This is a genomic window from Pseudomonas sp. 10B238, from assembly GCF_000970615.1.
In the GTDB taxonomy this organism is placed as follows: domain Bacteria; phylum Pseudomonadota; class Gammaproteobacteria; order Pseudomonadales; family Pseudomonadaceae; genus Stutzerimonas.
Genome location: NZ_KQ033927.1, coordinates 228,531 through 286,201, shown reverse-complemented (window position 1 = coordinate 286,201; position 57,671 = coordinate 228,531). Strand labels below are relative to the sequence as shown.

Genomic DNA, 57,671 nt, shown 5'->3' with positions numbered 1-57,671 from the left:
TTGTATTCCTTCGCCAACTCGGATGCTTTCGGAAAATCCGGGACCTTGTAGTTCCACTCAAGATTCAAGATCGGGTCTGGGAATGCTCCGCCTTCGACCTGATACATGTGCTTGAGGCGCAGCATGACCTCTCCGAGAATCTCGGTATCGGTCATGGCTTCGCCAGGCCCGGGTGCCGCCTTCTCATGCCATTGCAGCCAGCGGGCACTGTTGGTGATGGACCCGTCGTCCTCGGCGAAGCAGGTGGTCGGCAGGCGGAACACCTCAGTGGCGATCTTCGACGGATCGACATCGTGGTATTCGCCGAAATTCTTCCAGAACTCACCGGTTTCCACCGTGAGCGGGTCCATGATCACGAAGTACTTGAGTTTCGACAGCCCGTCCAAAACCTTGGCCTTGTTCGGAAAGGCCGCGAGGATGTTGAAGCCTTGGCAGAAGGCGCCGGTCGCCTTGCCCAACGTCATGTCGTTAATGGCGTAGAGCACGTCATAGATCGGTTCGGAAAGCTTCGGCAACCAGTCGTAGCACCAGTTGTTCTCAGCCGTGGCGGCGTCGCCGTACCATTCCTTCATCATGCTGACGAAGAAGCGTTCGTAGAATTTCCAGTACGAGACCTCGCCCTCGAGCAATGGCGGCTTGACCCTCGTTTCCAGATAGTCGTCATAGGTCTGCAGGTCTGCCGAAGGCAGGTTCATATAGCCGGGCAACAGGTTTGACAGCAGTCCGATGTCGGTCAGGCCTTGAATATTGGAGTGCCCACGCAGAGCGTTGACACCTCCGCCAGGCATACCCATGTTGCCCAACAGCAGCTGCACCATTGCGCCACAGCGAATGATCTGCGATCCGATAGTGTGCTGCGTCCAACCCAGGGCATAGAGGATGGTCATGGTCTTGTCTGGCGCCGAGGTGGTCGCCATCAGATCCCAAAGCTCAAGCACCTTCTCCTGGGGCATGCCGCAGATATTTTCCACCTGATCAACCGTGTAGCGGCTGTAATGCTGACGCATCAGCTGAAGCACGCAGCGCGGGTGCTCGAAGGTTGGATCAGTGCGGACAAAACCGTCCTCGCCGGTCTCGAAGTTCCAGGTTTGACGATCGTAGGTGCGGTCCGCCGGGTTGTAGCCGGTGAACAGTCCCTCCTCGAAGCCGAACCCTTCAGCCACGATCAGGCTCGCGTCGGTGTATTCGCGTACATATTCATGCGCAAAGCGGTTGGTTTCGATCAGGTAGTTGATGAAACCACCAAGGAACGCGATGTCCGTCCCCGTGCGAATCCAGGCGTGATAGTCCGCCACCGCCGTGGTGCGGTTGAAGCGCGGGTCGATTGAGATCAGCACGGCATTGCTGCGCTGCTTGGCATGCATGACCCAGCGGAAGCCTACGGGGTGTGCTTCAGCCGAATTGCCTCCCATCGACAGGATGACATTGGCATTGGCAATGTCGGTCCAGTGGTTCGTCATGGCACCGCGACCAAATGTTGGGGCAAGACCTGCCACCGTTGGTCCGTGTCAAACGCGCGCCTGGTTGTCTAGTTTGAGAATGCCGAGTGCTCGGGTAATTTTCTGCGTGAGATAAGCTGTCTCGTTGGTGCAAGCCGACGCTGCGACCATCGACGTGGTCATCCAGCGATTGACCAGCCTGCCCTGCTCGTCATGTGTTTCGAAATTTCTGTCGCGATCGTCCTTCATGTGCCGGGCGATGCGTGCGAACGCCTCATCCCAGCTGATGCGCTTCCACTCGTTGGTGTAAGGCTCGCGAACCTCGGGGTATTTGACCCGCGACTCGCTCTTGATGAAGTCCAGCACGCCTGCCCCCCGAGGGCAAAGCGATCCTCGACTGACTGGATGGTCCGGATCGCCTTCGACGTGGTAGATCTCGTCAATAACGTTGATCGCGCCATCACCACGCGAGTACAGCAACATGCCGCAGCCTACCGAGCAGTAGGTGCAAATATTGCGGGTCATTCTTGCGCCGGTCAGTTTGAAGTGACGAATCGACGCTAATGCTTCATCAGGCGCAAATCCCATCATGGCCATGCTCGACGCGCCCACACCGGCCGCACCGAACTTCAGGAACTGTCGCCGGGATACTCGCACGGTCATCGGTATCTCCTGTTACTTATTATGTCTGCCCATCTAACCACATCGACTGAACCGCTCTGGAATGGTTCCTCCGGCGGGACAGACGGGGCGGCGTATTCGCTACGCCAGTACGAGGCTAGTCCAGTAAGCCGGCCACAGACAGGTCACCCGTCGCGTCATTGACGCGCAGCGAGATCCTTCAAAAGCTGCGCTGAAAGGCTCTGACGGGTCGTGGCGTAGTCGGCCCATGGATCGAGCTTCAGGCTCTTGAGGCGTTCATGGAGATTGAGGATGTTCCACTGATCGGCGCCGCTTATCTGGTCCAGCTCCTCCCGCGTGATGGGCACTGAGACGGGCAGCCCAGGGCGTGCTCGTGCGGAAAAAGCAGCAACCGTGCTAGCGCCTCGCTGGTTGCGCAGGTAGTCGACGAAGATCTTGCCGACCCGATTCTTCGGCCCCATCTTTGCGACGATCTGCTCAGGTGACTCTTTGGCCAGGCGAACCGTGACCATACGGGCAAATTCGTTGGCGCAACCCCAACTCTGACGACGATCGATCGGCACCACGACATGCATGCCGCGCCCACCGCTGGTTTTGATGAAGGCCTTGAGACCGAGTTGATCAAGCAGCTCAAGGGTCATGTTCGTCGCCTCGACCATGCTTGACCACGGCAGCTCCGGGTCAGGATCCAGATCGAAGACCACCCGATCCGGCTTGTCGATGCGGTCGCTGCGCGCATTCCACGTATGAAACTCGACGGTGCCCATCTGCACCGCCTCGACGACCGCGCTGATACTGTCCGCCTGGATCAGGTGTGCATGCTCCGGATCGAGGGACTTATCCAGCACGTGCATGTGCGGCATTTTCAGCCGCCCGCAGTGGCGCTGGAAGAAGCTATCGCCGCTGACGCCATCCGGCGCGCGGACGATGGACAGCGGACGCTTGGCCAGATGAGGTACGAGCCATTCGCCCACTGCCAGATAGTATTCAGCGAGCTGCAGCTTGGTGGCACCACTTGCCGGATCGATGACACGCTGCGGATTACTGATGCCGATACCCCCTACATCGGGGCGATTTTTGGCAGCCTTTTCAGCCATGCACGCTCCTTATGAGGTCAGCTCGCTTTCTTGCTGTTGGACTTGCTGGCAGCCGGTTTACTGGTGCTGGTCTTGCGGGCCGTCGCGGTTTTGCTGGTCGAGGATTTACTGGCTGCAGACTTGGCCGGGGCCTTCGATTTGCTGGCTGTAGTTTTGCTCGTGGCCCGCTTGGCAGGCGATGCCTCTTCGCTGTCTTCGTCGTCGTCAACGTCTTCAGTCGGGGCAGCTTTCTTAGCGGACGATTTGCCGGCCAGGCTACGTTTGAGCAGTTCGGTCAGGTCGATGACATCGGCGCTGCGACGATCAACTGCTTCTTCCGGCCCACCCACGGCTTCGAGCTTGCCCTCGCGAGCCTTGGTCTCTACTAGATCCATGATCTGGTCTTGGAAGGTGTCCTTGTATTGCTCGGGGTTCCAATCCTCACTCATGTCCTCGACCAGCCGCTTGGCCATGTCGAGTTCCTTCGGGTTGAGGTCGGCATTAAGCGCCTCGTCTTTCATCTCAAGGTACTCCACGCCCCTGACCTCATCGGCCCAGCGCAGCGTATTCATCACCAGTGCCTTGCCCAGCGGCATCACCACGGCCAGATGCTGCTTGTTGCGCAGCACCACGTTGGCGATGCCGACCTTGCCAGTCTGAGTCAGGGTTTCGCGCAGCAGCGCGTAAACCTTTTCACCCCGCCGGTCCGGGGTGAGGTAATAGGGCGTAGCGATGTACAGGAAGGAAATGTCCTTGGCATCGACAAAGGCAACGATGTCTACCGTCTGCGTGGCTTCTGGGTGAGCGGCCTTGATCTCGTCATCGCTGATAACGACGTAGTTACCCTTTTCGTATTCCACGCCTTTGACGATGTTCTCGCTCTCGATGTCCTCGCCGGTGGTCTTGTTGATGCGCTTGTAGCCCACTCGGTCCATGCTGCGTTTGTCCAGCCAGTCGAAATCTATACCCGAGCGCGTGGTCGCAGGCACCAAGGCGACGGGGATATGAACCAGGCCGAAACTGACGGCGCCTTTCCAGATCGTACGGGGCATAAGCCTTCCCTCCTGTCGACAGTCGTTCGGTCAGCCGTTGACCACGGTGCCGCCGTTCACATGGATCACCTGTCCGCTGACATAGGAAGCGTCGCTGCTGGCCAGATACACGTATGCCGGCGCCACTTCATCCGGCTGGCCGGGACGCTCCATGGGCACGTTGGCGCCGAATTTCTCGACCTTGTCTTCGTCGAAGGTCGACGGAATCAGCGGCGTCCAGATCGGCCCGGGCGCGACCCCGTTCACGCGAATGCCTCGGTCGGCGATGTTCATCGACAGCGAGCGGGTAAAGGCCGTGATGGCGCCCTTGGTCGATGAGTAGTCCAGCAGCTGTGGGCTGCCTTTGTAGGCCGTCACCGACGTGGTGTTGATGATCGAGGCGCCTTTTTTCAGGTGCGGCAGTGCAGCCTTGGTCATCTGGAACATGCCGAAAATGTTGGTGCGGAAGGTCTTCTCCCACTGCTCTTCGCTGATGTCTTCGAGCTTTTCCTGGGGATGCTGCTCGGCGGCGTTATTGACCAAAATGTCGAGCTTGCCGAAGGCACTCACCGTTTCGTCGATCACCTTGCGGCACACGTCGCGGCCCGCCACGTCGCCGGCGAAAGTCAGACACTTGCGCCCCTGCTCTTCCACTGCGCGCTTGGTTTCCTCGGCGTCCTGGTGTTGATCCAGATAGAGAATCGCTACATCGGCGCCTTCACGTGCAAACAGCACCGCTACCGAGCGGCCGATGCCGCTGTCGCCGCCAGTGATGATTGCGACCTTGTTCTGGAGCTTGCCGGCCGCTTTGTAGTCCTCGCCACGGTACTCGGGCCTCGGGGTCATCTCGCTTTCTTTGCCCGGTTCAGCCTGTTGCTGCGGGGGGAGCGTCTGGTTTTCGTCGGGCATGCAAAAATCCTCCGTCAAGGGATCAAACCTGTATTCGGAGGACTTGGCGCGGGCGGGAAAAGTTTCTATGAAGCGATGAGAGGCCCCAATGCAGAGGCCTCGAAGTATCAATCGACGCGCAGTACGACCCGGCCGCGCGGCACACCGCTTTCGACGTATTCGTGGGCTGCCACGACCTCGTCGAAGCCGAAGACCTTGTCGACCTGCGGCGTGATCAGGCGGTCAACCGTGAGCTGGTTGATGTGCAGCAAGGCATTCTGGACCGCCTCGCGGTTTTGCTCGATGCCCAACTCGGGTTGCCCGGTGAAGTCGCACAGGCAATGCAGGAAGAACTTGAAGTTCTTCTTGAACGCCGCGCAGGCTGGAAACGCCGTTTCGTTACCACCGTTGAGCCCATAAAGAATCAGCTTGCCACGCGGCGCGATAACGTCACCAAGCAGCTTCATCTGCGAGCCACCACAACTGTCGAGTACCACCTCGACACCCGCCCCTTCGGTGACCTTTTGCAGGCGGCCTACCAAATCCTCTTCTTCGGTGACGATCACTGTCTCGGCCCCAAGCTCACGCAGGAAGGCGCGGTCTTCGGCCGTGTCGCAGGTGGCGATCACTCGTGCACCCAGCGCCTTTGCCATCTGAACGGCCGATGGCCCGGTGCAGTGCCGTGCCTGTGTGACCAGCACGAACTGCCCTGTTTCCAGCTTGGCTAACTCCACCAGCGCGAAATACGACACCAAGGCGGGCGTGTAGTGAATGCAGGCCTCGACGGCGCTGAGCATTTCCGGTGGGTGGACAAGAGACGTGTGCGGCAGCAGCACCTGTTCCCCATATAGCGGATATCGATTGAGATCGTGGCCGGGAAAGCTGGCCACACGATCACCGACCGAGAAGCCATCCACCGCCTCGCCGACCGCAAGCACTTCGCCAGCGATCTCACTACCTAGTCCGGCCGGAAGTTGGGCGTGACGCGGCGCCAGATCCTGACGCCAGAGCACGTCGTTCCAGCTGATGCCGATCGCTTTTACGCCGATCAGCACCTCGCCCACGCCAGGCTGCGGTACGTCACGCTGCTCGTATCGCAGCACATCGGCTGCGCCGAACTGGTGAAAACGGATGATGCGGGACATGAAAAAGACCCCTCGATTACTACTGTGTCTGTGACTTTATCTGCAGTATTGGCACAACTCCAGCAGCGATCCCTGCATTCCGCTCGATAGTCGCCATGCGTGGGAATGATGATGTGCTGTATGTAAGGCCACTCCGACTGCTGCAGGTTTGTGTCATTGCAAAGCGGGAATGGACATGCCGACGTCACTCCGATCTGTCTAGAATGCAGACGCAACCCTCATTTCGGTCAGCCGCGCCTTATGTCTGACCACAGCTTGAAGTGAAAGGCATGAATCGCAACGACCTTCGCCGCGTAGACCTGAACCTGCTGATCGTCTTCGAAACACTGATGCACGAGCGCAGCGTGACCCGTGCCGCGGAGAAACTCTTTCTCGGCCAGCCGGCGATCAGTGCTGCACTGGCGCGCCTGCGCACGCTGTTCGACGATCCACTGTTCGTGCGCACCGGCCGCAGCATGGAGCCGACCGCGCGCGCGCAGGAGATCGCCGGCCTGTTGTCGCCTGCGCTGGACTCCATCTCCACCGCAGTCAGTCGCGCCTCGACCTTTGATCCGGCCACCAGCGAGCTGGTGTTTCGCATCGGTCTGACCGACGAAGTGGAGTTCGCCTTGCTGCCGCAGATGCTCAGGCGTATCCGCGCTGAAGCGCCAGGCGTGGTACTGGTGGTGCGTCGTGCCAATTACCTGCTCATGCCGGGCTTATTGGCCTCCGGGGAAATCTCGGTCGGCGTCTGCTACACCGAAGAGCTGCCAGCCAATGCCAAACGCAAGGTACTGCGCAGACCCAAACCAATGCTGCTTCGCGCCGACAGCATTCCAGGTCGCATGACCATGGAGGACTACTGCTCGCGTCCCCACGCCATGGTTTCTTTTGCTGGCGACCTGAACGGCTATATCGATGAGGAATTGGCCCTGCATGGGTGCAAGCGCAAGGTCGTGCTGGCCGTTCCGCAGTTCAATGGCCTGGCCAGCCTGCTCGCCGGAACCGATCTGGTGGCAACCTTGCCCGACTATGCCGCGTCTGCCCTTGCAGCCAATGGCGGCGTGCGAGCCGAACCACTACCGTTCGAGACCAGCCAGGATTTCGAATTGTCCATGGCCTGGCGCGGCGCTCAGGACAACGACCCCGCCGAACGCTGGCTGCGCTCACGCATTCAGATGTTCGTCGGCGATCCGGACAGCCTTTAGGATTGCAGCCCTACCCATTCATTAGGCCGGATCGCTGAACCGCCGCCCAAGGCGAACAAGTTCGCCCCTACACCGAGAATTCCATGAGGCCTGGCATCGAGGGCGACCTGCTTGCCGCCCTCGTCTAAGCACCACACCCTCATTCGCTCGACGCTATTTCGCGAACTCAGGACGCCGTGTGGACGTCATTCCATGGACGCGTTAGAGCCCTAGCGTTTCGCGTAATTGCTGGGCCGTCAACGCCCGGGTGGAGATACCAGTCTGGAAGTCGAAGCGTTTGCCGCTGGCGAGCGGACCGACGATCACCGGTTCGAAAGGCCCGGCACCACATAGACCATCTGCCCGCCATAGCCCCAGCCGTAGCGCACGGCTTCGCCGCTCAGTTCGGTAATGGACCAGCCGTAGCCATAACCGTGGCCTGTGAACCACGAGCGCGTGCGTGGCGTCCAGGATGACTCTATCCAGTCTTCTGATAGCAACCGCTCGCCGGCCGCCGTAAGCCCGCCGCGGCGGTAGAGCTCGCCAAAGGCCAACAGCGAACGTGGGTCATCGCCATTTCGTTGCCACCCAGATAGATGCCCCCGCGGGCCACGCGTCGAGCCGCTGATGGCGAACCCCTCGAGTGGTTCCAGCCATTGTTTCGCCAGATGGAGCGTGGACTGCCCGGTCTGGCGCGCGAGGATCGCTGAGAGCAAATGGCTGGAGCCGGTGGAGTAGATCATCGGCCCGCCGGTTCGCCTTCGAACGGCCGTGCCAGCGCTGCACGGATCCAGTTGCGGCTCGTCACCCAGGCGGCGTAGTGAGCCCCGGAGGTCGCGCCGAGGCCGGCCTGCATGCTGAGCAAGTGGACCACCGTCACCTCATCCAGGCGCGGATCGGGGTTGCGCGGCAGGTCGGCTTCCAGCAGCGCGGCGATCCGCTAGTCGACGCCTTCGAGGACCCCTTTGTCGATGGCGATGCCAACCAGGGTGGCGATCACCGATTTGGAGGCCGACTTGATGTTGGTCGGCGTGGTGGTGCGGTGCCCACGGTAGCCGCGCTCAGCGATCACCTCGCCTTGGCGGGCGATGATCAGAGTTTCCAGTGGCGCCAGGCGTTTGGCCCGGTCGATTACCTCCTGCAGGCCCGCGTCGGCAGCGGGCTGCAGACGAGCAGCCACGCCAGATTGAGCAGGTGGTGAAAGTAGGTGATTCGATGTGGGGACGTCGAGGCCATAGGGTTTCGACACTGACTCGGCGGCGCCGTGCAACGCGAACGTTTGGGCGATTCATTCTCCCGCGAGCGCTGAGCACCACCGGGAAGATAATTCGCCTTATTACGTAATTGTCTTGTGCTCGCTGTTCGCGGCGACGCTCCTCCTGTGCGGGTTGCCGTAGCTCGACCAAGGCTGATTAGCTCGCCGTTGCCAGGACACGGGCAGGGGAGGCGCTGAACTGAATCAACACCACCCCGCCGATCAACAACAACGCCCCCAGCACCCGGGGCGTTGTGAGTTGGCGCTCAGCCAGGCCGAACAGGCCGAAATGATCCAGCACCAACGACGCCAGGATCTGCCCAGCCATGGCCAGGGCGATAAATCCTGAAGCGCCCAGCTTGGGCAACAACATCAACGCCAGGGAAATAAAGCACACGCCAAACGCGCCACCCGCCCACATCCACAGCGGTGCCTGGGTGATAAAGGTCAGGCTCGGCAACGGCAAGCGTAGCGCCAGGATCACCGGCAGCAATACGACGATGCTCACCAGCAGCGACGCCAGGGTGGCCCACAACGGATGGCCGAGCCCGCGCCCGAGGTTCGCGTTGATCGCACTCTGAAACGGTACCACCGCTCCGGCGATGATCGCCAGCGTCAGCAAACCCACCCAATGCAACGTCGTCATTTCATATCTCCCGGAGATTTTGCTGGACTCTAGGATATTCACCGCGCAAATTTAAATTCTAAATTATTATGCTGAGCATGCAGCTAATGAATGATCTGCGCCGTATTGACCTGAACTTGCTGGTGATCCTCGATGCCCTGCTCAGCGAGCAACACGTCACCCGCGCTGCCGAGCGTCTGCACCTGAGCCAGCCTGCGGTCAGCCACGCCCTAGCGCGTTTGCGTGACGTGCTTGGCGACTCGCTATTGGTGCGTCAGGGCGGTAGCCTGGTACCGACCGCTCGTGCACTGGAGCTGGCCGCGCCACTGGCTGAAGCCCTGGCCCAGGTGCAAGCCATGCTGGCACCGAATCGCTTTGATCCTGCTTCAGCCAAACGCAGATTTCGTTTGGCGATGTCTGACTACAGCGCAGCGATTTTCCTACCCGACCTTGTGCGTACCTTGCGCAGTGAAGCGTCGGGCATCGATCTGCAAATTATCCAGGCCAGCCGTGAAGGTATGGTGGATGGTGTGCTCAATGGCGACCTCGACCTGGCCGCGGGGGTTTTCCCCGACATGCCTGCCGAATTGCGCACGACGCCGCTGTTCGTAGAGCACTACACCTGCCTGGTGGACCGCAACAGCCTGCCGGCAAGTGGCACGCTGGATCTGCCGACTTACTTGTCACGCCCCCATGTATTGCTGGAAATGCGCGGCAGCGGCACGCCGGAAATCGAGCGGGCGTTGACGGCGATTCGTGAACGGCGGCATGTGGCGGTCAGCCTGCCGCATTGGGGCGTGGCGCCGCAGTTGATTCAAGGCACCGACCTGATTCTCACCGTCTCGTCCCGAGGCGTGCTCAATATCGATCACCGGCATTTGCTGGCGGTGCCGCCGCCGTTTCATATCCCGTCGTTTGCGTTCGAATTGGCCTGGCATGCGCGGCGTGGTGGGGATGCGGGGTTGCAGTGGTTGGTCGGGCTTGTGCGGGGTGTGCAGCACTGAACATTGGAATAAACGGGCTTGCCCGCTCTACAGGTGTCATTGATACCAGGGAGATCGGGCCAGGCTTGATGACGACCGTTCGTTGCACTAACAGGTTTCCTCTAAACCTTTACCCCCAAAATTCGCATCGAGGGCGGGGTGTGCCCTCCCGCACTTATTTTCAGCCTGATTATGCGATTTATTCGCCCAGATGACCGGCACTCCCCGCCCCCTGGTCATCGCCCTAGCCTCTCCACATCTCCCATCGATGAAACCTGCTGCAACATCATCGCGGATGATATTTACATTCGCCTCGTTCGATTTTTGCTTGTAAAGGCCAACCCCCACACTTCCGCCATCGATAAAAACCCGAGTTGCGGAGTCAAGCATGGATCGTTCACTCAAAGCCTTGCGTTACCCATTGGTTGCGGTTGCTGCCGCCCTTGTAGGTGCATGCGGAAAAGCGCCTGAAGCCACCGAAGCGGCTATGCCGGCCCCCGCCGTCAGCGTTGCTGAGGTCATTGAGCAGCAGGTGACCGAATGGGACGAACTCACCGGCCGCCTGGAAGCGCCCGAGTCGGTCGATATTCGTCCACGCGTGTCGGGCTTCATCGACAAGGTCGCGTTCGAAGAAGGCTCGCTGGTGAAGAAAGGCGATCTGCTGTTCCAGATCGATCCGCGCCCGTTCGAAGCCCAGGTCAAACGCTTGCAGGCCGAGTTGCAACAGGCTCGTGCCACTGAGCGCCGGACCGCAAGCGAGGCCGAACGCGGTGAGCGACTGCGCGCCAATAACGCTATTTCCGCCGAACTGGCTGATGCGCGGGCCAGCGCATCCAGCGAAGCGAAGTCCGCCGTCGCGGCCATCCAAGCTCAGCTCGATGCAGCCAAGCTGGATCTCGGTTTCACACGCGTCACTGCCCCCATCGATGGCCGCGCAGGTCGTGCGCTGATCACCGCGGGTAACCTGGTCAATGCTGGCGAAGCCTTGCTGACGACGCTGGTCTCGACCGACAAGGTCTATGCCTACTTCGAGGCAGACGAACGCACCTACCTGAAATACCGCGAACTGGCCCGCGACGGTGAGCGAGGGGAAGAAACCCCTGTGTACCTCGGGCTATCCAGCGAAGAAGGCCACCCGCATCTGGGGCACATGGACTTCATCGACAACCAGGTTGATCCCCGCACCGGCACCATTCGCGGTCGCGCCGTGTTCGACAACCGTGACGGCAGCTTCACGCCAGGGCTTTATGCGCGGCTGAAGCTGGTCGGCAGCGCCACCTACGACGCCGTCCTGATCAAGGATGTCGCGGTCGGAACCGATCTGGGCAAGAAGTTCGTCCTGGTCCTCGGGAAGGACGACACCGTCAACTATCGCTCCATCGAGCTCGGCCCGAAGCTTGAGGGCCTGCGCATCGTGCGTGACGGTCTGAAGGAAGGTGAAACCATCGTGGTGAACGGCCTGCAGCGCGTTCGTCCGGGCAACGCCGTGCAGCCCCAAAATGTGCCAATGGCCGACGCTGACACCCTCGCCGCGCTGAAAGAACAGAACCGTGCAATCTCCGCCGCGATGAAGCCGCAGGTGGTCGACCGCACGCTGGCGCGCGGACCGAGCAGTTGATTTTCAACACGTCCAGCTGACCGGCGCCGAGGCGCCACCCCATAAAAACTGATTCCGCCAGGGTGCGTCATGCGCACCCTCTCCCCCGGAGTGCGTCATGAATTTCTCTCAGTTCTTCATCCAACGGCCAATCTTCGCCGCGGTGCTGTCGCTGATCATCCTGATCGGTGGTGCCATCTCGCTGTTCCAATTGCCGATCAGCGAATATCCCGAGGTGGTGCCGCCGACGGTCGTGGTCCGCGCCAGCTTCCCAGGTGCGAACCCCAAAGTCATCGGCGAAACCGTCGCGTCCCCGCTGGAGCAGGCCATCACCGGCGTCGAGGGCATGCTCTACATGTCCTCCCAGGCGACCGCCGATGGCAAGCTGACCCTGACCATCACGTTTGCGTTGGGAACCGATCTGGACAACGCCCAGGTGCAGGTGCAGAACCGCGTCACGCGCACCCAGCCGACGCTGCCGACCGAAGTGCAGCGCCTCGGCGTCACGGTGGACAAAGCCTCGCCGGACCTGACGATGGTGGTGCACCTGACCTCGCCGGACGAACGCTACGACATGCTTTATCTGTCCAACTATGCGGCGCTCAACGTCAAGGACGAGCTGGCGCGGCTGGACGGGATTGGTGATGTGCAGCTGTTCGGCATGGGCGATTACTCGCTTCGCGTCTGGCTCGATCCAAACAAGGTGGCCTCGCGCAACCTCACCGCAACTGACGTGGTCAACGCGATCCGCGAGCAGAACCGCCAGGTTGCGGCGGGTTCGCTGGGTGCACCACCCGCACCGGGCGCGACGGACTTCCAGTTATCGATCAATACCCAAGGCCGACTGGTTAGCGAGGAGGAGTTCGAGAACATCATCATCCGCGCCGGTGAAGACGGCTCGATCACCCGCCTGCGGGACATCGCACGCATCGAACTGGGTTCCAGCCAGTACGCGCTGCGCTCCTTGCTCAACAACCAACCGGCCGTCGCCATTCCGGTGTTTCAGCGCCCTGGCTCGAATGCCATCGAAATCTCCGACTCGGTGCGTGCTCGCATGGCCGAACTGAAGAAGGATTTCCCCGAAGGCGTGGACTACGAAATTGTCTACGACCCGACCATCTTCGTGCGCGGCTCCATCGAGGCGGTGGTGCACACCCTGCTCGAGGCCATCGTGCTTGTGGTGCTGGTGGTCATCCTGTTCCTGCAGACCTGGCGCGCCTCGATCATCCCGCTGGCCGCCGTGCCGGTGTCGCTGATCGGCACATTCGCGGTGATGCACATGCTGGGGTTCTCGCTCAACGCGCTGTCGCTGTTTGGTCTGGTGTTGGCGATCGGCATCGTGGTGGACGACGCCATCGTGGTCGTGGAGAACGTCGAGCGGAATATTGGCCTCGGCAAATCCCCGGTCGAAGCCACCAAGCAGGCGATGAAGGAAGTCACCGGGCCGATCATTGCGACGGCACTTGTGCTCTGCGCCGTGTTCATCCCGACCGCGTTCATTTCCGGCCTCACCGGGCAGTTCTACCAGCAGTTCGCGTTGACCATTGCCATTTCGACGGTCATTTCCGCCTTCAACTCCTTGACCCTGTCCCCAGCCTTGGCCGCCGCATTGCTGCGCAGCCATGACGCGCCAAAGGACGGCTTCTCGCGGCTGCTGGACAAATTGTTCGGCGCCTGGCTGTTCGCGCCGTTCAACCGCGTGTTCGAGCGTGCGAGTCACGGCTACGTCGGTGCGGTTAAACGCATCCTGCGCGGCAGCGGCATCGCCCTGGTGGTGTATGTCGGCCTGGTCGGACTCGGATACCTGGGATTCGCCAGTACTCCGACCGGTTTCGTGCCGCCGCAGGACAAGCAGTACCTGGTGGCCTTCGCGCAACTGCCGGATGCGGCCACGCTGGATCGCACCGAGGATGTCATCAAGCGCATGTCGCAAATCGCAGCCGAGCACCCCGGTGTCGAGAACACCGTGGCCTTTCCGGGCCTGTCGATCAATGGCTTCACCAACAGCCCGAACAGCGGCATCGTCTTCACCCCACTCAAGCCCTTCGATGAGCGCAGTGATCCCTCGCTGTCCGCCAACGCCATCGCGGCTGATCTGAACGGCCAGTTCGCTCAAATCCAGGACGCCTTCATCGCGATCTTCCCGCCGCCGCCGGTACAAGGGCTGGGCACCATCGGCGGCTTCCGCGTGCAGGTGCAGGACCGCGGCAACCTCGGCTACGAGGAGCTCTACAAACAGGTGCAGAACGTCATCGCCAAGAGCGCGGACTATCCCGAGCTGGCCGGGCTGTTTACCAGCTATCAGGTTAACGTGCCGCAGATCGATGCTGATATCGACCGGGAGAAAGCCAAGACCCACGGGGTGGCTATCGATCAGATCTTCGACACCATGCAGGTCTACCTCGGCTCGCTGTATGCCAACGACTTCAACCGCTTTGGCCGCACCTATCAGGTCAACGTCCAGGCCGAGCAGAAGTTTCGCCTGACGCCCGACCAGATCGGCCAGCTGAAGGTGCGCAACAACCGCGGCGAGATGGTGCCCCTGTCGACCTTCGTCAAGGTCAGTGACAGTTCAGGCCCGGATCGCGTGATGCACTACAACGGCTTCTTGACCGCTGAGATCAACGGTGCGGCCGCCCCCGGCTACAGCTCCGGCCAGGCCGAAGCGGCGATGGAGCGGCTGCTGCAAGCTGAGCTACCGAACGGCATGAGCTTCGAATGGACCGAGCTGACCTATCAGCAGATCCTGGCGGGTAACACCGCGATGTTCGTCTTCCCGCTCTGCGTACTGCTGGCCTTCCTGGTATTGGCGGCGCAGTACGAAAGCTGGAGCCTGCCGCTCGCGGTGATTCTGATCGTACCGATGACGCTGCTCTCGGCCATCACCGGGGTGATCCTCTCTGGCGGCGACAACAATGTGTTTACCCAAATCGGCCTGATCGTCCTCGTCGGCCTGGCATGCAAGAACGCGATTCTTATCGTCGAGTTCGCCAAGGACAAACAGGAAGAAGGCATGGACCGTCTATCCGCTGTGCTTGAGGCCTGCCGCCTGCGGCTGCGCCCGATTCTGATGACCAGCTTCGCGTTCATCATGGGTGTGGTGCCGTTGGTGCTCTCCTCCGGCGCGGGTGCTGAGATGCGTCACGCCATGGGCGTTGCGGTGTTCAGCGGCATGCTCGGGGTGACCTTCTTCGGCCTGCTGCTGACGCCGGTGTTCTACCTGGTCATACGCGCCTACGTTGAACGGCGCGCAGAGAAGAAAGCGGTACTGAAGGAGGCGCACGCATGAAGGCTGCCATTTCCACTCCGTTACTGCTTGCGGCTGTTCTGGCCTTGAGCGCCTGCGCAGTGGGGCCGGATTACCGCGTCCCAGAGGTTGCGCCCGCGCAGATTGAACGCGCAGCGGCGGCTGGCTTCGATCAGTCACGATTCCAGGCAGCCTGGTGGCGCCAGTTCGATGATCCGACGCTCGATGCACTGGTGGGTGAAGCGTTGGCCGAAAACCGCGAACTGCGCATCGCCTTCGCCCGGCTCCGCGCCGCTCGTTCGATTCGTGATGATGTGACCAACGATCGCTTCCCTACCGTAACCGCAGGGGCCAGCGCCGAATATGGCGAGGCTCAGCAGCCGGGCTTCGGCGAGGAGCGCAGTAGCATCGAGCGTTACGATCTTGGGCTAGACATGGCCTGGGAACTTGACCTGTTCGGCCGGGTGCAGCGACGCATCGAAGCCAGCGAGGCGCAGAGTGAAGCTGCGGAAGCGGAGCTCTACCAGCTACAGGTCAGCCTGATTGCCGAACTGGTCGACGCCTACGGTCAGCTGCGCGGCGCGCAGTTGCGTGAACGCATCGCCCGGGAAAACCTTGAGAATCAGCGCAACTCGCATCGCCTGACCGAGCAGCTGCGCGACGCTGGCGTAGGTAGCGAACTTGACGTGCTGCGCGCCGATGCACGGCTGGCAGCAACCGAGGCCAGCTTGCCGCAACTGCAGGCGCAGCAGACTCGTGCGACCAATCGCATCGCAACCCTGCTCGGTCAGCGCGCCGATAGGCTGAGTGTCGACCTTGCGCCGCGTGAGTTACCTGCCATCGCCAAGGCGCTGCCGATCGGCGACCCCACCGAGCTGCTACGTCGCCGACCGGACATTCTCGCGGCCGAACGGCAGCTGGCAGCGGCGACCTCCAACGTGGGCGTAGCGACGGCTGATCTGTTTCCGCGGGTAAGCCTGAGTGGCTTCCTGGGCTTTATTGCGGGGCGCGGTTCGCAGATCGGTTCGAGCGCGGCTCAGGCTTGGGGCGTCGCACCGAGCATCACCTGGGCAGCGTTCGACATGGGCAGCGTTCGCGCCAGATTGCGCGGTGCGAAAGCGGACGCCGAGGGTGCGTTGGCCAGCTACGAGCAGCAGGTACTGCTGGCGTTGGAGGAATCGGAGAACGCCTTCAGCGACTATGCGAGAGCTCAGGAGCGGCTGCTCGCCTTGTTGCGTCAGTCCGGCGCCAGCCGTGCGGCAGCAGAGCAAGCTGCGATCCGTTACCGCGAAGGCACGGTGGACTTTCTGGTGCTGCTGGATGCCGAGCGTGAGCGCCTGGCTGCCGAGGATGCGCAGGCGCAGGCCGAAGTCGAGGTCTATCGTGGCGTCGTAGGCCTTTACAAGGCACTCGGCGGCGGTTGGCAGCTGGCCAACGGCTGATCGGCAACGGCTCTGCGCTGCAGTCTAGCGGCGCAGAGCCGCCCCTATCGCCGGCGAAAGTGTGACCTGTTGCAACTCCCGCCGCCTCAATTATGAATTCTGTGAGAAAGCCCTTTTTACGGTGCGGCTTATTTGGCATAAGGCTTCGTTGAAGCTCAATAACATCTGCGTCTCGGATGTCATGCCAACCCACCAAAAACAAAGAGCCTTTTCATGATCAAGCCGATCATCACCCTCGCCGGCCTGGTGCTGGCGTTGACCGCGACCGCGGTCGAAGCTGAGCCGATCGTCATCAAATTCTCGCACGTCGTCGCTGAAGACACCCCGAAAGGCAAGGGTGCCCTGCTGTTCAAGAAACTGGTTGAAGAGCGTCTGCCCGGCCAGGTAAGCGTCGAGGTCTACCCCAACTCGACGTTGTTCGGCGATGCCAACGAGCTTGAGGCGCTGGCCAACGACGAGGTGCAGCTGCTAGCGCCTTCGTTAGCGAAGTTCGAGAAGTACACCAAGCAGGTTCAAGTATTCGACCTGCCTTTCCTGTTCGATGACCTGGAGGCCGTCAATCGTTTCCAGAAGCGCGCCAAGGGACGCCAATTACTGCGCTCGATGGAGAAGGAGAACATCACCGGTCTGGCTTACTGGCACAACGGCATGAAGCAGCTCTCGGCAACAAAGGCGCTGCGCCTGCCAAGCGATGCAATGGGTCTGGCTTTCCGTATCCAGCCCTCCGCCGTTCTGGAGTCGCAATTCGCACAGGTGGGAGCTTCGACCAAGAAGCTCCCCTTCGCCGAGGTCTACGCCTCGCTGCAGAACGGGACCGTCCAGGGCGCGGAAAACCCCTGGTCGAACATCTACAGCAAGAAGATGCACACGGTGCAGCCTTACATCACCGAATCCAACCATGGCGTGCTCGACTACATGCTGGTGAGCAATACGCGGTTCTGGTTCGGCATACCGCACCAGGTGCGCACCGAGTTAGAAGGCATTATCGACGAGGTCACCTTCGAGGTTAACCGCGCCGCGGAAGAAGCCAACCAGGCCGACCGCGAGCGTATCCGCAAGGCGGGCACGTCCGAGATCATCGAGCTGACACCGGAACAACGCGAAGCGTGGCGTGAAGCCATGCGACCGGTGTGGCAGGAATTCGAACCGGTGATCGGCGCCGATATCATCAAGGCAGCACAAACGGTTAACCGCAAGCAGCGCGACTGACCTCCCCGCCTCACCTTCCAACCGCGGCAGCAACGCCGCGGTTTCCCCAACGCCGCTCGGCGAGATTACCGCCCCCCATACGCAGCGCACACTCCAGCAGCCACGAATGTTATTTGGGCCCGCACGTTGGCGCCGTTGGGTTATCAGCGCTCAGGCGTCTCTAGCAGCGGTTCGAAATCCAGCTGCGCTTCCTCCCAACCGCCGCCCAACGCTGCGATCAGTTGAACGCTGGCAGCGAGTTGATCGCCCAGCAGGGTCAGGTAGGTGCGTTCGTTGTTCAGGGCGCTGGTTTGCACGGTGGCGACGCTGAGGAAGTCGACTGTACCGGCGCGGTACTGGTTCTGGATCAGACGTAACGATTCCTGGGCGGCTTCCAGCGCTTGCCGTTGAACCACCGCTTCAGCGGCGAGGACGCGCAATTGCACCAGGTTGTCCTCAACCTCACGGAAGCTGTCGAGCACGGTCTGACGGTAATTGGCCACTGTCAGGTCATAGTTGGTCTCTGCCGCTTCGAGGTCGGCACGCCGGCCACCGAAATCAAGCAGTGTGGCGGCCAGCTGCGGGCCTAATGACCAGAAGCGGTTGGGTAGACTGATCAGATCGCTAAAGCTGCTGTTTCGATAGCCACCGCTCGCGCTCAGTGTCAGGTCCGGATACCAGGCGGCTTCGGCCACGCCAATTTGCGCGTTTGCCGCAATCACTTGCCGTTCAGCCGACGCGATATCCGGGCGGCGTTCGAGCAATTGCGAAGGCAGGGCCAGCGGCACTGCTGGCAAATCGGGGATTTCATCACGTTCCTCGATGTCCAGCTCCGAAGGGGGTACCCCAATCAGCACCGCAATAGCGTGCTCCATCTGGGCCCGTTGCCATTGCAGGTCGATGGCCTGAGCCTCCGTGCTTCTGAGCTGAGTCAGCGCCTGGGTCACATCCGACTTCGGCACGATGCCCGCACGATACTGGTTTTCAGTGAGGCGCAATGATCGCGCAAAGGCTTCGACCGTCTGGTTCAGTAGCCGCTGCTGTTCGTCCATCACGCGCAACTGCAAATAGGTCTGGACCAGTTCGGATTGCAGGCTCAGCCGCACAGCAGCGAGATCGGCTGCTGTGGCCTGCATATTGGCTCGATTGGCTTCAAGGTTGCGCCGCAGACGGCCCCAGATGTCCAGCTCCCAGGCCGCGTCGAGCCCCACGCTGTAACTCTCGCTGATGCCGCTGAAGCCGCTTGCGCTCTGTGCGGCTGAGCTGGTCGAACTGCCCTGCCCGGCACGCGTCGCGCCGGCGCTGCCCCCCACTGTCGGGAACAACTGAGAGCGAGCCCCCCGCACCAGCGCGCGCGCCTGGCGGTACTGCGCTTCGGCCGCCGCCAGGTTCTGGTTGGACACGTTCAGCCGTTCGACCAATGCATCCAACTTCGCATCACCGTATAGCCGCCACCAACTGCCGCGCTCCAGCACGTCGGCCGGGTTGGCGACCTTCCAACCTTCGGCCCGCTTGAATTCCGCGGCCATTGGCAGCTCGGGGCGCTGGTAGTCAGGACCCAAGGTGCAGGCACCTAGAGAAAAAGTCATGACGACGATGGCCAGCGGGCGTAGGGCGTTTTTCAGGGACAACGAACTCATAGCGGACTTTCCAGGGCGGCATCGGTGCGTACACCGCGCCAGCGGTTGAAACGGTGGCGCGCGCGGTCCAGATAGAGGTAGACCACCGGCGTGGTGTAGAGCGTTAGGATCTGGCTGAGGATCAGGCCACCAATGATGGTCAGGCCCAACGGCTGGCGCATTTCTGCCCCCTCCGCCCCCCCGAGCAGCAACGGCAATGCGCCAAGGATCGCCGCCATAGTGGTCATCAGGATCGGCCGAAAACGCAACAGGCAAGCCCGGCGAATCGACTCGTCCGGCGCCAGATGATCGTTACGCTCGAATTGCAGCGCCAAGTCGATCATCAAAATCGCGTTCTTTTTCACCACTCCGATGAGCAGAAACAGCCCGAGCAGCGAGATCAGGCTGAACTCTTCGCCCGTCAGAATAATGGCCAGCAACGCGCCGACACCGGCTGAAGGCAGTGTGGACAGGATCGTCAGCGGGTGGATGTAACTCTCGTACAGGACACCCAGCACGATATAGACGAGCAGCAACGCGCCCAGAATCATCAATGGCTGGCTGTCCTGCGTAGACTGGAAGACGTCACCCGTACCGCCGAGGCGCCCCTGAACCTCGCTCGGTAGACCGATCGCTGCGACGGCACGCTCGATCGCCCGCGTCGCCTGGTCCAGGCTGACGCCGGGCGCCAGGTCGAAATCGATGTTCTCGGCGGCGAACTGCCCGTCGTGACTGACGCTGTCCTCTTCCAGGCTCCGCTCGTAACGTGCGAATGCAGCTAGCGGAACACGCCGTCCATCGCTGGTGATCACCTGAATCTGCTCCAGCACCTCGGGATGTTGGGCGTAGCTTGGATCGATCTCCATCACTACTCGGTACTGGTTCAGCGATTCGTAGATGGTAGATATCTGCCGCTGGCTGAAGGCATTGTTGAGCATCGTCGTCACAGTGCTCATGTCGATGCCGAGCCGCTTGGCGGCATCGCGGTCGATCTTCAGGCTGATCTGCTGTGCGCCCTCGCCTTCATTGGCGTCGATGCTGGTCAGCTCTGGCAAGGCCATCAACGCTCGGGTCACTTGCGGCACCCAGGTTCGGAGATCGGCCAGATCGCTGGCCAGCAGATTGTAGGAATAGGCCGAACTGCTCTGCCGGCCGCCGCCGAATTGCAAATCCTGATCGGCCATCAGAAACATCCGACCACCCGGTACCTTCGGCTGGTTCTTGCGGATACGCTCGATCACTTTTTGCGCGGAAATCTTGCGTTCATCCAGCGGCTTGAGCCGGACAATCATGAAGGCATTGTTGATGCCGCCCTGCCCGCCAATGAAGCCTGCCACGCTTTCCACGGCCGGATCGGCCAGCACCGCCTTGCGGTAGGTCTCCATCTTCGGCTGCATGACCTGGAACGACAGGCCGTCGTCGCCGCGAATGAAGCCGGTCAGCTGGCCGGTGTCCTGTTGCGGGAGGAAGGTTTTCGGAACCTGGACATACAAAAAGACGTTGAGACCGATGGTCGCCAGCAAGGTAAACAGCGTGATCCGATGATGCCGCAGCGCCCAGCCTAGGGACCTGTCGTAATGGCCTAACAACCACTGGTGGGCCTTGTGGCTCCAGCGATACAGACGGCCGTCATGCTCGGGCTGATGAGGCTTCAACCAGCGCGCACAGAGCATCGGCGTCAACGTCAGCGAGACCAGCAGCGAGACCAGAATCGCCGCTGCCAAGGTGATGGAGAACTCGCGGAACAACCGCTCGACAATGCCGCCCATGAACAGGATCGAGACGAATACGACCACCAGCGAGAGGTTCATCGACAACAGGGTGAAGCCCACCTCGCGCGTACCGATATAGGCGGCACGCAACGGCGGAACCCCCTCGTCGATGTGCCGAGCGATGTTTTCCAGAACCACGATAGCGTCATCCACTACCAGCCCGGCGGCGAGGATCAAGGCCATCAGCGACAGCACATTGAGCGAGAAGCCGAACAGGTACATAACGGCAAAGGTGCCAACTAGCGAAACCGGAACTGCCAGCGCCGGGATCAGCGCGGTACGCAACCGGCCAAGGAAGAGAAATACCAGCACGATCACCAGGCCCACCGCGATCAGCAAGGTCCGTTCGGCCTCGTGGAGGGTGGCACGGATGACCGGCGAACGATCCATCGCCACTGCCATGTTGACGCTGCCGGGCACGATCGCCTGCAGTGCCGGCAGCTCGTTGCGAATGCCCTCGATGGTTTCGATGATATTGGCGCCGGCCTGGCGATTAATCACCAGCAGTACGGCACGGTCGTTGTTGAAAAAACCGTCGTTGTAGCGATCTTCAACCCCGTCTTTAACCTTAGCCACATCGCTCAGACGCAGCGCCGCGCCGTCCTGGTAACGGATGATCAGCGGCAAATAGTCAGCGGCTTCATGCAGTTGGTCGCTGGCCTGCACCTGCCAGTGGCGATGGTCGTCTTCGACCACCCCCTTGGGTCGCCGAACATTCGCATTGGCGATGGTATTGCGCACCTCGTCGAGCGAGACGCCGTACTGCTCGAGCTGCTGAGGCTGCAGCTCGACCCGCACCGCAGGCAACGAACTCCCGCCCACCTGCACCTCGCCCACGCCTGGAACCTGCGACAACTTCTGCGCCAAGATTGTCGAGCCGATGTCGTAGAGCTGCCCCTTGCTGAGCACGTCGGAGGTTAGCGACATCACCATGATCGGTGCTTGTGCAGGGTTGATCTTGCGGTAGGTCGGCATGCTGCGCATCCCGCTGGGCAGCAGATTGCGCGAAGCGTTGATTGCCGCCTGAACATCGCGGGCGGCACCATTGATATCCCGCTCAAGATCGAACTGGATGATGATGCGCGTCGAGCCCTGACTGCTGCGGCTGCTCATCTGGCTGACGCCTGCGATGCTCCCAAGGGAGCGCTCCAACGGCGTCGCCACGCTGGATGCCATGATTTCAGGGCTGGCGCCGGGCAGGCTGGCCTGTACCGTAATCACCGGAAAATCCATATTCGGCAGCGGCGACACCGGCAACAGACCGAAGCTGACCCCACCCAGCAATAGAATCGCCAGGCTCAGCAGCATGGTGGCGACCGGGCGCGCGATGAAAGGGGCGGACAGGTTCATGGCTTAAAGGCCAGGGAAAGCTCGAGACTCATAGCGCCGCCTCTTGAGCTGAAGCGGATTTGCGCCCGAACCGGCTGCCCAACCGATCGAAAAACAGATAAATCACTGGCGTGGTAAACAGCGTCAGCAACTGGCTGAGCAGCAGACCGCCGACCAGCACCAGCCCCAGCGGCTGACGCAATTCGGCCCCTGAGCCCGAGGCGAGCATCAGCGGTACCGCGCCGAACAGCGCCGCCAGCGTCGTCATCAGGATCGGTCGGAAGCGCAGCAAGGCGGCGCGATAGATCGCGTCCTGCGGACTCATCCCCTGATTGCGCTCGGCCTCAAGGGCGAAGTCGATCATCATAATGGCGTTCTTCTTGACGATGCCAATCAGCAGGATGATGCCGATGATGGCGATCAACCCCAGATCGTTGCCGGTCAACAGCAACGCCAGCAAGGCGCCGACCGCTGCCGAGGGTAGCGTCGACAGGATGGTGATCGGGTGGATGTAGCTCTCGTAGAGCACACCCAGCACGATGTACATGGTGACCACCGCCGCGAGGATCAACAGCAGCGTGCTCGACAGCGATGCGCGGAACGCTTCGGCAGCGCCTTGGAAACGGCTCTGGATTCCAGCAGGTAAGCCGATTTCCGCCTCGACGCTCTCGATGACTTCCACCGCTTTACCCAGCGAAACGCCATCGGCCAGGTTGAATGACAGCGTCACCGCCGGAAACTGGCCGATGTGGTTGATCAGCAGGGGCGCGTTGCGTTGCTCAAGCGTTGCCAAGCTCGACAACCTGACCGGCGTGCCGCCTTCGCTCTGCACGAACAACTGGTCCAGCGCCTGTGCGCCGAGACGGTCGCCTGCCTCCGCTTCGAGCACCACGCGGTACTGACTGGCTTGAGTGAAAATTGTGGAAATCTGCCGCTGACCGAATGCGTCATATAACGCATCGGTGATGGCCGAGATCTGAATGCCCAGGCGCGCCGCCGCATCTCGGTCGATATCCAGGAAGATTTGCAGGCCATCGCTTTGCAGGTCGCTCGCGACATCGGTCAGTTCCGGTCGCTCGCGCAAAGCTGCAACCAGGCGCGGGGTCCATTCTTCGAGCAAGTCTCCGTCGGGCGACTCCAGACTGAACTGGAACTGCGTGCGACTGACCCGATCTTCGATGGACAGGTCCTGCACCGGCTGCATGTACAGCTCGATGCCCGGCAGTTTGGCCAGCTCCGGCCGCAACCGGTCGATGACCTGGCTGGCGGTGACATCGCGTTCATCGTGAGGCTTGAGGTTGATCAGCATCCGCCCGCTGTTAAGCGTTACGTTATCGCCATCAACGCCAATGTAGGACGACAGGCTGGCCACAGCGGGGTCCGCGAGAATCACGCGGGACAGCGATTGCTGGCGCTCGCTCATGGCCCGGAACGAGATGGATTGAGGGGCCTCACTGATGCCCTGTATCACCCCGGTGTCCTGCACCGGAAAGAAGCCCTTCGGCACCGCCAGATACAGCACCACCGTAAGCCCAAGCGTGGCCACGGCGACCAGCAAGGTCAGCGTCTGATGGCCCAACACCCAGGTCAGCCAACGTGCATAACCGCCAATCAGCCGCTCGACCCAGTCCGGTGCCGATTTTTCAGCCGCGGCGGGCTTGAGCAATTTGGCACACATCATCGGCGTCAACGTCAGCGAGACCACCAGCGAGATCATGATCGCGACGGCCAGGGTGATGGCGAACTCGCGGAACAGACGCCCCACCACGTCTTGCATGAACAACAGCGGAATCAGTACGGCAATCAGCGAGAGCGTCAGCGATATCAACGTGAAGCTGATCTGCTTGGCACCCTTGAGCGCGGCTTGCAGCGGCGTCTCACCCTCTTCCACATGGCGAGCGATGTTTTCGAGCATGACAATAGCGTCGTCCACCACGAACCCGGTCGCAATGGTCAGCGCCATCAACGTCAGGTTGTTCAGCGAAAAACCGGCGAGGTGCATCACGGCAAAGGTACCGATCAGCGACAGCGGCACCGCAATGGACGGAATGATGGTCGCCGACAAACGCTTGAGGAAAACGAAGGTGACCATTACCACCAGAAACGTGGCCATCAGCAATTCATGCTGGACGTCAGTGATGGCAGCCCGGATCGTCTGCGTACGATCAGTGAGCACCACCACGTCCAGGCCGGTCGGCATGCTCGCCGTGACCTCTGGCAGCAGCGCCTGAATGCGCTCGACCACTTCAATCACGTTAGCGCCGGGCTGGCGCTGGATGTTCAAAAGGACCGCCTGGCTTTGATTGGCCCAGGCCGCAAGGCGCTCGTTCTCGGCGCCGTCGATGATGTCGGCGACATCTTTCAAGCGGAGTGTCGCGCCGTCCTCGTAGGCCAAAATGAGTTCGGCGTATTCCTCCGGGGTTTTCAGCTGATCGTTGGCATCGAGCATCGAGACGCGCGTCGGGCCGTCGAAATTACCCTTGGGTTGATTGACGTTGGAGCTGGTTACCAATGAGCGAACGTCAGCGAGCGACAGACCGTAGGACGCAAGCGCCTCCGGATTGACTCGAATACGCACCGCAGGGCGCTGGCCTCCGGCGATGCTGACCATGCCCACGCCACTGATCTGCGCAAGCTTCTGCGCCATGCGCGTGTCGACCAGGTCGTGCAGCTCCGGCAGCGCCAGGCTTTCAGAGGTGATGGCCAGCGTCATGACCGGGGTGTCCGCCGGGTTGACCTTGTTGTACACCGGCGGTGCCGGCAGATCATTGGGCAGCAGATTGCTTCCGGCGTTGATAGCGGCCTGGACTTCCTGCTCAGCCACATCCAGCTCAACGTCGAGCGAGAAACGCAAGGTGATCACCGAAGCGCCCCCGGAACTGGTGGACGACATCTGCGTCAGGCCCGGCATCTGCCCGAACTGCCGCTCCAGCGGAGCCGTCACGGCGCTGGTCATGACTTCCGGGCTGGCGCCGGGATACAGCGTCATCACCCGAATGGTCGGATAATCCACCTGCGGCAGCGCCGAAACCGGCAGCATGCGGTAGGCAATCAGGCCGGCCAGCAGGATCGCGATCATCGTCAGGGTGGTTGCCACGGGCCGAAGAATGAACAGCCGCGAGATGTTCATCGCGCTGGACGCTCCTTGGCGCTCTGAGGCTCAACCTTCGGATTCTCAGCCGCCTCTTCGGCGAGCTTCTGACGATCCACCACTTCGACTTCGCTGCCGTCGCGCAGGCGGTCGGTGCCCTCCATGACGATTCGTTCGCCGACGCTCAATCCGCTGGTGACGACCGTTTGGTCGCCGTTGCTTGGGCCTACTTCAAGGACTCGCAGCTCCACCTTGGAGTCCTCGCCGACGACGTATGCGTAATTGCCCCGCGAGCCGAATTGCAGCGCGGCCGAGGGAATCAGGACCGCATCAGGCAAAGTTTCCACACGCAGGCGAACGTTTACGAACTGGTTGGGTATCAGCAGTTCGTCCTCGTTATCGAAGCGCGCCTTCATCTTCAGCGTGCCAGTGGTCGTATCAATCAGGTTATCGACGCTTTCCAGTACGCCCTCACCGAGCAGGATGCGTTCGCCACGGTCCCAGGCCTGTACGGACAGCTCTTCACCGCGGCGGAACCGGGCAATGACTGGCGGCAACTCGCTTTCAGGCAGGGTAAAACTGATCGCCATGGGTTGGGTCTGGGTAATGACGACCAATGGCGTGGTGTCGTTGGCCGCCACAAGGTTGCCTTGATCCAGCTGCCGCAGGCCGACGCGACCGTCGATTGGCGCGCGAATTTGGGTGAACTGCAGGTTCAGCTTGGCCTCGTTGACGGCGGCCTGGTTGGCGGCGAGTGTTCCTTTGTATTGATTCACCAATGCCTGCTGCGTATCGAGCGTCTGCTTGGCAATGCTGTCGTCGGCGAACAGGCCTCGATAGCGATCAAGATCGACCTGCGCGTTCTGCAACAAGGCGCGGTTCTGCTGGAGAGTGCCTTCGGCCTGCTGCAGCGCCACCTCATAAGCGCGAGGGTCGATGACGGCAAGCAGGTCGCCGGCCTTGACTCGCTGGCCCTCGTCGAATCGAATCTCGACCAACTCTCCTGCCACGCGGCTGCGCACGTTGACTGTATTCAACGGCGTGACGGTGCCGAGCGCCTTGGCATAAACCTCGAATGGACCTTGCTCCACCGGGGCAACCCGCACCGGCGTCGGGCCGCCGAAGGCACCGAACGCTGGCCGACCACCCGCTCGCTGTGACGGCGCCTCGGCCGTGGTTGGCCATAGCCACCAGAGCAGCAGCGCAATCGCAACAACCACGCTGCCGATGATTAGCCAACGCCGCACGGAGCCGGCGGAAGAAGTAGTTGCCTCGGACATGAACTGGGTTCGCCTGAAAATGAGCGTGAACCATAAGCAGTCGCGCTCCGCTCGCAAAGGGGATTTACGGCATTTTTACGTATCCGGCGTTGTCGCAACCAAAACCGATCGCATAAAGCGCAGCACCGGCCCAGGAACCATGCTTGAGCCATTCAGTCTATGTACCGTTCGCTCGGTGCCTGACAAGGGTGGCGTACCGGACCACCTGCACACGATGGGATATGCCGCTATTTATCAGGCCGTCCGATAATGGCCTGCACAGGATCAAGGAATGAACGCATCACTGGTCATCCTGGCGTTAACCGTCGCCAGTTTTCTATTGGGTTTTCTACGCGACCTGTTCATCGCCAAGTCCTTCGGACTGAGCTGGGAAGCGGACCTGATATTCGTCGCATTGATCCTGCCGATATTTTTCGAGAATTTCCTCGGCCTCGCCCTGCGCGACGCAATGATTCCGTACCTGCAAAAGCTGCGCAGCCAATCCGAAGCCTTGTTTGAAGCCGTCAGCCGCTGGCTTTATTGGCGGGTCATGCTCATGGGCGCAGCCGTGAGTGCCCTCGCCATCATTGCAAGCTATTGGCTTCTGAACATGCTGGCGCCCGGCTGGACGGACGCTCAGGTTGCCGCCGGCCAGATCGTATTCTGCGTAGGCGCGGTACTGGTCGCCGTTCAGGCGGTTTTGTATTGCCAGGGTGCACTACTGAACATGGATGAGGTATTCATCCTGCCGATGACACGGACGGTGCTGCTCAACGCTGGCGCGATCGTCGGCATCCTGCTGTTCCAACCCACCGGCATGGTGATTTTCATTGGCATGCTGCTGCCCCAGCTGGCGTTGATCCTGGTCCAGCACCGGCGTATCGCGTACCTGCGCGGAGGCAACAAAGTCGAGACGAAGGGGCATGCAGGTGGCTTCGGTCTCGCGTTCGCGCCAGTGCTGCTGGCGGCTGGGGCGCAACAAGCCTGCATTCTTGCCGAGCGGATGTTCGCCTCCTACCTGGAGGAAGGCAGCATCACGATGCTGTCGTTTGCGTTTCGCATCGTCACCATTCCGCTCACGCTTTACGCCTTGTCCGTGCTCTCGGTGCTGTTCCCCCGCTTCGTCTCGAGCTGGAATGATGGCGACCTCAGCGGCCATGCTGCTGTTATCCGCAAGGGATTGCTGGCGACGCTGCTGTTCCTGGTTCCGGCGTCCGTCGTGCTCTGTTCATTCCCGCAACCGGTGGTCTCGGTGCTACTGGAACGGGGTCAGTTCGGCGCAACGCAAACCGACGCCACGGCCTCGTTGATGGTTCTGTATGCCCTCGGTCTCCCTGCGATGGGCTTGGCGCTGCTATGGGGACGCGCGCTCCTAGCGCAGCATCAATCACGGTTATTTCTGGTGATCATGCTGGTCAGTTCCGCATTTACGATCGGCCTCGATGCGCTGCTCTACGGTCCATATGGCGCCGAAGGCCTGGCAGTATCGTTCTCCGCCGGCGTGACCTTGCAGGCGCTTTTCATGGGGCTATACGTTTATCGCGCGTCGCCGGCCGGCCTGGCTCCAGGTGTCCTCGGGCGCTGGATCGCCACAGCCGTTACTGTTGCGACGGCGCTGCACTGGTTACCCTCACCGCAAGGGCTGTTGCAGTTGTGTCTGTATATCGGGCTGGTGCTCTGTGCTTTCGCAATAGGTGTACTGCTGCTCGGCGAGAGGGATCTATTTAAACCAGCCTATTGGTCTATGAAAAAGGCGTGACGGCTATTTCTGCAGAACCGTTGAACGACTAGTTAGCCACCAACTTTTGTTTCTATAGATGCAAAATATGCTAATTTTGTATCTACAGATTCAACGTGAGCATGTTAGCCATGGCAGCAGTTCTTCAAGCACAGGCGTTTACGAAAGATCAATGCGCAACCGGTCTCAAGGCTGCGGTAAATATCTTAGAAAGATGGCAGGCAACCACCGATCAAGCCTGCAACATTCTGCGCATTTCACGCAGCACGCATGCCCGAGCGAAGTCGGGTGACGCCTCTTGGTCGGTCAGCCTCGACTCGGACCAGATGCAACGCATCAGTTTCGTTCTTAATATTCATGCCGCGCTCCGGCTGATCTTCGACAATCCGGAAAACGTTTACGGGTTCGCGGCAATGGCCAACCACAACGAATTCTTTAACGGGCGTTCCCCATTGGAAATCATGGCCCAAGGCGACATGATTTCCTTATATGAATCGTTCCGTCGCATCGATAGCCTGCGAGGCGCGCAGTGGTGAACCCGAGCCAGCTACCGGACCTGGTTGATGCCCAACGACAGGCCTATCGGCTAGTCAACTCCAAGTTTCCGCCCATCGCCTTGTTCGATGACGTCGCCGATGCCGACGAGTTTGAAACGCTCTACCAACTACAAGCGCTGACCAATCCGCGGCTCCGAAACGAAACTGGACGTTTGGAGCTGATCTCGCGGTCTGAAATACCCTTCGGCATACCAGGCTGCTCATACGCTACTGCGCCGTTTACCCACGTGAACCCAGCTGGATCGCGGTTCAGTGACGGTAGCTATGGGGTACTTTATCTGGCCAGCACGATGGACACCGCGCTTGCCGAAGTTCGCCATCACCAGAACCGCTATTGGTCAAACGTGCCTGGGCTGAGCTATGAGCGCTTTGTTTTTCGAGGCTTGTCGTGCCGCTTCAACGAGGCCGGAATGCTCGATGCAACGTCAATTTCGATGACCGATCCGCTCTACGACCCGGAGGACTATACGAGTAGCCATCGCTTTGGGCGCCTGCTGAGAAAAAACCGGACACCCGGTTTGCGCTACCACTCCGTACGCAAGGCGGGCCAACACTGCTGGGCACTGATGACCCCAAAGCCCGTGATTTCGATCATCCAAAGCGAGCATTACGAGATGGTCTGGAACGGTGGCATTTCGAGTGTCAGCTCAATCGGCGCTATCTGAACATCGCCAGCTAGCCATCGCTCAAAAAGTGAAGGCCAAGCAGTTGCTCTCAGGGTAATTTCACGCTCCTGGAGCAAAAGAGCAAAGCCACTCGCTTGCCCGTAACGCCCTCCCCCCAGACTCAGCGACAATCCGCTCCCCCAAACTCCTTGCAGCAGAACGCCTTTCGGGCTGGTCCGATCCATAACGGCGGCTGAGTCTCGCCGAATCGCCAGAGGGACGGATATGCAACACCTTGATCTGCAGGTAATCGATCAGGCGCTTCAATGGGTAGCGGACGAACATGAGGTATGGTTTTGCACCGTATTGTCGACTTATGGATCGGCGCCGCGAGCGCCCGGTGCGCTGCTCGTAGCCCGGGCCGATGGCGCTCATGTGGGCTCGCTGTCCGGCGGATGCGTCGAGGAGGAATTCCTCGCCAGCCTGGCGCAGGGCGAACTGCAAGCACCCGCGCAGATCGTTCGCTACGGCGAAACCGATGACGACCGGCGTCGCCTACGGTTGCCCTGCGGCGGCATCCTGCAGGTGCTGGTGGAGCACCACAGACCGACCCCCACATGGCACTCCCATCTACGCACGCTACAGGCGACCCTGCTAGGCCAACAGCGCTTGCTGCGGCGAGTAGATCTGACGTCCGGCGCTGCCGACCTACTGCCGGACCACGGCGGTGAGCAGACCTGCCTTAAGGGTGAACAAGTGGATATTCGCATCGGCCCCGCGCTTCGGCTTCTACTTGCAGGGGTATCCCCCGTCGCACAGGCGTGCGCCAGCTTTGCCCGAGCGCTTGGCTGCGAAGTGATTGCCTGTGACCCGCGCGAGGAAATGCAGGGCACGCTGATTGAAGGCATCGAAGTGCAGCCAGTGTTGCCATCTGTATTCATTGCGTCCGGAGCGTGTCACGAAGCCACCGCCGTGGTCGCACTGACCCATGATCCACGCATTGATGACCTCGCACTGATGGAAGCGGTACGAACCCCCGCGTTTTATATCGGCGCCATGGGTTCGCGCCAAACCTCCGCCAAGCGGGCCGAGCGATTGCAGCGCGTCGGTGGGCTCGACGAAAAACAAATCGAGCGCATCCACATGCCCATCGGACTGGACCTCGGCAGCAAGACGCCGGCTGAGATCGCCCTTTCAGTGATGGCCGACGTGCTGCGCGTCTACCGAGGCAAAACGCGCGAAGCGCTTTAAACGCGCAAATTAATGCTGCAAGCCCCACCGCGTTTGGGTTCGGAGTGTTATCCACAAAAGCTGTGGATAACACTGTGAACATAGTCTGAATTACTCGGCCAAATGCCCGCCTGATGCGGGCTACGAACAGATCGACGAGTTTTTGCTCAGAACTTTTTAGTTCTTTAGATTCAAAGACTTAAGATATTTACCCGAAACAAACGAAACGGCTTGATATGACAAATGCTACAGCGAGGCCTCAATGTGCATAACAATTTCTTGTCAACCATTTTTTAAGACAGATTCGTCGCCAATTCACTAGACAAATCAAATTTGCCGTTCTATATGCGACGGCTTGTAATAGTCCTATGATTTGCAAGATGTAGCCGTGAAAACTTCCCCCCAAGATGAGGGCAGAAACCGATCGGCAACAATTTTCGCTTGCACAGGAGGCATCGCGGCTCCCAATTGAGAACTCGCTCACCCTTGTTATTTGGTCGCTTGGCGTTGCGCTGGCCTATCATGGCTCTTGCAATGTTCAGCCTCTCTCCAGAACCGACCATTGCTTCCCCGCGCTTCCTGGCGCGGTTTTTTTTTGGCCATTGCGTGGGGCCTGGCGGGTTTGCGAGCAAACCGCAATTCATCTTGGCTACAGCTTTAGACAAGGTGCCCGACCGTTTGCAAACCCCGCATCAGGACAATGCGTTGCGCTGTCCTAGCGATGCCTTCAGTTATAGGTGAGCGGCGACCGAAGCCGCCGTCTTGTTCAGTTAGATATAGACTTGGCGAGCGGCGCCGCGGGGAAGACGATTTCGACCCGGTAACTGCGCCAGTCGTTGGTGCCATTCGGCACGGGGCGATATCGATGGCGTTGGCGTTACGTGCTCGGCGATCGCTTTAGCATGCTTCGCGCTCTTTGCAGCGGCCCTGAGTTCGGCGAGGCTTGGGCTTTTGCGCACAGGTTCACTGGCGCTTCTTTCAAGGGTGCGAAGACAAAGTTTGCATGAAACCTTGGTTGAATCGTGAGTACTGGTTAGGTTCGATCCGATGCGTCCGCATGCCACAGTTCCTTCGGACCCGGAGTGATGAATGGCCAATGTGTTGTCTCCTGCTTTTTGGGGCGCGGGATTCTACATGGTCATCTTTTACTAATCGGATTTTTTTGGCTGAGGCCGCCGCTCGGATCCGGCTATTCAAACGTGCCGCAAGCAAGGTTCCAAGTGAGCATCATCGTCAAGCTACTCCTAGGTGCTGGCGAACGGGATCAGCTAACTGTGTCGTTCCTTGGATTCACGAGTACCATCCGATACGAATGACCAACCACCTCTAAAGAAAGCTTAAGTTCTGTTGGCTTTAAAAACCGATCCGCTGATATCGGATTTCAAGGTGCGTCTTTTCGCCAGTGCTTCGTGGAATTGGCGTCAGCTAGATAAAGCTTCTAAAGATATCTCCTGTGGGCTCGTGCCGAGCCGCGTCAGAGCACTGCTGGACGCCGACTACCGGGAGTTGCCAATGACAGGGCAACATTGCATCGCAGCGGCCGCCCTTCCGCCCATACACAAAGATCCATTTGATCGAATGCTGATCGGGCAAGCGCTTTCAGCCGCACGCGTGAAACTCATCATTTCCGCGACGCGGGCGAAAATCAAGTAACCCTCGAGCTACAGAAAAGCACTGACTCACCCGTTTGGTAGCCCGTGAGTCACAAACAATGTTGAGATACTTATAGGCCATAACTTCACCAAAACGTCGACTCCCTTGTCCCCGTGCAGCGATCATGCGTAGCCCTGTAGCTGGGCCTCGCCAGCTTCTTAGAGATGATCGGGCATCTCCGCCTACGGATGCGGCGTAAGGGTTAGTGACCATTGCGTCATAGCTGCCTTCGCCACTGACCCAATGGTTCTTGGCCATTACCGCCAGGAATCGGCCAAGAGCAGACGCTAAAAGAGCTGTTTTAGATCAGTGCTGACTTTACTTTAAGCTGCGATTGGGCGTCGCTTTGCGAGCACGGGCGGTAGCGCGGTGAAACTACAACCCGTGCCCCGTCCGTAGTAAAGCCCGTACGCGGCTCAGCGCGCCGACTTCGGTGGGTCGATTCAGCGTACCCCTTTGCCCATACCGCCGCCCATACCACCGCCTGCCCCGCTGCCCATACCGCCGCCCATGCCGCGCGCGGGTGGATCTTCCGGCAACGTCACACCTCGTTCTTTGGCTCGCTCGCGCATCTGTTCATGGTGCTGGACACGAATCTGCTCGCGCTCTTGTTGAGTGGTGGCTTGGCGCATGCGGTTGCGGTATTCCAGGCGTTCTTGCTGGGTCATGATCTGCGAGCCGAAGACCTGCTCGCCGTTACCGGCCGCGCCCTGGCCGCCGGCGGACTGCGCCAACGCTGCACCGGATAGCAGGGCCATTGAAAGGCCGATGGCGAATTTGATGCTTTTCATGAGTATCTCCTCGTCTGAATATTACCGGCGACGCGTCAATGCTCGCGCTCCTCGTCGTCGGAGTGTTGGGATGATTCTTCATCCCTGGGCTGACCGCCCATGTACTTCGGTCCCTTGCCGCGGCCACTGTCGAACACCTTGCCCTCCAGGGCCTTGCTGCCCCCTGGCCCGCCGGTGTGTCCGGAGTGGCTGCTTTCCTCGTGGGTCTGATCGCTTTGGCTGCTACCGTGGTCGCGGCCACCGCCGTATTTCGGTCCCTTGCCCTTGCCGCCGGAGCTGTGGCTGCTGTCGTGACTGGAGTGGTCGTCGGCTGCGACCAGCGGGCCGCTTATACCGGTCAGGGCCAAGGCCATGATTGCAGTCAGCGCAACGGATCTGTAACGAACGCACATATTGTTCTCCCAGCGCTGAGCCGGCTGGCCCGAGGGCCAGCCGGTCCATGCCTTACCTGACTTCGTTATCGTGGACGAACTCGATGACCTGCAGGTAGTCGTTGGCCGCCGCGGCGAAATCATCGGCGCCGCCTTCGGTGGTCGGGTCGGTCCAGCTGGTGCCGCCAAACACAGCGTCGTACAAGTTCACCAGAGTTGGTCTGTAGACATCGTCGGCTGCGTCGTCCGGATTGCCTGCATCTAGCACTAGCACAGTGGCGGTGGCATCGGCCCAGGTTGCGGTACGGTCGTACTGGTAGTCAGAGAAATCGTAATAGGTCGTACCGGAATTGATGCCGAGGATCGAGTTCATGTAGACCAGCGTATCGACGCCGATGGTACCGGTCTTATCCCCCGCGGCGGCGAGCAATGCAGCGGGGTCGAAACCTGCAGGCAGGGTCACGCCCGGTATCGTGCCGCTTGCCATGTACTGGTCGTATAGCGCTAGGTTCTCCCGCGGCGAGTCGATGGTGGTGCCATCGACCGTCAGCCGACCGCTTGAATCAATGGCGATCACCGCGCCATCGGCAGTCAGCTTGCTCAGCGCTTCGTTCAGTGCCTGGTCGAGCACCTTCGCCGGCGAACGACCGAGGTTCAGACGGCCTAGTTCGATTTCACCAGGAACCACATCCAATGTGGTATCGCCGACCGTTACCGAAGTTAGCAGATCGCCTTCTTCGTTGCGGGGTATGGCGACCAGCTTGCCGTCGGCATCCGTCACGGGAACCAGCGCGCCGGTGCTGTCGTAGTGAAACGCCACGACAAGCTCATCACCATTCGTATCCTCCAGCGGGACGCCATTCACGTCGCGCAGCAGGATGTACATGTCACCGAACAAATCGCCCTTCTTCGTACCGGCGCCGAACGGTTTGCCGCCACCGCCAGACTTGCCGCCTTTCACACCGGCCCACTCCGGACGGTCGCTGTCTTCTTCCTCCGAGGCATCGGCGCGAAAAATCTTGTCCACCGTGCCCTTACCGCCGCCCTTGCTTGAGCCGCCCTGGCCTTTTTCGCCGCCGCCACCCTTGCCGCCCTGACCGCCGCGGCTGCCGTGGCTATCGCTGCCACCCTTGCCGGAACCGCTGTGCTCTGCGGCAACGCTCGATGAGACGAAACTCAACGACAGCGTGCTTCCAACCACGAGCGGAGCCGCGAGTGCGACCAGGAACGCCCCGCTGGCAAGTCCGAACTTGTTGCGTTTGAACTGAGTGTTTGACATTACATTGCTCCTTTGCTTGCGGGGGCCGGTGCTTTAGGGCAGTTGCGCCAGGAAATCACCGGTACTGCGATTTCACCCTGACGGCGGGTCATCCGCCGTGGCTGATGTACTCAAAAGCGGAAGCCGAGTCCCATGCGGAACAGGCTCTCGCGGTTGTCGAACTCCATCTCGTCCGGGTTGCCATGCCCGGTCCTGAATCCATAGCTGTCGTAGTTGGTACGGGTGTAATCCAGGCGGGCGAAGGCCTGCTGGGTCAGCGGGATCTCCGCGCCGATGCCGTAACGCATGCCGTTGGCGTTGTAGCTGCGGTCGATATTGGCGTCCGCATTGCCGCCCTTGGCCCAGGTGGTGTTGAAGCGAGCGCGTACCGGGCCGGCACGCCCATAGAGCAGGGTGCCGTTGGGTAGGCTGTAGCCCAGGCGCAGCGCAAGGCCGTAATCGCTTTTCTTCTCAACGGAAAAGTCGCGCCCGCCCTCGCCGTTGGTTTCGCGGTTGTGCGACCAATCGGTCCTGCCTGTATCGACTTCAGCTTCGAGGCCAACGTACCAGCGGGCGAAACTGCGGCCGTAGCCGACGAAGGCACCGTAGATTCCGCCCATGCCGCTGAAGTCGCCGGTGTAGGCCTGCGACAGCGGTGGTGCTCCATCCTCGGAGTGATACCCATCGAGATGCGAGTCAAGACCGCCGTGACCGGCGTGGGCGCCGACATAGAAGCCCTGCACGGCCGGCTGTAGCGGGACTGGCGATGGTGCCGCGGCAAAGCGCCAGCCGACGCCGAGTCGGAACTGGCCTTCCTCGTTGGCGAAGCGTTCCGAGGCGCGGCCGTCGTCGTCGACATAATCCACGTCGTAGGCGTCGTAATCGGTGTAGGCGTATTCCATGCGCAGAAATAGACGGTCGCCGGCGGGGAGATCGGCGCCGATGCCCAGACGCGAGCCGTCCTGCCTATCGTCCTGTGCGCCTGACAATGCCGCCTGATCGTTGATCGTGTAGTAGGAGTCGAAGCGCGTGCGCACCCGTCCGACGCGCAGATACAGCAGCGAGCCGTTGTCCACCACGTAACCGCCACGCAGGCTCAGGCCGTAGCCGTCGTCCTTGTCGAGGGAGGTGGTACGAGCGTCCGTCTTGTCCTTGCTGAACGACCAGTCCGCGCGGCTCTGCTCGACATCGGCTTCGATACCCGCATACCAGCGGTCGAGCTGCCAGCCATAGCCGATAAACAGCGCCTCGCCGAGCCCGGAGGCACCGAATTGGCTGACATCGCTGCCGCCATCTCCGCGAGGACCGGAAGTCGTGCTGGCCAGTGGGCCGTGGCTCAGTGCGGCTCCAGCGTAGGGGCCATTGAAGAGCTGGTCGAGCGGCAAAGCGGCTAGCAGCAGATCACCAGCGGAGCGTTGCAGCGCCTGCGCGGGCAACTGATAGGTCTTTGAGCGTCCCGGCGTGTAGCCGACGCTGAATGTCACCTGGCTGCGGCTGTACTCGCCTTCCAAGTCGTCTGAGTTGCGGTCGATGACGCGCACGTCGCCGCCGACGTAGACGGTAGACGAGACGTAGTAGCGCAGCCCGGCGCCAGCATCGATAATCTTGTCCTGTCGCTCGTAGCTCTGATACTCGCTGTCGGTGTAGGTCGCGTGGCCCAGGGCCGACAAGCGACTGGTCAGTGCCCGTTCGACTTCGAAACCATACGCGGTATCCAGCGCTGCCGCGGCGTACGCACCGTCATCACTGACGGTGGTTTCCTTCAGCGAGCGGTCGATGAACCCGGTGACGAGGGTGGTGGGTGTCGGCCTCCAACTTGCTAATGCGCCGAAGTAGGGTTTGTGGATGTCCGAGAAGGTCGAGTAGTCGAAGCGCTGTCTCAGCATGCCGGCGAATACTTCCCCGGCGAAGCGCTGCTGCGGATAGGTTACGCGCAAACCGACCGCCGCCCGATTGCCATCCGAGTCACGGTTAAACGTCGTTCCGTTGATGTCATTGTCGTAGCGCCGACGATCGGTGGCGTACTGGATAAACGGCTCGTGGTTCGGCGTCAGCACATAGCCGGCCCGCAGCCCTAGCGAACTCAGGTTGTGCTTGCGATCGGCATTGTCGATGCGATCGCCGGCGAGGGTGCGAGCGTTGTAGTAGTCGTAGCTGTCGTAGGTGCCGCCAGCGCGTAGACGCAGGCGGCCGATCTCGCTGGCTCCCCCCAGGTATGCTTCATCGTGCTCATAGCGGGTGGGCTCGCGTTGCAGCTCCGGCCCGGCAGAGCCGGGGACATAGCGATCTTCATGATCGCGGGTGTGGCGTACGCCGCCGAATACTTTCGTTTGCTCGGTCAACTCGCGGGTGCCGTCGAGGCCCAGCCAGAAGTCCTCCACGTCTTCGGAGTCCGCGTCCTGATAGCGATCGAGGTCGGCGCCGAGATCGACGCTCAGTTCGTGCCGTTCCCAATCCGATTGCAGCACAAGCGAGGGTGAGAGAGTGAAGATGGTGTCTTCGGCTTCATCGGTACGCTGGGCGTAGATATTGTCGTCGCGGGTCGCTGAAAGCACGACCTGAGGAAGTGCGACGAAAGTGCCGATAGGCAGGCCAGGAAATTCGCGCGTGTCGGCCTTCTGCAGCGTAGCGCTGGTAGGAGCCGCACTGGGTGCCGGCTCTGGCGCCGCGTTGGCTGGCGTGACCGAACCTAAGCCGAGCACCGCCATCGCAAGTATAAGTTCACGGTCCATCGATCACGCTCCCCAATCCAACGACAAATACAAGGTTTCGCACGATGAGCGACCATCGCCGGCACCCCACAGGAGCTGGTACATCGCTTAATGCCGATTACCGTCATCTGCAACGTACTCCTAACTGCTGTAATAAGATTGATATAAATCATGCCCGACACGATGCCTGGGTTGGCTGTTGGTCAGCAGCGACTTATAGCGTCCGCCTGGTGTTGGCAATGCGGTTAGATGTGGTACCTCTACGGGGTGGAAACCGTTGCGTATGCCGCGTCCGCTCATGACCAATAGCGGACGCTTGGATTGCGAAAGCTTGTCTCCTTCGCCGACGAACCTAGTCCAGACTCGGTACAATTTGCGTCCAATTACGCTGGGCCATGAAGATGGCTGTATCGAACAAGGAACTCACCACGATGGCGTCTCCTAACAAGCAGCAAAAGCGCGCCCAGCGGGCTAAGGTCAAGGCCCAGCAGAACCGTTCGGGGATGGCGAAGGTTAATGTCCCGCATCCGTTGCTGGCCAATCCGTTTATCAATGAGCCGTTCGATGATGTCGAGATCGACCTGAGCACATTCGACTTCAAGGACATTGAAGAGAACGGTTTTGACCCGGGCCAATTTGACGATCTGTTCCAGGCCATGAAAGCCGCCGAAGGTATCAGCCTCCTAGCAATGTGCCTCGTGTTCCTGCAATACCCGGTGCTGGAGCTGGTGGTCGCCGAGGAAGCGGAAGACGCTGCCGTCGACTTCATGATGGGCTTGCTGATTGTCTATCGCGGGATATTTCACGGTGAAGACGAAGACACAGCATTGAACTGGGTTGGAGGCGACGCCTTCCAGACGGCCTACAACGAAGCTTCCTTGATTCTGCAGAAGAAGAACGCTCGGCGAACCTCGGCAACCCGTAGCTAGCCGCGCACGCCCGCAATACCTTGCGGCCATCGTGCCGCAAAGCCGAACGTGCCGGCAGTCTCTAGCGGATCGGTGCGAGGCGTCGATCAGACTCGTCATGTTTCACCATACCCGCGCATACCAAGTGCAACAGCGCAGCGGCCCGCATGGGAGACCGCGCGCATTTTGCTACGCCAGGACCTGCCGTATCGGGAACTCCATGACATGACTGCGAGCTCTCTCCTTGCTGCAACACGCGAAACCGTTCCACATCGACCTCAATCTGCATCGGCTGGCGCGGGGCTTGGTAATGTCCCGGTGAATCTGCGCGCATGCAGACCGCCGCGAAACCATACAGGCACGCATAGGCCGGTTCATGCATGCGCGATGCTCATAGGGACGGTCAGTGTCGCTGCGTTGATGAATGCTGTTTTAAGGCTTTAAGGTCTGTAACGAGCGCGGCGCCGACTTCAGCGATGGTAGCGTCGCGCTCCTCCAGCGTCAGAGTCGTTCCGGTCAGATAGACAGCCACTATTACCGGTTCAGAGGTCGGGGCGTTGCTCCCCTGAGGCCAGATCACGGCAATGACACCGCGTGAACCATAGCCACCCGACCCAGTGCGATCGGCAATTTTCCAGCTCTCTGGGAGGCTCGCGCGCAGTAAGGGGCCGCCAACTTTGTTGTTAATTAACCAAGCTTTCAGTTGCTCACGGGAGTGAGTGGAGAGACTGTCACCCAACAGCAGTGTCTCCAAGCTTCTTGCGGCAGCCATCGGAGTCGTAGTGTCACGCTCCTCGCCGGGACCGACATCGTTAAGCTCTGGCTCATAGCGGTCTAGACGGGTTACCGCATCGCCGATGGACCGCATGAAGGTCGTGAACCCCAGCGGTCCACCAGTGTGGCGAAGAATGAGGTTTGCAGCAGTGTTATCGCTCATCGAAGTTGTTGCGCTACACAGCTCAAAAAGAGACATGCCGCTTCCGCCGACACGATCCTTCGTAATAGGCGAATAGCTCTGAAGATCCGTTTCATCGAAACGAACGCGCGTATCGAGCTCGATCTTATCTCTGTCAGCCAGAGCAAGTAGGTGGCCGCACGAAAACGCCTTGAAGGTGCTGGCAATTGGAAAACGCTCGTCGCCTCGATGGCTCCAAGACTGTCCGCTCTCCAATGCAGTGACGCTGACTCCGATTTGGCCACCGGTGCGCGCTTCAATCGAGGCCACGGTCTCGGTAAGGACAGAGCCAAATCCGAACGAGGATGCCGAAATCGCCTGGTTAGAGCTCACGAGAACAGCGGCTCCCAAAGCCAGCGAAAGTGCGTGGCGTCGCAGGCGCTTCTTGGTTACGTATTTAGTGTTCAAGCTGTTTCTTCCTAAGCGCCACGGCAGGCAGGTGGACGACAAGGCACATTCGCGACGACTTATGGGACCGTTGGAGGCCAGAAGGCCCTAGCCAGGGGGCGCTCATGAAACAGCTCATTGTCATTGCCGACCAAGGACACTGATATCAGGCCCTCGTTACCCTTCCTGCGTCATCGACTGGTCGCTCCCGTCAGCGGTGTCGTTCATCACATCTCTTTGCTGGAGCAGCGCCCCGGAACACTTCGTCGAGCTCACTACCGGTAGGTGAACTTGGAAACGCATCGAACCGGCCATGTTTCAGCGCTTGGGCCGCGTTGTAAAAGCCGCTCCATGCGGCGCGCGCCAACGCACCGCCTACACTGACTCGTCTGACGCCCATGGCTGAAAGTTCTTTAACCGTCAGGTCACTGTTCCAGCCAATTAGTACGTTGACCGGCTTGGGCGCCACGGCCAAGACGACCGCAGCGATGTCGTCACGCGTCTTGATCCCGGGTGCGTAAAGGCAGTCGGCACCGGCTTCGGCGTAGGCCTGCAGCCGCTTGATGGTGTCAGGCAGATCAGGACGGCCAACAAAGAAGTTTTCCGCACGAGCGACCAGGAGCGTGTTGGAGCCGCTAGCATCAATGGCATCCCGTGCGGCACAGACACGTTCGGCGGCCTCCTGTATATCCCTGACAGGTGCGTACGGATCCCCTGTCGAATCCTCGATAGAAAAGCCTGCAACGCCGGTCGCCACCGCAAGCTGTGCGCTTTCGAACACCTCACGGGCTGATTCGCCGAACCCGTCTTCAAAATCTGCATTGATAGGCAGATCAGTGGCCTCGACGATGCTCCGTATATAGCCCAGCACAGCGTCGCGCTGCATAGAGCCGTCTGGCTTGGCACAGGACCAGGCATGGCCGGAGCTGGTTGTCGCCAGCGCCTTGAACCCCATGCCGGCGAGCAGTTGCGCGCTGCCTGCATCCCACGGATTCGGAAGCACAAAGCACCCGGACTCATGCAGCGTCCAGAACGCTTCGCACTTCTGTTCGACGGTAAGTTTGGCCATAACAGCTACCTCTCTTTGCGTTTCTAGCACCACCGAGAACTGTCTACGCAGCGACGCCGGGTCATACTGCGCGAGGTCCCAAGTCGTCTTGATACCCAAGGGCTCCAACTGAGCCGTCAACCGCCTGCCGACACACCCCGTACCTTATCCACTTCAGTGATTATAAGCAGCTTGTCTCGTCGTGCCGGGTCGCGCAGGTCGATGACGCCGCCTGATCCGCCCAGGGTTTTTGCCGCCCAATTGGCAAGCGCTATGGACTGCCTCCATTCCCACTCACACTTCCATCTAAACTCCGGCTGGTTGTCATGCGAGGAAGCCGTTTTCATGCGATATGGATCGGTCGTTTCCATGGGTAACCCAATCGTGCTCATAGACCGTTTTACATTGGCTTTGACCACGGAGTTCAGTTTTCCTCGACGCGTCGACGGTAGAGACGCGACAGGCAGAGAAAGGCCAGCCCATCTCCGTCGGCGACTGTGTACGCCTTCTCCTTGGGCTTAGCTTGGACGTACCGCTGTATCGGTGAGAGCCACGGGTACATCTCTCGAGCTCGTGATGTACGCATTTTTGTACCCAGAGGATCGCGTTGGTACAAACTTTTATGAGGGACCATGAGAAACGATAGGCACAAAAAAGCCCCATCTAAGGGGCTTTCAGGGATTTTCCAAACCTCGTATGAGGTCAGGAAATCATGTGATGGTGCGGACGGAGAGACTCGAACTCTCACACCTTGCGGCGCCAGAACCTAAATCTGGTGTGTCTACCAATTTCACCACGTCCGCAAACTTCTAAACGAAAACGCCAGGCTGCGCCTGGCGTTTCGGAATATGGGGTGGACGATGGGGTTCGAACCCACGACCGCAGGAGCCACAATCCTGTGCTCTACCAACTGAGCTACGCCCACCATATTGCATTTACTTGTACCAACCGGAATGGCGCACCCGGCAGGACTCGAACCTGCGACCATCCGCTTAGAAGGCGGATGCTCTATCCAACTGAGCTACGGGCGCTTTTATCTGCATTCGATCAGAGCGCAGACTTCAAGCTCCGGCCAGTGAAGGGGTTGCCCTCAAAAGCCGTCTTACCCAGCAGCAAGCTGTGCTCGACAAGCGGGGCGAATCTTAATGGCCTGCCTTCACATCGTCAACAGCCAAACCAAAAAAATTTCAGCCTGGTAAAGGAGTTACGGGAATCCTCCCCCGTGTCGCCTTTGCCGAACGGTGCCGTCGTGCGAGAATGCGCATCCTTTTTCAGTCCTTCTCGATGGTGAACCACGCGTCATGACCGCAAAACTGATCGACGGTAAACAGATCGCTGCCAATGTCCGCCAGCAAATCGCGGGCCGTGTTGCCGAGCGATCCAAGCAAGGTTTACGAGTACCTGGCCTGGCAGTGATTCTCGTGGGCATGGACCCGGCCTCTCAGGTCTATGTGGCGCACAAGCGCAAGGATTGCGAGGAGGTGGGGTTCAAGTCCACCGCTCATGACCTGCCTGCTTCAACCAGCCAGGAGGAACTGCTGGGATTGATCGATCAGCTTAATGACGACCCGTCGATTGACGGCATTCTCGTGCAGCTACCCTTGCCTAAGCATCTGGATGCATCGCAACTGCTCGAACGTATTCGCCCCGACAAGGATGTGGATGGTTTCCATCCCTACAACATTGGCCGTCTCGCTCAGCGCATGCCGCTGCTCCGCCCCTGTACGCCGAAAGGCATCATGGCATTGCTCGATAGCACTGGCGTCGATCTACATGGCCTAAACGCGGTTGTGGTGGGCGCCTCCAACATCGTCGGCAGGCCTATGGCGCTTGAGTTATTGCTGGCAGGCTGCACGACCACTGTCACCCATCGCTTTACTCATGATCTGGCCGACCACGTCAAACGTGCCGATCTTATCGTGGTCGCGACAGGTATAACCGGTCTGGTCAAAGGTGACTGGATAAAGGAAGGCGCCATCGTGATAGACGTGGGCATCAATCGCCAAGCCGACGGCAAGCTCGTCGGTGATGTCGAGTTCGATGTCGCCGTGCAACGCGCTAGCTGGATTACGCCAGTGCCAGGCGGTGTGGGTCCGATGACCCGGGCTTGTCTGCTGGAAAACACGTTGCATGCCGCTGAACATCTGCACGGTTAAGCTACGCAGCGACTGCGACTCAGGCAAACAACATGCAAAAACGGCACCCTCGGGTGCCGTTTTGTTTACCTGGTACAGCCCACTACCTCTTCTGCTCCCAAGACTTGATCAGTTCGTCATAGTTGACGGTCTGCCCCTGGGGCTTTTCATCTTGCAGTTTGGGCTTCGGCGCACCAGGTTGGCTCAGCCAATACTCAGGATCCCGCGGCTCGTTCAGCTTCGGTCCGCACTTAGGCTGCACGTTAGCTCGTTCCAGCCGCGCCATCATGGTGTCTTGCGCTTCGGCAAGACCGTCCAGAGCCTCCTGAGGGGTCTTGTCACCACTGGCTGCTTCGGCGATGTACTGCCACCAGAGCTGTGCGAGACGCGGATAATCCGGCACATTGGTCCCGGTCGGCGTCCATTGCACTCGCGCCGGGCTGCGGTAAAACTCCACCAGACCACCCAGTTTTGGCGCAGCCTCGGTCATGGCATCTGAGTTGATATCCGACTCACGGATCGGGGTAAGCCCCACCAGGGTCTTTTTCAGCGACACGGTTTTCGCCACGGTGAACTGCGCGTAGAGCCATGCAGCCAGACGGCGCTGCTCCGGAGTCGAGTTGAGGAAGGTCCAGGACCCTGCATCCTGATAGCCGAGCTTCATGCCCTCCTCCCAATATGGCCCCTTCGGCGACGGCGCCATCCGCCACTTCGGTGTGCCGTCCTCATTCACCACCGGCAGACCCGGCTTGGTCATGTCGGCCGTGAATGCGGTGTACCAGAAAATCTGTTGAGCAATGTTGCCTTGCGCCGGCACCGGGCCCGCCTCGGAAAAGGTCATACCTTGGGCTTCGCGCGGCGCGTATTCGCGCATCCAGTCGACATATTTCTGTGTCGCATAGACCGCAGCCGGGCCGTTTGTGGCACCGCCGCGTGAAACGCTCGAGCCAACCGGGTGGCAGTCCTCAACACGAATTCCCCACTCATCTACCGGCAAACCGTTTGGAAGCCCTTTGTCGCCGGCGCCGGCCATGGAGAACCAGGCATCGGTGAAGCGCCAGCCAAGCGACGGGTCCTTTTTGCCGTAGTCCATGTGGCCATAAACACGCTGCCCGTCGATCTCCTTGACGTGCTTGCTGAAGAACTCGGCAATGTCTTCATAAGCAGACCAATTCACTGGCACACCAAGCTCATACCCGTAGCGCTCTTTGAACTGCTTTTTCAGTTCAGGCCGCTCGAACCAGTCGGCGCGAAACCAATAGAGGTTGGCGAACTGCTGCACTGGCAACTGATAGAGCTTGCCGTCCGGGCCCGTGGTGAAAGAAATTCCGATGAAATCATCCAGATCAAGTGTTGGCAGCGTGTAGTCCTTGGCTTCACCTTCGATCATATCGCTGATCGCAACTGCTTTGCCGTAACGGAAGTGCGTGCCGATCAGATCAGAGTCGTTGATATACCCATCGTAGATGTTCTTGCCCGACTGCATCTGCGTCTGCAGCTTCTCTACAACATCCCCTTCCTGCATCAAGTCGTGACGCAGCTTGATGCCGGTGATCTCGCTAAACGCACGCGCCAAGGTCTTGGACTCATATTCGTGCGTGGTGATGGTTTCCGAAGCAACGTTGATTTCCATGCCACGAAACGGCTCGGCGGCTTTGATGAACCAGCGCAGCTCTTCCATCTGCTGCTCAGGCGTAAGGGTCGACGGGTTGAATTCTGATTCGATCCATTTCTTCGCCGCGTCTTCATAGGCGTCGGCCCATGCCGATCCCGAAATGCCGGACAACGTCAGCAAGGCCGCGAGCGCCATGCCATGTCGGGTGTTGTTTTTATTCTCGAACATAAACACCTCCTTTGGGTTTTTCGGAGGGGTGAGCCGAAAGGCTCAACCCCAGCGCATCACTGCAAACAACCAGACGAGAGACAGCGCGGACGCTATCCAGATGCTCCAGTCGGTCAGCCCTATCAGCAACAGATGCCAATAGGCGCTGCCCAGAAGTCCAATGAACAGCCGATCGCCACGGGTGGTAACGATAGGCAGGAAGCCCTTGCGCGGCACGCAGGGTCGCCTCAGTTCCCAGGCGCTCATCAGCGCCAGCAGCACACCGATGACGGCGAAGAAAGCCGCGGTCGGCCCGGTCCATGCCATCCAGCTCATGAGCGACTCCTATACGCGCCCAAGGGCGAAGCCCTTGGCGACATGATTGCGGACGAACCAGATCACCAGCATGCCGGGCAGAATAGTCAGCACACCGGCGGCGGCCAGAACGCCCCAGTCGATTCCCGATGCCGAGACGGTTCGTGTCATCACCGAAACGATCGGCTTGGCGTCAACCGAAGTCAGCGTGCGCGCCAGCAGCAGTTCGACCCAGGAAAACATGAAGCAGAAGAACGCAGTAACGCCGATGCCCGAACCGATCAGCGGGATGAAAAGCTTCACGAAGAACTTCGGAAAGGTGTAACCGTCGATGTACGCCGTTTCATCGATCTCCTTGGGCACACCGGACATGAATCCCTCAAGGATCCAGACAGCCAAAGGCACATTGAACAGGCAGTGAGCGAGCGCCACAGCGATGTGCGTGTCGAACAACCCAATTGATGAGTAAAGCTGAAAGAACGGCAGCAGAAAGACGGCGGGTGGCGCCATCCGATTGGTCAGCAACCAGAAGAACAGGTGCTTGTCCCCGAGAAAACGAAATCGGGAGAAGGCATAGGCCGCCGGCAACGCCACGGTTAGCGAGATGATCGTGTTCAGGCACACGTAGTACAGTGAATTGATGTAACCGCTGTACCAGCTTCGATCGGTGAAGATGACCTTGTAGTTAGCCAGCGTAAGGTCGCGAGGCCAGAGCGTCAGCCCGCCGAGGATCTCGGTATTGCTCTTGAATGACATGTTTATGAGCCAGTAGATCGGCACCATCAGAAACGCGATGTAGAGGATCAATACCACTCGCTTGCGCAGGTTCATCAGCGGCCCCCTTTCATTTCTGGTCGCCGTGAGTCATGGCGGTATAGAACAGCCAGGACACCAGCAGGATGATCAGGAAGTAGATCAGCGAGAACGCCGCTGCCGGGCCGAGATCGAACTGTCCGACCGCCATCTTGGTGAGCGTCTGGCTGAGGAACGTCGTTGCGTTGCCCGGTCCACCGCCGGTGAGCACGAAGGGCTCGGTATAGATCATGAAGCTGTCCATGAAGCGCAGCATTACAGCGATCAGCAGCACGCTTTTCAGCTTCGGCAACTGGATGTAGCGGAACACCGCCCAAGCGGACGCCCTGTCGATACGAGCGGCCTGGTAGTAGGCGTCCGGAATGGCCCTTAGGCCCGAGTAGCAGAGCAGCGCGACCAAGGACGTCCAATGCCAGACGTCCATCACCAGCACCGTCAGCCAGGCGTCCCGAGTGTTGGAGGCGTAGTTGTAGCTGATGCCCAGCTCGCGGAGGCCGTAACCCAGCAGGCCGATATCGGCACGCCCGAAGATCTGCCAGATGGTCCCGACTACGTTCCATGGGATCAGCAGGGGAATCGCCATCACGATCAGGCACAGCGACGCCCAGCGGCCACGGGTCGGCATCGCCAGCGCGACCGCGATTCCCAGCGGGATCTCGATCAACAGTACGCAGCCCGAGAAGATGAACTGCCGCAGCAGTGAATCGTGCAGCCGAGGATCGTTGAGTATCTGCCGATACCAATCCGCACCAACGAAGAACCGCGTTGACGAATCGAAGATGTCCTGCACCGAGTAATTCACCACGGTCATCATCGGCAGGATGGCACTGAAAGCCACCAGCAGGAAAACCGGCAAGACCAGCCACCACGCGCGGTTGTCATGCGTCTTGGTCATGGCAGCACCTCAACCAGCCGATCATCGGCATAGAGCATCAGCCACTGTGCCGGGAAGCCCACCCAAGCCTGGCCTTTCGGCACCGTTTGATCCTCAGGCAAACGCGCCTTGATCAGATGCCCTTGCAGACGAAGCGTGAGAATCTTGTATGTACCCAGGTCCTCGACTCGCACAGCCTCGGCCTGCATCCCACCGGCACCCGGCTCCTCGCTGACCTGAACGAACTCAGGTCGGATGCCAATCTGCAGGCGACTCGAGGCTAATTCCGGCAGTCGTGCAGCCAGCGCACCCGGCAGCGGCAGCTGCAGATCGCCGAAACCGACCCCGCCTTCCAGGGCATCGACCTCGATCAGATTCATCCCCGGACTGCCCACGAAATAACCAACAAAGGTGTGTTGTGGCCGCTCGAACAGTTCTCGCGGCGTGCCGAACTGGACGATCTGCCCGCCGTACATCACCGCAATCTTGTCAGCGAAGGTCGACGCCTCGAGCTGGTCGTGGGTGACGTAGATCATGGTGATGTTGAACTGCTCATGGATCTGCTTGAGCTTGCGCCGCAGCTTCCACTTCAAATGCGGGTCGATGACTGTGAGCGGCTCGTCGAAAAGGATCGCCGACACGTCGTCTCGGACCAGCCCGCGCCCCATTGAGACCTTCTGCTTTTCATCGGCAGTCAGGTTGTGAGCCTTTCGCTTGAGCAGCGGATGGAGGTCGAGCACCTCGGCAATTTCGTGAACCTTGCTTGTGATTCGCGCCTCGGCGATGCCTTGGTTGCGCAGCGGGAAGGCCAGATTGTCAAAGACGGTCATGGTGTCGTAGACGACCGGAAACTGAAAAACCTGCGCGATGTTGCGCTGCTCCGGCGTTAGCGTGTTCACCTTGCGTGTATCGAACAGCACCTCTCCTTCTGACGGGCTGAGCAACCCCGAGATAATGTTGAGCAAGGTGGACTTGCCACACCCAGAGGGCCCCAACAGCGCGTAAGCGCCGCCCTGCTCCCACACATGGTCCATCTCACGGATCGCATAGTCAGCAGCGCCCTGCGGTTGGCTGTTATAGCTGTGAGCAAGATTCTGCAAACGGATTTCTGCCATAACGATTTCCTCAGGCACGTCGAGCCGGTGCCTGGGCCAGACGGCCCGAAGCATCGAAAACGAATAACTTGTGAGTCGGGATGTAGACGCGGATGGGCGAGTCGACGTGGTAGTCGTGAACCCCTTGCAGGTGCAGCACCAAGCTGAGGTGCTCGTTCCGCACATGGAGAAAGGTTTCAGAACCGCTGATTTCTGCCAGCTCGACAGTGCCAGACACTTCTAAATCATCATCGTTGGAAGGCACCAGCCCGATATGACTGGGCCGTATCCCGAAGCGATACTCACCTTTGTCCAGCCCGCTCAGATCGGTGTTAAGCGGGAAATGCATGCAGTCTTGAAAACTGACCTCGTTCGCCGCGATTCGCCCTGACAGCAGGTTGATCGGCGGCTCGGAGAACAGTTCGGCACTGAGCACCTGGCTGGGACGGTGATACACCTCCGACGTCGGCCCGCTCTGAATCACCCGACCTTCATGCAAGACGGTTGCTGTTCCGCCTAGCGCCAAAGCCTCGTTCGGCTCCGTGGTCGCATACACAGCGATGCTGCGGCGGGTTTTAAACAGCTCACGCATTTCCTGGCGGAGCTCTTCGCGCAATTTGTAATCAAGGTTCACCAGCGGCTCGTCAAACAGGACCAGATCAGCGTCCTTGACCAACGCCCTGGCCATTGCAGTACGTTGCTGCTGCCCCCCGGAGAGTTCCAGCGGGTGTTTCTTCAGGAAGGCTTCGATGTGCAGCATCTCGGCGGTTACGCGCACCTTGCGCTCGATCTCGGCTTTACTGAATCCGGCCTGTCGCAACGGCGAAGCGATGTTCTCGTACACGGTCAACGTCGGATAGTTGATGAACTGCTGGTACACCATCGACACGTTGCGCTTGCGCACCGGAACCCCGGTTACGTCGGCGCCGTTCATTAAGATTCGCCCCCGAGTCGGCTTGTCGAGCCCCGCCATGAGTCGCATCAGCGAGGTCTTGCCCGACAGGGTTCGACCGATCAGCACATTGAACGAGCCAGGTTCGAAAATGAGGCTGGCGTCGTCGATATGCAGCTGGCCATCGACAGTTTTAGTGACGTGTTCCAGGGTGAGGGACATGCCGCATCCTTCTAGTTGTTATGAAAGGATTCAGAGCGATATCCATGCCAGCTAAGCTAAACCGCTCTAGCCCGTGGCGCTTTGTGCAGGCCGCTGTTGTTAAGTGTTCAAAATGAACAGTTGTGAACATTGACAGTGAACAGATATGAACAAGACTGTTCATGGCACCGACGGTGACAAACACCAAAAACAACAAGAACGTACCGCGATAGAGAGGCGACATGGCCAACCCAGCCCAGCCCATCTCACACCAGGCTTTGGTAGAAGGCTCGTGGAGCCGTTGCGAACGCTACGGACTACATCCGCTCAGCATCCCCAGCTTTGGCGACCCAGCGGAGAGAGACGTCAATGCGCTGCTGGAACGTCAGCGAAACCTGGTCCAGACCACGCAGCGTGAAGTGCTGCCTTATTACGAGAACATCCTTTCGAATTCGAGCTGCCTGATTCTGCTTGCCGACAGCGGTGGACAGTTGCTTGAGTCCTGGGGTGACAGGCGCTTCGTCGAACCCGCGCAGCAACGCGGATTCAAGCCGGGCGCCAGCTGGATGGAGCGAGATACCGGAACCAATGCGATCGGCACAGCACTGGCCAGCGGGCAAGCCGTGCATATCCAACGTGACGAGCACTTCCTCCAGGCCAACCGATATCTGTCCGGCGCGGCGTCGCCCATTTACGACGCCCAACGACAGCTGATCGCGGTGCTCGACGTGTCCAGCGACAGCTACCTCCCGCCATCGCACACGCTTGGCATGGTCAAGATGATGAGCCAGTCGGTTGAGAACAGGCTGATCTTGAATCTGTTCCGCGATGATTATTTCCAGCTGACGTTCAACACCGGCCAGGACAATCTTGATAGTCAGTGGGCCGCTCTGTTGGTCTTCGACGAGTCGGGGCTGATCGTTTCAGCCAATCGACGTGCAGACAATTTGCTGGGCGTGGCGCTTACGCGTAGCCGCATCGACAGGCTGTTCGACGTCCCGCTGCGGCAGCTGCTCAGCCAGCCCGAGGACCAGCCGATGCTGCTGCGGACAGCGGGCAATCATCGCTTTCACGGCCTTGTTCGACGCCCGCAGAAGCCGCGTATTCAGGCCCGTGATTTTCGGACACCGGATGACCGACCGGAACACACCATCGACCTGGCAAGCATCGATCAGGGAGACCCGCAGGTTCATAAGGTGATTCGCCAGGCTCAGCTCATGCTCGAAAAGGACATTCCGATTCTGGTGAACGGCGAAACGGGTGTAGGAAAGGAAGTGCTGGTCAAAGCATTGCATGCGGCCAGTTCACGGGCGAACGCCCCGCTAATAGCCGTGAATTGCGCAGCGATTCCCAGCGAGCTGATCGAGTCCGAACTCTTCGGCTACGAAAAAGGTGCATTCACCGGCGCTCACCAGAAAGGCAGCCTGGGCCTGATCCGCAAAGCAGATGGTGGTGTGCTGTTCCTTGATGAAATCGGCGATATGCCGCTGAGCTTGCAGGCGCGTCTATTGCGTGTCCTGCAGGAACGCAGCGTCCAGCCGCTGGGCGGCGGTGAGCCCTACTCAGTCGACTTTCGATTGATCTGCGCAACTAACCGTTCGCTACGCCAGGAAGTGGAAAAGGGTCGCTTTCGTCAGGATTTGTTCTACCGGGTCAGCGGCCTCGGCGTTGAATTGCCCCCCCTCCGCGCGCGTTATGACAAGCACGCCCTTTTCCAACGGGTATGGGAACAGCACCGTGAACCACATCAGTGGGCCGGTCTCAGTCCCGACGTGCTGCGCCTGTTCGACAGCCACCCTTGGCCGGGAAACATACGTCAGCTGAGCAGCGTTGTGCAGGTCGCGCTAGCGCTGGCCCAGGACCAACCGATCCGAGTGGAACATTTACCAGATGATTTCCTTGCCGATGCGGACGTAAGGCTGACGGCTCAAGGTAGAACCGGGGCCTCCGCCTCGACAAGCGAAACAGTGCCGTTCCCAATGCTTGCGAATGAGCCTCTGCGTGCTCAGTTCGAAGCCTGTCGCGGCAACGTTTCGCACTTGGCCCGCCATCTCGGTGTGAGCCGCAACACCTTGTACAAGCGTTTGCGCGCCGAAGGGTTGTATCCGACATAAGCGCGTTGGTCAGCCAGGCTTCCCAGGAAGGTTAACGAGCTGATAGGCCGTGGATCCGCGGCTACTGGCCAGCAGGCTGTGCAGATGGTTGTCGCGGCGGACTCGGCCCCTGCAGACCACAGACGAAAAAAAGCCGCACTTCAGGGATAAACGCTGACGTGCGGCCTTAGCAGCCAATACGAGTTACTCGCCAAGACGCCAGGTCGTGCCGCCCTTCCCGTCTTCAAGAACCACACCCATAGCCGTCAGTTGATCGCGAATCCGATCGGATTCAGCCCAGTTTTTCTCGGCGCGAGCCTGAAGGCGTGCAGCAATCAGTGCTTCCACCTGGGTGGCATCCACCTTGCCCTCAACCCCGGCCTGCAAGAAGGTGTCGGGATCTATCTGCAATATGCCGAGCACGCTGGCCAGCGCTTTGAGCTGCGCAGCAAGGCCGGACGCAGCCTGCATATCCGTATCGCGTAGACGGTTGATCTCGCGAACCATTTCGAACAGCACCGCGCACGCTTCGGGCGAATTGAAGTCATCATCCATTGCCTCGCCGAAGCGAGCCACGAACGTATCGCCACCCTCAGCGCTGGCCTCAGGCAGACCTCTGAGTGCGGTATAGAAGCGCTCAAGGGCGCCCTTGGCTTCTTTCAAACTATCTTCGGAATAGTTGATCGGGCTGCGGTAGTGGCTTGAGACCAGCAGGTAGCGCACCACTTCCGGCTGGTATTTCTCCAACACTTCGCGAATGGTGAAGAAGTTGCCCAGCGACTTGGACATCTTCTCACCATCAACCCGGACGGCGCCGGCGTGCATCCAGGCATTGGCGTACAGCTTGCCGGTTGCCGCTTCACTCTGTGCGATCTCATTCTCATGATGCGGAAATACCAGGTCAGGGCCGCCGCCATGAATGTCGAAGGTCTCACCCAGGCAGCAGGTTGACATGACCGAGCACTCGATGTGCCAGCCCGGACGCCCTGCGCCCCAAGGCGACCCCCAACTCGGCTCTCCCGGTTTGGCGGCCTTCCATAGCACGAAATCCAACGGATCCTCTTTGGCCTCGTCGACCTCGATTCGCGCGCCAATCTTGAGGTCTTCTATCTTGCGCCGCGAAAGCTTGCCGTAGCCGACGAACTTGCCAACCCGGTAGTACACGTCGCCATTGCCCGGTGCATAGGCAAAGCCCTTGTCGATCAGGGTCTGGATCATGCTGTGCATGCCAGCAATGTGGTCGGTTGCGCGAGGCTCGATGTCTGGACGTAGCACGTTGAGCCGTGCCTCGTCCTCATGCATCGCAGCGATCATGCGCCCGGTGAGCGCCTCGAACGTCTCGCCATTTTCCTGGGCTCGCCGGATGATCTTGTCGTCGATGTCAGTGATGTTGCGCACATAGGTCAATTCGTAGCCACGCTGGCGCAACCAGCGCGAAACGACATCGAATGCCACCATGACGCGTGCATGACCAATATGACAGAAGTCATAAACGGTCATGCCGCAGACGTACATGCGCACCTGATTTGCGATCAGAGGCTTGAGCGGCTCCTTGGTTTTGGTCAGCGTGTTGTAAATCGCCAGCGCCATTACTGGCCTCCCCAGGAATCACGCAGCGTCACGGTACGGTTGAACACCATTGCGTCGGGCCGGCGGTCTTTGCGATCAACGCAGAAATAGCCTTCGCGCTCGAACTGGAAGCGATCCTCAGCTTCGGCCGAGGCCAACGACGGCTCGGCGCGGCAACCCTTCAACACCACCAGCGACTCCGGGTTGATGTTGTCCAGGAAGCTACCGCCATCTTCATCCTTCTCGGGATTGGCCGAGCGGAACAGACGATCGTACAAGCGCACTTCGCATTCGACGCTCTCAGCAGCCGGCACCCAATGAATGACGCCTTTGACCTTGCGACCCTCCGGGTTCTTGCCCAGCGTGTTCTCGTCGTAGGAGCAGCGCAGCTCAACAATGTTGCCTTGCTCGTCCTTGACCGCTTCATCCGCACGAATCACGTAGCTGCCACGTAGGCGCACTTCCCCACCCGGAATCAGGCGTTTGAACCCGGCCGGAGGTACTTCTTCGAAATCGGTGGCATCGATATAAATCTCCCGCGAGAACGGCAGCTGGCGCACGCCGATGTCCTGCTTCGGATGACGAGGCAGTTCGAGCGTCTCGGTCTTGTCCTCAGGATAGTTGGTGATGACCACTTTCAACGGCTTGAGGACGCACATGGCGCGCGGGGCATTGGCGTCCAGGTCTTCGCGAATGGCGAACTCGAGCATGCCTACATCCACTACACCGCCGGCGCGATTGACCCCGATCATGTCGCAGAACGTACGAATCGACGCCGGCGTGTAGCCACGACGACGGTAGCCACTGAGCGTCGACATGCGAGGATCATCCCAGCCACTGACGTGCTTTTCGTCCACGAGCTGCTTGAGCTTGCGCTTGCTGGTGATGGTGTAGTTGAGGTTAAGGCGCGCGAATTCGTACTGACGCGGACGTGCCGGAACCGGGAGGTTTTCCAGGAACCACTCGTAGAGAGGGCGGTGGTCTTCGAACTCAAGGGTGCAGATCGAGTGCGTGACGCCTTCTATGGCATCCGACTGGCCATGGGTGAAGTCATAGCTTGGATAGATGCACCAGTCGTTCCCGGTCTGGTGGTGATGCGCATGGCGAATCCGATAGAGGATCGGGTCGCGAAGATTCATGTTTGGCGAGGCCATATCGATTTTGGCCCGGAGTGCCTTTGCGCCGTCCGGAAACTCGCCAGCTTTCATCCGCGCGAACAGGTCCAGGTTTTCTTCCATGGAACGGTCGCGGAACGGACTGTTCTTGCCCGGTTCGGTCAGGCTGCCGCGGTACTCTCGGGCCTGCTCGGATGTCAGGTCGCAGACGTAAGCCTTGCCCGCTTTGATCAGCTCGATGGCCCAGTCATGCAGCTGCGAAAAATAGTTGGAGGCGTAACGCTCCTCCCCAGCCCACTCGAAGCCGAGCCACTGAACATCGCTTTTGATTGCATCGATGTATTCCTGATCTTCTTTCGCCGGGTTGGTGTCGTCGAAACGAAGATTGCACTCGCCACCAAATTCTTTCGCCAGGCCGAAATTCAGGCAGATCGACTTGGCATGACCGATGTGCAGGTAGCCATTGGGCTCCGGTGGAAAGCGCGTCACGATCTTCGCGTGCTTGCCTGATTGCAGGTCGGCCTGAACGATCGGGCGGAGAAAATTTGTGGCTGCGGTAGTCTCAGGCTTGCTCATGGTGTCCTTAACGATCTGCGAGTGCGTGCCTCAGGGTAGGCCCGCCAAATCAAAGCGCTTATCATAGCGGACCCGTCAACCCCCTGACAGAGCAAAGCGCCCTGCCGCGCTATGCGCCGTAGCCGCGAGTCTTCGGGGCCGTCACGCCGGTCGCGTTGCCGCGACACATTTTTCTCCCTCATTTAGGAAGGCATTCAATGATCAAGCTGCATACCAATCACGGCGTCATATCCGTCAAACTGTTCGAAGACAAGGCACCCGAGACCACCGCCAACTTCAAGGAATACGTAAAGAGTGGTCACTACGACGGCACTATTTTCCACCGTGTGATTAGCAATTTCATGATCCAGGGCGGCGGCTTCGAGACCGGCATGAAGCAGAAAGCTACCCGCGGCCAGATCAAGAACGAAGCTAACAACGGCCTTTCCAACAAGACCGGCACCCTGGCCATGGCACGCACCATGGAGCCGCACTCGGCCTCTGCGCAGTTCTTCATCAACGTCAAAGACAATGATTTCCTCGACCACACGGCGCCGACCGTTCAAGGCTGGGGCTACACAGTATTTGGCGAAGTGGTCGAAGGCATGGACGTGGTTGAAAAGATCAAAGGCGTGCCCACCACGATGAAGTCGGGCCATCAGGACGTTCCGGTAGAAGACGTCGTGATCGAGAAAGCCGAAATCGTCGAGTAAATCGCATTGATCCTGTTGATCTCAGATCTGCATCTCGAAGAAAAACGCCCGGAGCTTACCCGGGCGTTTCTTCGTTTCCTCGAGACTCGCGCAATCGAAGCCGAGGCACTCTATATCCTCGGTGACTTTTTCGAAGTCTGGGTCGGCGATGACGGCATGACGCCTTTTCAGCATGAGATAGCCCGAGCGCTGAAAGCGCTGAGCCTGCATGGGACGCGCATCTATCTGATGCACGGCAATCGCGACTTCATGATCGGAAAAGCGTTTTGCCGCGAGGCCGGATGCACGCTGCTGGCCGACCCGCATATCGCGCAGCTCGCTGGCGAGCGCGTGTTGTTGATGCATGGCGACAGCCTATGCACGCGTGACGAAGGCTACATGCGGCTACGCCGCTGGCTGCGCAACCCGGTAAGTCTCTTCATCCTGCATAACCTTTCGCTTGCCAAGCGTCAGAAGCTGGCGCAAAAACTGCGTTCCAGCAGTAAGGAAGAGACGCGAATGAAGGCCAGCGATATCGTCGACGTAACACCCGACGAAGTGGCGAGCATCATGCAACGCAACAAAGTCCGAACCTTAATTCACGGCCACACCCACCGGCCAGCAACCCATTCGTTGCAGATCGATGGTCAAGCGGCCATCCGGATCGTCCTGGGTGACTGGGATCGCCAGGGTTGGGCGTTACAGGTCGACGATTCAGGTTTTCACCAGGCTCCTTTCGACCTGAACTGATCAGTCAGGCGGCGCTCGGTACGCCGCTGTGAAAGCGAAACTCACTGTCTGGGCTTTCGATCAGCTCACGCTCACGTTCACGCACGCGGACAATGGTTGCCTCGATGTCCGCCGCCTCTCCATAGAGAAAAGCCAGCTTCAGGTAATCCTGAAAATGCCTCGCTTCGGACTTCAAAAGCCCGTGATAGAACCGCCCAAGTTCTTCGTCCAGGTGCGGCACCAGCATCGCAAAACGCTCACATGAGCGCGCCTCGATAAACGCACCAATCACCAACGTATCGGTGAGCCGGTAGGGTTCGTGGTTGCGCACCAACTCGCGCAAACCGGCCGCATAACGGGACGAGCCGATATTGCGCAGACTGATTTCACGCTTGCGGATGATCGAGAGCACCTGCTCGAAATGTCGCAACTCCTCCCTGGCCAGGCGCGACATCTTGTTCTGCAGATCCGGCTTATCGACATAGCGAAACATCAACTGAAAGGCAGCGCCCGCAGCCTTCTTCTCGCAGTTGCCATGATCGATCAACATCACATCCTGGTTCTGCAGCGCCACGTCGACCCACACCGAAGGTGTCGCACAGCCAAGAAATTCGTTCAGTTCGGGGAGCATGAGGTCTTGGTATTCATGAAGGAAATGAAAGCGACGAACAGCACGAAGTCGCCGGGCCGCCGCGCATTATACGAGCCCAGCAAGTAACGGCCAGCACTGCTTGATATAGGTCAGTGGCTGCCCTGAAGTCCTTGTCTATAGTGAAACCATCTGATCACCCAAACGGAGCCGATCATGCAAGCCATACGCTGTATCCTCGTGGTAATTGACCCGAAGCTTTCCGAAAACCTGGCACTGAAAAGGGCGCGATTGATTTCCAGCGTCAGCCAGTCCCGGCTGCACTTGCTGATCTGCGACGCCAAACAGGACCACAGCAGCTACCTAGAGCGCTTGCGCCAAGAACTCGAAGATCAGGGCCACGTCGTTACGGCTCGGCAGGCCTGGCATGAAAACCTGCACCAGACCATCATCAGCGCTCAGCAAGCCGAAGGCTGCGGCCTGGTGATCAAACAGCACATTGCCGACAACCCGCTGAAACGCGCCCTGCTGACGCCCGATGACTGGAAGCTATTGCGTTATTGCCCCTGCCCGGTGCTGATGGTCAAAACCGAAGCGCCCTGGACGGGCGGCAACATTCTGGCCGCAGTGGACGTCGGCAATGCTGACATCGAACACCGCACGCTTCATTCCAGCATCATCAGTTACGGCTACCAGATTGCCTCGCTTGCCGAGGGCACACTGCATGTGATCAGCGCGCACCCTTCTGCCATGCTGTCCTCCGCTGATCCCGCGTTCCAGCTCAAGGAAACGATCGAAGCGCGTTACCGCAACGCCTGCCGGCAGTTTCAGACTGAGTTCGACATCCCTGACGGCCAGCTGCATATCGAGGAAGGGCCCGCAGACGCCTTGATCCCTCGCGTCTGCCACCAGCTTCAGGCTGCCGTAACGGTCATCGGCACTGTCGCCCGCACCGGATTGTCCGGGGCCTTGATGGGCAATACCGCCGAGGTCGTGCTCGATACATTGGAAAGCGATGTGCTGGTGCTGAAGCCAGAGGACATCATCGACCACCTTGAGGAGCTCGTAGCGCAGCGCTAGGGTCATCAGCTCAGCCGAGGCTGGATATCGCCTTCCTCGGCTGTATTGAATGCCTAGCGAGCCATGTACTGAATAAATCGAGGGGCGATATAACGCT

At 59.7% G+C, this 57,671-nt stretch carries 47 protein-coding genes and 3 tRNA genes (2 of these 50 cut by a window edge); 17 read left to right on the top strand and 33 right to left on the bottom strand.

The annotated features are described in order from the left end of the window. From fdnG to RT21_RS01215, 5 genes are all read right to left on the bottom strand, one after another. Positions 1 to 2,096: the 5' portion of a formate dehydrogenase-N subunit alpha gene (fdnG, locus tag RT21_RS01240; protein ID WP_177327043.1), read on the bottom strand. Its footprint begins 979 nt before the window's first position; 2,096 of the gene's 3,075 nt are visible here — the first part of the coding sequence; it begins with the start codon at positions 2,094 to 2,096; its stop codon lies beyond the left edge, outside the window. 161 nt (positions 2,097 to 2,257) lie between these two features. Beyond that, positions 2,258 to 3,178 (bottom strand): non-homologous end-joining DNA ligase, encoded by a 921-nt coding sequence (gene ligD, locus RT21_RS01230; RefSeq protein ID WP_052724709.1) that lies wholly within the window; start codon positions 3,176 to 3,178, stop codon positions 2,258 to 2,260. A 17-nt stretch (positions 3,179 to 3,195) separates the two neighbouring features. Further along, positions 3,196 to 4,209, bottom strand: coding sequence for a non-homologous end joining protein Ku (locus RT21_RS01225; protein ID WP_046161260.1), 1,014 nt, complete (start codon positions 4,207 to 4,209; stop codon positions 3,196 to 3,198). A 30-nt stretch (positions 4,210 to 4,239) separates the two neighbouring features. Continuing rightward, on the bottom strand, positions 4,240 to 5,097 hold the full coding sequence (locus tag RT21_RS01220; RefSeq protein ID WP_046161259.1) for an SDR family oxidoreductase: 858 nt from the start codon (positions 5,095 to 5,097) through the stop codon (positions 4,240 to 4,242). 107 nt (positions 5,098 to 5,204) lie between these two features. Next, entirely contained in the window at positions 5,205 to 6,221 is a 1,017-nt protein-coding gene (locus RT21_RS01215; protein WP_046161258.1) for a zinc-dependent alcohol dehydrogenase family protein, read from the bottom strand. Between the two features lie 269 nt (positions 6,222 to 6,490). On the opposite strand from RT21_RS01215, the gene RT21_RS01210 reads away from it, so the two are divergent. Continuing rightward, a complete protein-coding gene (locus RT21_RS01210) occupies positions 6,491 to 7,408 on the top strand; it encodes a LysR family transcriptional regulator (protein WP_046161257.1) in 918 nt (305 codons plus the stop codon). A 302-nt stretch (positions 7,409 to 7,710) separates the two neighbouring features. Here RT21_RS01210 and RT21_RS23750 read toward each other — a convergent pair whose 3' ends face one another. The 3 genes from RT21_RS23750 to RT21_RS01200 all read right to left on the bottom strand — a co-directional run bounded on the left by RT21_RS23750 (position 7,711) and on the right by RT21_RS01200 (position 9,288). Then, positions 7,711 to 8,130, bottom strand: a complete 420-nt coding sequence (locus RT21_RS23750; RefSeq protein WP_052724708.1) for a serine hydrolase domain-containing protein — start codon at positions 8,128 to 8,130, stop codon at positions 7,711 to 7,713. 197 nt (positions 8,131 to 8,327) lie between these two features. Continuing rightward, positions 8,328 to 8,567: a serine hydrolase gene (locus tag RT21_RS23745; RefSeq protein WP_052724707.1), complete on the bottom strand. Its 240-nt coding sequence runs from the start codon at positions 8,565 to 8,567 to the stop codon at positions 8,328 to 8,330. 232 nt (positions 8,568 to 8,799) lie between these two features. Next, positions 8,800 to 9,288 carry a DMT family transporter gene (locus RT21_RS01200; RefSeq protein ID WP_046161256.1) on the bottom strand — a complete coding sequence of 163 codons (489 nt, stop codon included), beginning with the start codon at positions 9,286 to 9,288 and terminating at the stop codon, positions 8,800 to 8,802. A 68-nt stretch (positions 9,289 to 9,356) separates the two neighbouring features. On the opposite strand from RT21_RS01200, the gene RT21_RS01195 reads away from it, so the two are divergent. From RT21_RS01195 to RT21_RS01170, 5 genes are all read left to right on the top strand, one after another. Continuing rightward, complete coding sequence (locus RT21_RS01195) at positions 9,357 to 10,271, top strand: LysR family transcriptional regulator (RefSeq protein WP_046161255.1); 915 nt, start codon at positions 9,357 to 9,359, stop codon at positions 10,269 to 10,271. Positions 10,272 to 10,638: 367 nt separating this feature from the next. Further along, complete coding sequence (mexE, locus tag RT21_RS01185; RefSeq protein WP_046161253.1) at positions 10,639 to 11,868, top strand: multidrug efflux RND transporter periplasmic adaptor subunit MexE; 1,230 nt, start codon at positions 10,639 to 10,641, stop codon at positions 11,866 to 11,868. A gap of 97 nt (positions 11,869 to 11,965) precedes the next feature. Then, a complete protein-coding gene (locus tag RT21_RS01180) occupies positions 11,966 to 15,136 on the top strand; it encodes an efflux RND transporter permease subunit (RefSeq protein ID WP_046161252.1) in 3,171 nt (1,056 codons plus the stop codon). Then, entirely contained in the window at positions 15,133 to 16,536 is a 1,404-nt protein-coding gene (locus RT21_RS01175) for an efflux transporter outer membrane subunit (RefSeq protein WP_046161251.1), read from the top strand. The genes RT21_RS01180 and RT21_RS01175 overlap by 4 nt, the downstream gene beginning before the upstream one ends. Positions 16,537 to 16,752: 216 nt before the next feature. Continuing rightward, the gene (locus tag RT21_RS01170) at positions 16,753 to 17,745 is read left to right on the top strand and encodes a TRAP transporter substrate-binding protein (RefSeq protein WP_045431838.1); all 993 of its coding nucleotides are present in this window, start codon (positions 16,753 to 16,755) and stop codon (positions 17,743 to 17,745) included. Positions 17,746 to 17,888: 143 nt separating this feature from the next. On the opposite strand, the gene RT21_RS01165 is transcribed toward RT21_RS01170, so the two are convergent. From RT21_RS01165 to RT21_RS01150, 4 genes are read right to left on the bottom strand one after another with little or no spacing between them, the layout of a single operon-like run. Continuing rightward, on the bottom strand, positions 17,889 to 19,364 hold the full coding sequence (locus tag RT21_RS01165; RefSeq protein WP_046161250.1) for an efflux transporter outer membrane subunit: 1,476 nt from the start codon (positions 19,362 to 19,364) through the stop codon (positions 17,889 to 17,891). After that, positions 19,361 to 22,465 carry an efflux RND transporter permease subunit gene (locus tag RT21_RS01160; RefSeq protein WP_046161249.1) on the bottom strand — a complete coding sequence of 1,035 codons (3,105 nt, stop codon included), beginning with the start codon at positions 22,463 to 22,465 and terminating at the stop codon, positions 19,361 to 19,363. Before RT21_RS01160 ends, RT21_RS01165 begins: the two co-directional genes overlap by 4 nt. Before the next feature lie 28 nt (positions 22,466 to 22,493). Beyond that, positions 22,494 to 25,574: an MdtB/MuxB family multidrug efflux RND transporter permease subunit gene (locus tag RT21_RS01155; RefSeq protein WP_046161248.1), complete on the bottom strand. Its 3,081-nt coding sequence runs from the start codon at positions 25,572 to 25,574 to the stop codon at positions 22,494 to 22,496. After that, entirely contained in the window at positions 25,571 to 26,815 is a 1,245-nt protein-coding gene (locus tag RT21_RS01150; RefSeq protein WP_046161247.1) for an MdtA/MuxA family multidrug efflux RND transporter periplasmic adaptor subunit, read from the bottom strand. The genes RT21_RS01155 and RT21_RS01150 overlap by 4 nt, the downstream gene beginning before the upstream one ends. A gap of 271 nt (positions 26,816 to 27,086) precedes the next feature. Here RT21_RS01150 and RT21_RS01140 point away from each other — a divergent pair, with 271 nt between their 5' ends. The 4 genes from RT21_RS01140 (at position 27,087) to RT21_RS01125 (ending at position 30,945) form a co-directional block, all read left to right on the top strand. Next, positions 27,087 to 28,553 carry a lipid II flippase MurJ gene (locus RT21_RS01140; protein WP_046161245.1) on the top strand — a complete coding sequence of 489 codons (1,467 nt, stop codon included), beginning with the start codon at positions 27,087 to 27,089 and terminating at the stop codon, positions 28,551 to 28,553. Between the two features lie 110 nt (positions 28,554 to 28,663). Next, a complete protein-coding gene (locus RT21_RS01135) occupies positions 28,664 to 29,068 on the top strand; it encodes an antitoxin Xre-like helix-turn-helix domain-containing protein (protein ID WP_046161244.1) in 405 nt (134 codons plus the stop codon). Beyond that, complete coding sequence (locus RT21_RS01130) at positions 29,062 to 29,754, top strand: RES family NAD+ phosphorylase (protein ID WP_046161243.1); 693 nt, start codon at positions 29,062 to 29,064, stop codon at positions 29,752 to 29,754. Before RT21_RS01135 ends, RT21_RS01130 begins: the two co-directional genes overlap by 7 nt. A gap of 225 nt (positions 29,755 to 29,979) precedes the next feature. Then, positions 29,980 to 30,945: an XdhC family protein gene (locus tag RT21_RS01125; RefSeq protein WP_046161242.1), complete on the top strand. Its 966-nt coding sequence runs from the start codon at positions 29,980 to 29,982 to the stop codon at positions 30,943 to 30,945. 749 nt (positions 30,946 to 31,694) lie between these two features. Here RT21_RS01125 and RT21_RS24010 read toward each other — a convergent pair. Beyond that, complete coding sequence (locus RT21_RS24010) at positions 31,695 to 32,021, bottom strand: hypothetical protein (protein WP_082082081.1); 327 nt, start codon at positions 32,019 to 32,021, stop codon at positions 31,695 to 31,697. Positions 32,022 to 32,271: 250 nt separating this feature from the next. Here RT21_RS24010 and RT21_RS24005 point away from each other — a divergent pair, with 250 nt between their 5' ends. Continuing rightward, positions 32,272 to 32,577, top strand: a complete 306-nt coding sequence (locus RT21_RS24005) for a PIN domain-containing protein (RefSeq protein WP_234463634.1) — start codon at positions 32,272 to 32,274, stop codon at positions 32,575 to 32,577. 443 nt (positions 32,578 to 33,020) lie between these two features. Here RT21_RS24005 and RT21_RS01115 read toward each other — a convergent pair whose 3' ends face one another. The 4 genes from RT21_RS01115 to RT21_RS01100 form a co-directional block, all read right to left on the bottom strand. Further along, a complete protein-coding gene (locus RT21_RS01115; protein ID WP_046161240.1) occupies positions 33,021 to 33,368 on the bottom strand; it encodes a hypothetical protein in 348 nt (115 codons plus the stop codon). A gap of 35 nt (positions 33,369 to 33,403) precedes the next feature. Further along, on the bottom strand, positions 33,404 to 33,760 hold the full coding sequence (locus RT21_RS01110) for a hypothetical protein (protein WP_046161239.1): 357 nt from the start codon (positions 33,758 to 33,760) through the stop codon (positions 33,404 to 33,406). Positions 33,761 to 33,812: 52 nt separating this feature from the next. After that, a complete protein-coding gene (locus RT21_RS22960; RefSeq protein WP_052724706.1) occupies positions 33,813 to 35,018 on the bottom strand; it encodes a hypothetical protein in 1,206 nt (401 codons plus the stop codon). Positions 35,019 to 35,128: 110 nt separating this feature from the next. Continuing rightward, complete coding sequence (locus RT21_RS01100) at positions 35,129 to 37,729, bottom strand: outer membrane beta-barrel protein (protein WP_046161238.1); 2,601 nt, start codon at positions 37,727 to 37,729, stop codon at positions 35,129 to 35,131. A 410-nt stretch (positions 37,730 to 38,139) separates the two neighbouring features. On the opposite strand from RT21_RS01100, the gene RT21_RS01095 reads away from it, so the two are divergent. Continuing rightward, positions 38,140 to 38,637 (top strand): hypothetical protein, encoded by a 498-nt coding sequence (locus RT21_RS01095; protein WP_046161237.1) that lies wholly within the window; start codon positions 38,140 to 38,142, stop codon positions 38,635 to 38,637. A 382-nt stretch (positions 38,638 to 39,019) separates the two neighbouring features. Here RT21_RS01095 and bla read toward each other — a convergent pair whose 3' ends face one another. The 6 genes from bla to RT21_RS01065 all read right to left on the bottom strand — a co-directional run bounded on the left by bla (position 39,020) and on the right by RT21_RS01065 (position 42,037). Next, positions 39,020 to 39,979 (bottom strand): class A beta-lactamase, encoded by a 960-nt coding sequence (gene bla, locus RT21_RS01090; RefSeq protein WP_200598833.1) that lies wholly within the window; start codon positions 39,977 to 39,979, stop codon positions 39,020 to 39,022. A gap of 190 nt (positions 39,980 to 40,169) precedes the next feature. Next, positions 40,170 to 41,027: an isocitrate lyase/PEP mutase family protein gene (locus RT21_RS01085; RefSeq protein ID WP_046161236.1), complete on the bottom strand. Its 858-nt coding sequence runs from the start codon at positions 41,025 to 41,027 to the stop codon at positions 40,170 to 40,172. Positions 41,028 to 41,143: 116 nt separating this feature from the next. After that, entirely contained in the window at positions 41,144 to 41,377 is a 234-nt protein-coding gene (locus tag RT21_RS23740; protein WP_177327038.1) for a hypothetical protein, read from the bottom strand. A gap of 347 nt (positions 41,378 to 41,724) precedes the next feature. Continuing rightward, positions 41,725 to 41,809 (bottom strand) — tRNA-Leu (locus tag RT21_RS01075). A gap of 46 nt (positions 41,810 to 41,855) precedes the next feature. After that, positions 41,856 to 41,931: transfer RNA gene (locus RT21_RS01070), tRNA-His, on the bottom strand. Positions 41,932 to 41,960: 29 nt separating this feature from the next. Continuing rightward, a tRNA-Arg gene (locus RT21_RS01065) sits at positions 41,961 to 42,037 on the bottom strand. 270 nt (positions 42,038 to 42,307) lie between these two features. Here RT21_RS01065 and folD point away from each other — a divergent pair. Continuing rightward, entirely contained in the window at positions 42,308 to 43,162 is an 855-nt protein-coding gene (gene folD / locus RT21_RS01060; protein ID WP_046161234.1) for a bifunctional methylenetetrahydrofolate dehydrogenase/methenyltetrahydrofolate cyclohydrolase FolD, read from the top strand. An 82-nt stretch (positions 43,163 to 43,244) separates the two neighbouring features. Here the strand turns inward: folD and RT21_RS01055 are convergent, their stop codons facing one another. From RT21_RS01055 to RT21_RS01030, 6 genes are read right to left on the bottom strand one after another with little or no spacing between them, the layout of a single operon-like run. Continuing rightward, positions 43,245 to 44,984, bottom strand: coding sequence for an ABC transporter substrate-binding protein (locus RT21_RS01055; protein WP_045427492.1), 1,740 nt, complete (start codon positions 44,982 to 44,984; stop codon positions 43,245 to 43,247). 42 nt (positions 44,985 to 45,026) lie between these two features. Further along, entirely contained in the window at positions 45,027 to 45,299 is a 273-nt protein-coding gene (locus tag RT21_RS01050) for a DUF2160 domain-containing protein (protein WP_045427494.1), read from the bottom strand. Between the two features lie 9 nt (positions 45,300 to 45,308). Continuing rightward, the gene (locus RT21_RS01045) at positions 45,309 to 46,109 is read right to left on the bottom strand and encodes a carbohydrate ABC transporter permease (RefSeq protein ID WP_046161233.1); all 801 of its coding nucleotides are present in this window, start codon (positions 46,107 to 46,109) and stop codon (positions 45,309 to 45,311) included. Positions 46,110 to 46,122: 13 nt separating this feature from the next. Continuing rightward, on the bottom strand, positions 46,123 to 46,986 hold the full coding sequence (locus RT21_RS01040; protein ID WP_045427499.1) for a carbohydrate ABC transporter permease: 864 nt from the start codon (positions 46,984 to 46,986) through the stop codon (positions 46,123 to 46,125). Further along, positions 46,983 to 48,080 (bottom strand): ABC transporter ATP-binding protein, encoded by a 1,098-nt coding sequence (locus RT21_RS01035; RefSeq protein ID WP_046161232.1) that lies wholly within the window; start codon positions 48,078 to 48,080, stop codon positions 46,983 to 46,985. Before RT21_RS01035 ends, RT21_RS01040 begins: the two co-directional genes overlap by 4 nt. A gap of 10 nt (positions 48,081 to 48,090) precedes the next feature. Further along, the gene (locus tag RT21_RS01030; protein WP_046161231.1) at positions 48,091 to 49,173 is read right to left on the bottom strand and encodes an ABC transporter ATP-binding protein; all 1,083 of its coding nucleotides are present in this window, start codon (positions 49,171 to 49,173) and stop codon (positions 48,091 to 48,093) included. A gap of 221 nt (positions 49,174 to 49,394) precedes the next feature. On the opposite strand from RT21_RS01030, the gene RT21_RS01025 reads away from it, so the two are divergent. Next, on the top strand, positions 49,395 to 51,266 hold the full coding sequence (locus RT21_RS01025; protein ID WP_046161230.1) for a sigma-54-dependent Fis family transcriptional regulator: 1,872 nt from the start codon (positions 49,395 to 49,397) through the stop codon (positions 51,264 to 51,266). 183 nt (positions 51,267 to 51,449) lie between these two features. Here RT21_RS01025 and cysS read toward each other — a convergent pair whose 3' ends face one another. Together cysS and RT21_RS01015 are read right to left on the bottom strand one after the other, a co-directional pair. Then, positions 51,450 to 52,835 carry a cysteine--tRNA ligase gene (cysS, locus tag RT21_RS01020; RefSeq protein WP_046161229.1) on the bottom strand — a complete coding sequence of 462 codons (1,386 nt, stop codon included), beginning with the start codon at positions 52,833 to 52,835 and terminating at the stop codon, positions 51,450 to 51,452. After that, positions 52,835 to 54,505: a glutamine--tRNA ligase/YqeY domain fusion protein gene (locus tag RT21_RS01015; protein WP_046161228.1), complete on the bottom strand. Its 1,671-nt coding sequence runs from the start codon at positions 54,503 to 54,505 to the stop codon at positions 52,835 to 52,837. Before RT21_RS01015 ends, cysS begins: the two co-directional genes overlap by 1 nt. Before the next feature lie 197 nt (positions 54,506 to 54,702). Here RT21_RS01015 and RT21_RS01010 point away from each other — a divergent pair, with 197 nt between their 5' ends. Beyond that, positions 54,703 to 55,197, top strand: a complete 495-nt coding sequence (locus tag RT21_RS01010) for a peptidylprolyl isomerase (RefSeq protein ID WP_046161227.1) — start codon at positions 54,703 to 54,705, stop codon at positions 55,195 to 55,197. A 6-nt stretch (positions 55,198 to 55,203) separates the two neighbouring features. Beyond that, positions 55,204 to 55,926 (top strand): UDP-2,3-diacylglucosamine diphosphatase, encoded by a 723-nt coding sequence (lpxH, locus tag RT21_RS01005; RefSeq protein ID WP_045427515.1) that lies wholly within the window; start codon positions 55,204 to 55,206, stop codon positions 55,924 to 55,926. Between the two features lie 4 nt (positions 55,927 to 55,930). Here lpxH and RT21_RS01000 read toward each other — a convergent pair whose 3' ends face one another. Then, positions 55,931 to 56,536: a MiaE family protein gene (locus RT21_RS01000; RefSeq protein ID WP_046161226.1), complete on the bottom strand. Its 606-nt coding sequence runs from the start codon at positions 56,534 to 56,536 to the stop codon at positions 55,931 to 55,933. 174 nt (positions 56,537 to 56,710) lie between these two features. On the opposite strand from RT21_RS01000, the gene RT21_RS00995 reads away from it, so the two are divergent. After that, on the top strand, positions 56,711 to 57,574 hold the full coding sequence (locus RT21_RS00995; RefSeq protein ID WP_046161225.1) for a universal stress protein: 864 nt from the start codon (positions 56,711 to 56,713) through the stop codon (positions 57,572 to 57,574). A gap of 53 nt (positions 57,575 to 57,627) precedes the next feature. On the opposite strand, the gene RT21_RS00990 is transcribed toward RT21_RS00995, so the two are convergent. Further along, positions 57,628 to 57,671 carry the 3' portion of a DUF1289 domain-containing protein gene (locus RT21_RS00990; RefSeq protein ID WP_046161224.1) on the bottom strand. The gene runs 424 nt beyond the window's last position, so the window shows 44 of its 468 coding nt (coding positions 425-468); its start codon lies beyond the right edge, outside the window; it ends in the stop codon at positions 57,628 to 57,630.

Bases quoted from the DNA above. Each gene is read 5' to 3' on its own strand.
- ligD (WP_052724709.1), bottom strand. From the start codon at position 3,178: ATGGCTGAAAAGGCTGCCAAAAATCGCCCCGATGTAGGGGGTATCGGC.
- RT21_RS01225 (WP_046161260.1), bottom strand. From the start codon at position 4,209: ATGCCCCGTACGATCTGGAAAGGCGCCGTCAGTTTCGGCCTGGTTCAT.
- RT21_RS01220 (WP_046161259.1), bottom strand. From the start codon at position 5,097: ATGCCCGACGAAAACCAGACGCTCCCCCCGCAGCAACAGGCTGAACCG.
- RT21_RS01215 (WP_046161258.1), bottom strand. From the start codon at position 6,221: ATGTCCCGCATCATCCGTTTTCACCAGTTCGGCGCAGCCGATGTGCTG.
- RT21_RS01210 (WP_046161257.1), top strand. From the start codon at position 6,491: ATGAATCGCAACGACCTTCGCCGCGTAGACCTGAACCTGCTGATCGTC.
- RT21_RS23750 (WP_052724708.1), bottom strand. From the start codon at position 8,130: ATGATCTACTCCACCGGCTCCAGCCATTTGCTCTCAGCGATCCTCGCG.
- RT21_RS01200 (WP_046161256.1), bottom strand. From the start codon at position 9,288: ATGACGACGTTGCATTGGGTGGGTTTGCTGACGCTGGCGATCATCGCC.
- RT21_RS01195 (WP_046161255.1), top strand. From the start codon at position 9,357: ATGCTGAGCATGCAGCTAATGAATGATCTGCGCCGTATTGACCTGAAC.
- mexE (WP_046161253.1), top strand. From the start codon at position 10,639: ATGGATCGTTCACTCAAAGCCTTGCGTTACCCATTGGTTGCGGTTGCT.
- RT21_RS01180 (WP_046161252.1), top strand. From the start codon at position 11,966: ATGAATTTCTCTCAGTTCTTCATCCAACGGCCAATCTTCGCCGCGGTG.
- RT21_RS01175 (WP_046161251.1), top strand. From the start codon at position 15,133: ATGAAGGCTGCCATTTCCACTCCGTTACTGCTTGCGGCTGTTCTGGCC.
- RT21_RS01165 (WP_046161250.1), bottom strand. From the start codon at position 19,364: ATGAGTTCGTTGTCCCTGAAAAACGCCCTACGCCCGCTGGCCATCGTC.
- RT21_RS01160 (WP_046161249.1), bottom strand. From the start codon at position 22,465: ATGAACCTGTCCGCCCCTTTCATCGCGCGCCCGGTCGCCACCATGCTG.
- RT21_RS01155 (WP_046161248.1), bottom strand. From the start codon at position 25,574: ATGAACATCTCGCGGCTGTTCATTCTTCGGCCCGTGGCAACCACCCTG.
- RT21_RS01150 (WP_046161247.1), bottom strand. From the start codon at position 26,815: ATGTCCGAGGCAACTACTTCTTCCGCCGGCTCCGTGCGGCGTTGGCTA.
- RT21_RS01140 (WP_046161245.1), top strand. From the start codon at position 27,087: ATGAACGCATCACTGGTCATCCTGGCGTTAACCGTCGCCAGTTTTCTA.
- RT21_RS01135 (WP_046161244.1), top strand. From the start codon at position 28,664: ATGGCAGCAGTTCTTCAAGCACAGGCGTTTACGAAAGATCAATGCGCA.
- RT21_RS01125 (WP_046161242.1), top strand. From the start codon at position 29,980: ATGCAACACCTTGATCTGCAGGTAATCGATCAGGCGCTTCAATGGGTA.
- RT21_RS01115 (WP_046161240.1), bottom strand. From the start codon at position 33,368: ATGAAAAGCATCAAATTCGCCATCGGCCTTTCAATGGCCCTGCTATCC.
- RT21_RS01110 (WP_046161239.1), bottom strand. From the start codon at position 33,760: ATGTGCGTTCGTTACAGATCCGTTGCGCTGACTGCAATCATGGCCTTG.
- RT21_RS22960 (WP_052724706.1), bottom strand. From the start codon at position 35,018: ATGTCAAACACTCAGTTCAAACGCAACAAGTTCGGACTTGCCAGCGGG.
- RT21_RS01100 (WP_046161238.1), bottom strand. From the start codon at position 37,729: ATGGACCGTGAACTTATACTTGCGATGGCGGTGCTCGGCTTAGGTTCG.
- RT21_RS01095 (WP_046161237.1), top strand. From the start codon at position 38,140: ATGGCGTCTCCTAACAAGCAGCAAAAGCGCGCCCAGCGGGCTAAGGTC.
- RT21_RS01085 (WP_046161236.1), bottom strand. From the start codon at position 41,027: ATGGCCAAACTTACCGTCGAACAGAAGTGCGAAGCGTTCTGGACGCTG.
- RT21_RS23740 (WP_177327038.1), bottom strand. From the start codon at position 41,377: ATGGAAACGACCGATCCATATCGCATGAAAACGGCTTCCTCGCATGAC.
- folD (WP_046161234.1), top strand. From the start codon at position 42,308: ATGACCGCAAAACTGATCGACGGTAAACAGATCGCTGCCAATGTCCGC.
- RT21_RS01055 (WP_045427492.1), bottom strand. From the start codon at position 44,984: ATGTTCGAGAATAAAAACAACACCCGACATGGCATGGCGCTCGCGGCC.
- RT21_RS01050 (WP_045427494.1), bottom strand. From the start codon at position 45,299: ATGAGCTGGATGGCATGGACCGGGCCGACCGCGGCTTTCTTCGCCGTC.
- RT21_RS01045 (WP_046161233.1), bottom strand. From the start codon at position 46,109: ATGAACCTGCGCAAGCGAGTGGTATTGATCCTCTACATCGCGTTTCTG.
- RT21_RS01040 (WP_045427499.1), bottom strand. From the start codon at position 46,986: ATGACCAAGACGCATGACAACCGCGCGTGGTGGCTGGTCTTGCCGGTT.
- RT21_RS01035 (WP_046161232.1), bottom strand. From the start codon at position 48,080: ATGGCAGAAATCCGTTTGCAGAATCTTGCTCACAGCTATAACAGCCAA.
- RT21_RS01030 (WP_046161231.1), bottom strand. From the start codon at position 49,173: ATGTCCCTCACCCTGGAACACGTCACTAAAACTGTCGATGGCCAGCTG.
- RT21_RS01025 (WP_046161230.1), top strand. From the start codon at position 49,395: ATGGCCAACCCAGCCCAGCCCATCTCACACCAGGCTTTGGTAGAAGGC.
- cysS (WP_046161229.1), bottom strand. From the start codon at position 52,835: ATGGCGCTGGCGATTTACAACACGCTGACCAAAACCAAGGAGCCGCTC.
- RT21_RS01015 (WP_046161228.1), bottom strand. From the start codon at position 54,505: ATGAGCAAGCCTGAGACTACCGCAGCCACAAATTTTCTCCGCCCGATC.
- RT21_RS01010 (WP_046161227.1), top strand. From the start codon at position 54,703: ATGATCAAGCTGCATACCAATCACGGCGTCATATCCGTCAAACTGTTC.
- RT21_RS01000 (WP_046161226.1), bottom strand. From the start codon at position 56,536: ATGCTCCCCGAACTGAACGAATTTCTTGGCTGTGCGACACCTTCGGTG.
- RT21_RS00995 (WP_046161225.1), top strand. From the start codon at position 56,711: ATGCAAGCCATACGCTGTATCCTCGTGGTAATTGACCCGAAGCTTTCC.